The sequence below is a fragment of the Pseudomonas sp. MWU16-30317 genome (assembly GCF_020515695.1).
Classification (GTDB): domain Bacteria; phylum Pseudomonadota; class Gammaproteobacteria; order Pseudomonadales; family Pseudomonadaceae; genus Aquipseudomonas.
In genome coordinates, this window is record NZ_JAIWJA010000010.1 from 1 (window position 1) to 57,000 (window position 57,000).

General features: G+C 60.1%; 50 protein-coding genes and 1 pseudogene. 25 read left to right on the plus strand and 26 right to left on the minus strand.

The genetic code is table 11. From position 1 onward, the window contains the following. Window positions 1-146 precede the first annotated feature (146 nt). From LIX93_RS23605 to LIX93_RS23625, 5 genes and pseudogenes are all read left to right on the plus strand, one after another. Window positions 147-1,010: pseudogene (locus tag LIX93_RS23605) on the plus strand (IS3 family transposase); the annotation flags it as partial. A 484-nt stretch (window positions 1,011-1,494) separates the two neighbouring features. Then, window positions 1,495-2,463, plus strand: a complete 969-nt coding sequence (locus LIX93_RS23610) for a TIGR03756 family integrating conjugative element protein (protein ID WP_226506486.1) — start codon at window positions 1,495-1,497, stop codon at window positions 2,461-2,463. Continuing rightward, window positions 2,460-3,842 carry an integrating conjugative element protein gene (locus LIX93_RS23615; protein WP_226506487.1) on the plus strand — a complete coding sequence of 461 codons (1,383 nt, stop codon included), beginning with the start codon at window positions 2,460-2,462 and terminating at the stop codon, window positions 3,840-3,842. Before LIX93_RS23610 ends, LIX93_RS23615 begins: the two co-directional genes overlap by 4 nt. Then, complete coding sequence (locus tag LIX93_RS23620) at window positions 3,842-4,150, plus strand: hypothetical protein (RefSeq protein WP_226506488.1); 309 nt, start codon at window positions 3,842-3,844, stop codon at window positions 4,148-4,150. Before LIX93_RS23615 ends, LIX93_RS23620 begins: the two co-directional genes overlap by 1 nt. A 4-nt stretch (window positions 4,151-4,154) precedes the next feature. Beyond that, window positions 4,155-5,693 (plus strand): conjugal transfer protein TraG N-terminal domain-containing protein, encoded by a 1,539-nt coding sequence (locus tag LIX93_RS23625; RefSeq protein ID WP_226506489.1) that lies wholly within the window; start codon window positions 4,155-4,157, stop codon window positions 5,691-5,693. A 14-nt stretch (window positions 5,694-5,707) separates the two neighbouring features. Here the strand turns inward: LIX93_RS23625 and LIX93_RS23630 are convergent, their stop codons facing one another. Beyond that, a complete protein-coding gene (locus LIX93_RS23630) occupies window positions 5,708-6,070 on the minus strand; it encodes a hypothetical protein (protein WP_226506490.1) in 363 nt (120 codons plus the stop codon). 429 nt (window positions 6,071-6,499) lie between these two features. Here LIX93_RS23630 and LIX93_RS23635 point away from each other — a divergent pair, with 429 nt between their 5' ends. From LIX93_RS23635 to LIX93_RS23645, 3 genes are all read left to right on the plus strand, one after another. Then, complete coding sequence (locus LIX93_RS23635; RefSeq protein ID WP_226506491.1) at window positions 6,500-6,862, plus strand: DUF3085 domain-containing protein; 363 nt, start codon at window positions 6,500-6,502, stop codon at window positions 6,860-6,862. A gap of 462 nt (window positions 6,863-7,324) precedes the next feature. After that, window positions 7,325-7,627 carry a hypothetical protein gene (locus LIX93_RS23640; RefSeq protein ID WP_226506492.1) on the plus strand — a complete coding sequence of 101 codons (303 nt, stop codon included), beginning with the start codon at window positions 7,325-7,327 and terminating at the stop codon, window positions 7,625-7,627. 98 nt (window positions 7,628-7,725) lie between these two features. Then, on the plus strand, window positions 7,726-8,658 hold the full coding sequence (locus LIX93_RS23645; RefSeq protein ID WP_226506493.1) for a zincin-like metallopeptidase domain-containing protein: 933 nt from the start codon (window positions 7,726-7,728) through the stop codon (window positions 8,656-8,658). An 83-nt stretch (window positions 8,659-8,741) separates the two neighbouring features. Here LIX93_RS23645 and LIX93_RS23650 read toward each other — a convergent pair whose 3' ends face one another. Further along, window positions 8,742-9,107: a histone-like nucleoid-structuring protein, MvaT/MvaU family gene (locus LIX93_RS23650; RefSeq protein WP_226506494.1), complete on the minus strand. Its 366-nt coding sequence runs from the start codon at window positions 9,105-9,107 to the stop codon at window positions 8,742-8,744. Between the two features lie 107 nt (window positions 9,108-9,214). Beyond that, window positions 9,215-9,412, minus strand: a complete 198-nt coding sequence (locus LIX93_RS23655) for a hypothetical protein (protein ID WP_226506495.1) — start codon at window positions 9,410-9,412, stop codon at window positions 9,215-9,217. Window positions 9,413-9,650: 238 nt separating this feature from the next. Here LIX93_RS23655 and mobH point away from each other — a divergent pair, with 238 nt between their 5' ends. Both mobH and LIX93_RS23665 read left to right on the plus strand, forming a co-directional pair. Continuing rightward, on the plus strand, window positions 9,651-11,402 hold the full coding sequence (gene mobH, locus LIX93_RS23660; protein WP_226506496.1) for a MobH family relaxase: 1,752 nt from the start codon (window positions 9,651-9,653) through the stop codon (window positions 11,400-11,402). 459 nt (window positions 11,403-11,861) lie between these two features. After that, on the plus strand, window positions 11,862-12,143 hold the full coding sequence (locus LIX93_RS23665) for a pyocin activator PrtN family protein (RefSeq protein ID WP_226506497.1): 282 nt from the start codon (window positions 11,862-11,864) through the stop codon (window positions 12,141-12,143). On the opposite strand, the gene LIX93_RS23670 is transcribed toward LIX93_RS23665, so the two are convergent. Beyond that, entirely contained in the window at window positions 12,112-13,263 is a 1,152-nt protein-coding gene (locus LIX93_RS23670; RefSeq protein WP_226506498.1) for a tyrosine-type recombinase/integrase, read from the minus strand. The two genes, LIX93_RS23665 and LIX93_RS23670, sit on opposite strands and share 32 nt — an antisense overlap. A gap of 111 nt (window positions 13,264-13,374) precedes the next feature. On the opposite strand from LIX93_RS23670, the gene dusA reads away from it, so the two are divergent. Further along, on the plus strand, window positions 13,375-14,385 hold the full coding sequence (gene dusA, locus LIX93_RS23675) for a tRNA dihydrouridine(20/20a) synthase DusA (RefSeq protein ID WP_226506499.1): 1,011 nt from the start codon (window positions 13,375-13,377) through the stop codon (window positions 14,383-14,385). A 133-nt stretch (window positions 14,386-14,518) separates the two neighbouring features. Then, entirely contained in the window at window positions 14,519-15,445 is a 927-nt protein-coding gene (tal, locus tag LIX93_RS23680) for a transaldolase (RefSeq protein WP_226506500.1), read from the plus strand. A gap of 140 nt (window positions 15,446-15,585) precedes the next feature. On the opposite strand, the gene rssC is transcribed toward tal, so the two are convergent. Further along, window positions 15,586-16,068: an anti-sigma factor antagonist RssC gene (gene rssC / locus LIX93_RS23685; RefSeq protein ID WP_226506501.1), complete on the minus strand. Its 483-nt coding sequence runs from the start codon at window positions 16,066-16,068 to the stop codon at window positions 15,586-15,588. After that, window positions 16,065-17,249 (minus strand): two-component system response regulator RssB, encoded by a 1,185-nt coding sequence (gene rssB, locus LIX93_RS23690; protein ID WP_226506502.1) that lies wholly within the window; start codon window positions 17,247-17,249, stop codon window positions 16,065-16,067. Before rssB ends, rssC begins: the two co-directional genes overlap by 4 nt. Window positions 17,250-17,523: 274 nt before the next feature. On the opposite strand from rssB, the gene LIX93_RS23695 reads away from it, so the two are divergent. Beyond that, window positions 17,524-17,820 (plus strand): PilZ domain-containing protein, encoded by a 297-nt coding sequence (locus tag LIX93_RS23695; RefSeq protein ID WP_226506503.1) that lies wholly within the window; start codon window positions 17,524-17,526, stop codon window positions 17,818-17,820. Between the two features lie 54 nt (window positions 17,821-17,874). Here LIX93_RS23695 and LIX93_RS23700 read toward each other — a convergent pair whose 3' ends face one another. Next, window positions 17,875-18,546 carry a VacJ family lipoprotein gene (locus tag LIX93_RS23700; protein WP_226506697.1) on the minus strand — a complete coding sequence of 224 codons (672 nt, stop codon included), beginning with the start codon at window positions 18,544-18,546 and terminating at the stop codon, window positions 17,875-17,877. 252 nt (window positions 18,547-18,798) lie between these two features. On the opposite strand from LIX93_RS23700, the gene LIX93_RS23705 reads away from it, so the two are divergent. Then, window positions 18,799-19,065 carry a DUF4404 family protein gene (locus LIX93_RS23705; RefSeq protein ID WP_226506504.1) on the plus strand — a complete coding sequence of 89 codons (267 nt, stop codon included), beginning with the start codon at window positions 18,799-18,801 and terminating at the stop codon, window positions 19,063-19,065. A 107-nt stretch (window positions 19,066-19,172) separates the two neighbouring features. On the opposite strand, the gene queF is transcribed toward LIX93_RS23705, so the two are convergent. Next, on the minus strand, window positions 19,173-20,003 hold the full coding sequence (gene queF / locus LIX93_RS23710) for an NADPH-dependent 7-cyano-7-deazaguanine reductase QueF (protein WP_226506505.1): 831 nt from the start codon (window positions 20,001-20,003) through the stop codon (window positions 19,173-19,175). Between the two features lie 80 nt (window positions 20,004-20,083). Continuing rightward, complete coding sequence (locus LIX93_RS23715; RefSeq protein ID WP_226506506.1) at window positions 20,084-20,578, minus strand: cupredoxin family protein; 495 nt, start codon at window positions 20,576-20,578, stop codon at window positions 20,084-20,086. Between the two features lie 205 nt (window positions 20,579-20,783). Here LIX93_RS23715 and LIX93_RS23720 point away from each other — a divergent pair, with 205 nt between their 5' ends. After that, entirely contained in the window at window positions 20,784-21,461 is a 678-nt protein-coding gene (locus LIX93_RS23720) for a heavy metal response regulator transcription factor (protein WP_226506698.1), read from the plus strand. Then, entirely contained in the window at window positions 21,458-22,834 is a 1,377-nt protein-coding gene (locus LIX93_RS23725) for a heavy metal sensor histidine kinase (RefSeq protein WP_226506507.1), read from the plus strand. The genes LIX93_RS23720 and LIX93_RS23725 overlap by 4 nt, the downstream gene beginning before the upstream one ends. Before the next feature lie 79 nt (window positions 22,835-22,913). Here LIX93_RS23725 and LIX93_RS23730 read toward each other — a convergent pair whose 3' ends face one another. From LIX93_RS23730 to LIX93_RS23740, 3 genes are all read right to left on the minus strand, one after another. Then, window positions 22,914-24,158, minus strand: a complete 1,245-nt coding sequence (locus LIX93_RS23730; protein ID WP_226506508.1) for a lipoprotein-releasing ABC transporter permease subunit — start codon at window positions 24,156-24,158, stop codon at window positions 22,914-22,916. A gap of 67 nt (window positions 24,159-24,225) precedes the next feature. Then, on the minus strand, window positions 24,226-24,909 hold the full coding sequence (gene lolD / locus LIX93_RS23735; protein WP_226506509.1) for a lipoprotein-releasing ABC transporter ATP-binding protein LolD: 684 nt from the start codon (window positions 24,907-24,909) through the stop codon (window positions 24,226-24,228). A 7-nt stretch (window positions 24,910-24,916) separates the two neighbouring features. Continuing rightward, entirely contained in the window at window positions 24,917-26,164 is a 1,248-nt protein-coding gene (locus tag LIX93_RS23740; protein WP_226506510.1) for a lipoprotein-releasing ABC transporter permease subunit, read from the minus strand. A gap of 95 nt (window positions 26,165-26,259) precedes the next feature. On the opposite strand from LIX93_RS23740, the gene LIX93_RS23745 reads away from it, so the two are divergent. Together LIX93_RS23745 and LIX93_RS23750 are read left to right on the plus strand one after the other, a co-directional pair. Continuing rightward, window positions 26,260-26,850 carry a PilZ domain-containing protein gene (locus LIX93_RS23745; RefSeq protein WP_226506511.1) on the plus strand — a complete coding sequence of 197 codons (591 nt, stop codon included), beginning with the start codon at window positions 26,260-26,262 and terminating at the stop codon, window positions 26,848-26,850. 68 nt (window positions 26,851-26,918) lie between these two features. After that, on the plus strand, window positions 26,919-27,641 hold the full coding sequence (locus LIX93_RS23750) for a glycerophosphodiester phosphodiesterase family protein (protein WP_226506512.1): 723 nt from the start codon (window positions 26,919-26,921) through the stop codon (window positions 27,639-27,641). Window positions 27,642-27,683: 42 nt separating this feature from the next. On the opposite strand, the gene sthA is transcribed toward LIX93_RS23750, so the two are convergent. Beyond that, window positions 27,684-29,078, minus strand: a complete 1,395-nt coding sequence (gene sthA / locus LIX93_RS23755) for a Si-specific NAD(P)(+) transhydrogenase (RefSeq protein ID WP_226506513.1) — start codon at window positions 29,076-29,078, stop codon at window positions 27,684-27,686. Between the two features lie 331 nt (window positions 29,079-29,409). Here sthA and LIX93_RS23760 point away from each other — a divergent pair, with 331 nt between their 5' ends. Further along, on the plus strand, window positions 29,410-30,699 hold the full coding sequence (locus LIX93_RS23760; protein WP_226506514.1) for an MFS transporter: 1,290 nt from the start codon (window positions 29,410-29,412) through the stop codon (window positions 30,697-30,699). A 154-nt stretch (window positions 30,700-30,853) separates the two neighbouring features. Here LIX93_RS23760 and LIX93_RS23765 read toward each other — a convergent pair whose 3' ends face one another. After that, window positions 30,854-32,317, minus strand: coding sequence for a glyceraldehyde-3-phosphate dehydrogenase (locus LIX93_RS23765; RefSeq protein WP_226506515.1), 1,464 nt, complete (start codon window positions 32,315-32,317; stop codon window positions 30,854-30,856). A gap of 188 nt (window positions 32,318-32,505) precedes the next feature. Here LIX93_RS23765 and mfd point away from each other — a divergent pair, with 188 nt between their 5' ends. Together mfd and LIX93_RS23775 are read left to right on the plus strand one after the other, a co-directional pair. Next, a complete protein-coding gene (gene mfd, locus LIX93_RS23770) occupies window positions 32,506-35,958 on the plus strand; it encodes a transcription-repair coupling factor (RefSeq protein WP_226506516.1) in 3,453 nt (1,150 codons plus the stop codon). A 48-nt stretch (window positions 35,959-36,006) separates the two neighbouring features. Beyond that, window positions 36,007-38,331 carry a DEAD/DEAH box helicase gene (locus LIX93_RS23775; protein WP_226506517.1) on the plus strand — a complete coding sequence of 775 codons (2,325 nt, stop codon included), beginning with the start codon at window positions 36,007-36,009 and terminating at the stop codon, window positions 38,329-38,331. Between the two features lie 30 nt (window positions 38,332-38,361). Here LIX93_RS23775 and nagZ read toward each other — a convergent pair whose 3' ends face one another. After that, window positions 38,362-39,360 (minus strand): beta-N-acetylhexosaminidase, encoded by a 999-nt coding sequence (nagZ, locus tag LIX93_RS23780; protein WP_226506699.1) that lies wholly within the window; start codon window positions 39,358-39,360, stop codon window positions 38,362-38,364. A gap of 222 nt (window positions 39,361-39,582) precedes the next feature. Beyond that, window positions 39,583-40,296, minus strand: a complete 714-nt coding sequence (locus LIX93_RS23785) for a TetR/AcrR family transcriptional regulator (RefSeq protein WP_226506518.1) — start codon at window positions 40,294-40,296, stop codon at window positions 39,583-39,585. Window positions 40,297-40,517: 221 nt separating this feature from the next. Between LIX93_RS23785 and lexA the strand changes: the two genes are divergently transcribed. Together lexA and sulA are read left to right on the plus strand one after the other, a co-directional pair. Then, window positions 40,518-41,126, plus strand: a complete 609-nt coding sequence (gene lexA, locus LIX93_RS23790) for a transcriptional repressor LexA (RefSeq protein ID WP_226506519.1) — start codon at window positions 40,518-40,520, stop codon at window positions 41,124-41,126. 14 nt (window positions 41,127-41,140) lie between these two features. After that, window positions 41,141-41,635: an SOS-induced cell division inhibitor SulA gene (gene sulA, locus LIX93_RS23795; protein WP_226506700.1), complete on the plus strand. Its 495-nt coding sequence runs from the start codon at window positions 41,141-41,143 to the stop codon at window positions 41,633-41,635. 122 nt (window positions 41,636-41,757) lie between these two features. On the opposite strand, the gene LIX93_RS23800 is transcribed toward sulA, so the two are convergent. The 7 genes from LIX93_RS23800 to LIX93_RS23830 form a co-directional block, all read right to left on the minus strand. Beyond that, on the minus strand, window positions 41,758-41,991 hold the full coding sequence (locus LIX93_RS23800; RefSeq protein ID WP_226506520.1) for a hypothetical protein: 234 nt from the start codon (window positions 41,989-41,991) through the stop codon (window positions 41,758-41,760). A gap of 50 nt (window positions 41,992-42,041) precedes the next feature. Beyond that, window positions 42,042-42,566 carry a DUF6586 family protein gene (locus tag LIX93_RS23805; RefSeq protein ID WP_226506521.1) on the minus strand — a complete coding sequence of 175 codons (525 nt, stop codon included), beginning with the start codon at window positions 42,564-42,566 and terminating at the stop codon, window positions 42,042-42,044. 128 nt (window positions 42,567-42,694) lie between these two features. Continuing rightward, a complete protein-coding gene (topA, locus tag LIX93_RS23810) occupies window positions 42,695-45,304 on the minus strand; it encodes a type I DNA topoisomerase (RefSeq protein ID WP_226506522.1) in 2,610 nt (869 codons plus the stop codon). 99 nt (window positions 45,305-45,403) lie between these two features. After that, window positions 45,404-45,655, minus strand: coding sequence for a DUF1653 domain-containing protein (locus LIX93_RS23815; RefSeq protein WP_226506523.1), 252 nt, complete (start codon window positions 45,653-45,655; stop codon window positions 45,404-45,406). 77 nt (window positions 45,656-45,732) lie between these two features. Continuing rightward, complete coding sequence (gene fadA, locus LIX93_RS23820; RefSeq protein ID WP_226506524.1) at window positions 45,733-46,908, minus strand: acetyl-CoA C-acyltransferase FadA; 1,176 nt, start codon at window positions 46,906-46,908, stop codon at window positions 45,733-45,735. A gap of 30 nt (window positions 46,909-46,938) precedes the next feature. Beyond that, window positions 46,939-49,086 carry a fatty acid oxidation complex subunit alpha FadB gene (gene fadB / locus LIX93_RS23825; protein WP_226506525.1) on the minus strand — a complete coding sequence of 716 codons (2,148 nt, stop codon included), beginning with the start codon at window positions 49,084-49,086 and terminating at the stop codon, window positions 46,939-46,941. A gap of 518 nt (window positions 49,087-49,604) precedes the next feature. After that, window positions 49,605-50,042 carry a hypothetical protein gene (locus tag LIX93_RS23830; protein WP_226506526.1) on the minus strand — a complete coding sequence of 146 codons (438 nt, stop codon included), beginning with the start codon at window positions 50,040-50,042 and terminating at the stop codon, window positions 49,605-49,607. Window positions 50,043-50,151: 109 nt separating this feature from the next. Between LIX93_RS23830 and LIX93_RS23835 the strand changes: the two genes are divergently transcribed. Beyond that, window positions 50,152-50,607, plus strand: coding sequence for a universal stress protein (locus LIX93_RS23835; protein ID WP_226506527.1), 456 nt, complete (start codon window positions 50,152-50,154; stop codon window positions 50,605-50,607). Window positions 50,608-50,703: 96 nt separating this feature from the next. Here LIX93_RS23835 and LIX93_RS23840 read toward each other — a convergent pair whose 3' ends face one another. After that, complete coding sequence (locus tag LIX93_RS23840) at window positions 50,704-52,626, minus strand: ATP-binding cassette domain-containing protein (protein ID WP_226506528.1); 1,923 nt, start codon at window positions 52,624-52,626, stop codon at window positions 50,704-50,706. 241 nt (window positions 52,627-52,867) lie between these two features. Here LIX93_RS23840 and LIX93_RS23845 point away from each other — a divergent pair, with 241 nt between their 5' ends. Next, window positions 52,868-54,796 (plus strand): transglycosylase SLT domain-containing protein, encoded by a 1,929-nt coding sequence (locus LIX93_RS23845; RefSeq protein WP_226506529.1) that lies wholly within the window; start codon window positions 52,868-52,870, stop codon window positions 54,794-54,796. A gap of 142 nt (window positions 54,797-54,938) precedes the next feature. On the opposite strand, the gene LIX93_RS23850 is transcribed toward LIX93_RS23845, so the two are convergent. Then, window positions 54,939-55,742: an MOSC domain-containing protein gene (locus tag LIX93_RS23850; RefSeq protein WP_226506530.1), complete on the minus strand. Its 804-nt coding sequence runs from the start codon at window positions 55,740-55,742 to the stop codon at window positions 54,939-54,941. A gap of 99 nt (window positions 55,743-55,841) precedes the next feature. Further along, entirely contained in the window at window positions 55,842-56,771 is a 930-nt protein-coding gene (locus tag LIX93_RS23855) for a chemotaxis protein CheV (protein ID WP_226506531.1), read from the minus strand. Window positions 56,772-57,000 lie beyond the last annotated feature (229 nt).

Below are 57,000 nucleotides of genomic sequence, written 5' to 3' on the forward strand. Positions count from 1 at the left end.
TGAGCTATCGAGATCCGGGAGAGGATCAGTACGAACAGCGATATCGGGAGCGAGTAGTGAAAGGTCTGCATCGACGTGCCGCCGAATTTGGGTTCGCGCTTCAACCGGTGGAGGGTGTTTCTTAGGATGGCCGAGGAACACGAGCGTTCGCGTTAATCGATCAACTTCGGGCTCACGAGCCGATTGATCTGTTGTGCTCGGTATTTGAAGTAACCCGATCGTGCTACTACGCGTACTGCCGGAAACGTCGGTATCCAGATGCCGAACGGGTGGTTTTGCGCAGCCGCGTGAACGAGCTGTTTACGCAAAGCCGAAGCGCTGCGGGCAGCAGGAGCATCAGGCTGATGATGAAAGAGGACGGCATGCAGATCGGGCGATTCAAGGTACGCAAGTTGATGCGCGAGATGAACTTGATCAGCAAACAGCCGGGTTCCCATGCCTATAAAAAGGCGACCGTGGAGCGACCTGATATCCCGAACGTGCTTGATCGAGGGTTCAGCGTGGCGTCCCCCGACAAGGTCTGGTGCGGTGACATCACGTACGTTTGGGCCGAAGGTCGGTGGCACTATCTAGCGGCGGTAATCGATCTTTATGCGCGCCGGGTTGTGGGCTGGGCGTTCTCAGCCAAGCCCGACGCCGACCTGGTGATCAAAGCGCTGGACATGGCCTATGAGCAGCGTGGCCGGCCTCAAAATGTGCTGTTTCACAGTGATCAAGGCAGTCAATACGGCAGCCGGAGTTTCCGCCAGAGACTATGGCGATACCGCTTCACACAGAGCATGAGTCGGCGCGGCAACTGCCATGACAACGCGCCGATGGAGCGGCTATTTCGCAGCCTGAAAACTGAATGGATACCGACGGTGGGCTACATGAGCGTTTCGCTAGCGCAACAGGATATTGGCCGGTTCCTGATGGAGCGCTACAACTGGCGGCGACCGCATCAGTTCAACGAAGGGCTAGCGCCTGCGGTCGCTGAGGAAAAACTCAATTCAGTGTCCGGGATCAGTTGACCACTACACTGTGTAACCGTGACAAACCGTGTGCCGTACCTCGGCGTGACGTCTGGCAGGAAGCTTTTGCCTTTGCCGGTACCAGTCTATCAGCGCTCAATAAAATGGCGCTCAGTAGTGCCCGCAGATCATGACCCAGCACGCCTAGGAAAATGACATACAAGAGCTTGACGACCTACATGCAACCTCTAGGCGATGTAGCGTGCCCAGACTAAGCGATTAGCCTTGATCGTTCAGTCTCGTTCAGCTTATGGACTGTCGCAGCCTTTGGAATGTAATCCGACAGCCCATCAGTTGCGCGTGGGCACAGATCTGCAGTCGCGCAACTTAGAGCAGGCACTTAGCAGCTAGAAGCAGTCGATCAACCGTGGGTAGTGCACCTCGATAATACGGTGCCCACGCATTCAATTTTCAACTCTGTAGCCATGAAGAGTTCAGAGGATGCTGAGCTTTTTCCAACATCACATGTTGAGGATGTCAGCCGATGCACACTCAGCCTGTCATCAAGACAGATCCAAAAACAAGCTTCGTTGTCGCCCAAACTGTCACCTGGCTACTGGCCTTCAGCAATAGGGCTCTTGCGCTTACGACTGCGGGAATTTCTTCCTCTGTGGCATCTTCGCAATGCCTGGAGTACCGCGTCGTCGGAATCTGCTTCTGGTTGTTTTGCACAAGCTTTGGCTGCGAGGTCCGCACGTCCACCAAAGTGAGACATTTCATTCCCGAGCTGGTGGTGTCGAGCTATGCCGATACCGGCGGCAGCGCTTGGACCGAGCTCGCGGTGCTTTCGAGTCCGATAGCCGGCTCCGAGGGCGGCGGCAACCTGATAACACCCAATCCATTACGCGACAATCTCCCCCGCTTTAAAAATGTCGACGGCATTGGTCATCCCGGCGGAGCAGCAGCGACTCAACTGGCATCCCAGTCCGGTTACGCCTGCCCAAGCGGCGCGACCGCCTTCATGCCCTATTACCTCAGCACGCTGGATCCGTTGGGCTGGCGCTACGGCATCCCGGAGTCGGTGTACCCCGAGTCGTTGGTCCCTGGCATGCGCGAAGTCGGCAGCCAGGCAAATGGTGAGATGTGGGGGAATGTCTATCCACGCCAAGGCTTCCTGGTGCAACCCGACGACTTCAAGGCTGGGGCAGTCATGGCCCAGCGCGCTGGCGACTTCATCACCCGAAGCGGTCAGCCGCATGTTTACCTGCCACTCACGCCAGCCGCTCGTGACGGATATTGGCCTCCCGGGCCGATCCAAGAAAACGACATCACCACGCACAAATGGCAGTTGCTGTACCCGCAATTGCAAATGACCTGCGCAATCTTCCCCAGCGAAGCCCTACAGAGCGAAGACGGTGGCTACGCCTGGTCGTTGTGGCGTCCATACAGCTGCTGCAAGCGCGAGGGACAGACCTTCATGTTCAGTATCGACTTCGAAGGAGGCGACTCATGAACCTTTGCTTGATCGCTCAGCGGCTGTTTTTCTCGACTGTGCTTGGGTGTGCCTGCATTGGCGTCGAGCGTTCCGCGCATGCGGCTGAGGGTGACTATCGACTGGGAAATCAGGGTGAAATCATTGACGACCGCGTGATGTACACGGTCGGTGGCGGCTCGGCAGCTGGCGCACCGACCTCGCTGTTTCGCCCGAGTGGTCTCGGGGTGGGCGTCTCGTGGCGGGCCAACATGATGTGCGGCAACATGAACCTGTCGAACACCTTGCAGAACCAACTCAACGGTGCCACCGAGGGGTTTCAGCAGATCATGGGCAGCGTCGTCCAAAACGCCACCCAGGCGGTCATGTCCCTACCGGCGCTGATCATTCAGCGCGCCAATCCTGGGCTCTATGAGTTGCTCAGCAACGGCGTCATGCAGGGACGAATCGACTTTGACCGCTCGAAACTCACCTGTCAGGCCATGGCCGAGAAGATGGCCGACAAGGTCGATCAGGCGGGCTGGGGCGCGCTAGCCAAGAATCAGGAAATGCAGAGCAACCTGGAGCAGAGCGGCGGCGATGCCGTCACGGCAGTACGTAACACCGAGACCCACAATGGTAACAATGGGGTGAGCTGGGTCGGCGGACAGCGCGCCGGCGGCAATGCGCAAAGCGCAATTCATGTCACCGCCGACGTGGTCAGGGCGGGCTACAACTTGCTGCACAACCGATCGGTCGAGGATATCTCGAGCATGGGCGATTGCCAGGGCGGGGCCATCTGCCAAACCTGGTCCTCCCCAGAACAAGCGTCGCAATGGGCGACGCGCGTACTAGGCGAAACGGAAGTGGCCACCTGCGATGACTGCGAAACCTTGCGCAGCACGGCGGGTGCTGGTCTTTCTCCCCTGATTCAGGAGACCTACGAACAGCATCTGGAAGGCCTCCAACAACTGCTCACCGGAAGCGACGACCCGTCTCCTGAAAATCTTGCGAAAGTGTCCAGTCCGATGTTGCCGGTGTCCCGCGGCGTCATCGAAGGATTGCGTGACGATCCTGACCAGGATGTATTGGCGCGCCGGCTGGCGAGTGAGACGGCGCTCTCGAAGGTGATCTACGAAGCTCTCCTGCTCCAACGCACATTGGCCGCGGGCAGTCGCGAGCCTAACGTCGCTTCGGCCGCACCGGCCCAAGACTCCCTGCAGAAAAACATCTCCGCACTGGATCGTGAAGTGCAGATGCTGCAGACAGAGCTGCAGGTCCGACAGTCACTGGCCACCAACACCGCAAGCCTGGTGCTAGATCGTCATGCCGGGGGAGCCGACGGTTCTCGAACCATCGAGCAGCGTGATCCAGAACCCGCCCGACTGGAACAAGCTGATAAAACCCATGGGAGGCCGTGATGCGCTCACCACTTCGATCGCTGCTGCTCGTCGTGCTCATCACCATTGGAGCCTGCGTCAGCGCCATCTTCATTGCGTGGATCGTATTGAGCACCGTTGGCGATGCCATCCGCTGGAGCGAGTTCTCCAGGCGTTTCGAGATCGGACTGACTATCGGCCGGGCACTGCTTTACAGCGCCCTATTCACGGGCTGGTGGGCGAACCGGAAGCGACAACAACACCCTGCCCGGCGCCGATTGCTCGATCGCACCGGCCTAACAGGTTTCACCAGCATCCTGCTCGTTGAGCTCAATCGTATCCAAGGGTGACGCCATGACCATGAGTACCAACAGCTATCTCGAGTTCTACCTGTCGTTACTGGCCTGGATCATCAACAACGGGATCTGGAACACGCTGGTCGATACGGGTCTCTACGCGGCCCCCTTTGCTGCCATCCTCCTTCAGGAATGGCTCTCGGCACGCCAGCAAGGCGCTGACGAAGGCAACAAGGGCCTGCTTTCAATCCCGCGGATAGAGAATCGATTGTGGCTTGCCTATGTCACGCTGATGTTTGGCTGCATGCCGATACTGCCGATCAATCTGGCATCGATGACACTCGATGCGTCGAACAGCCAGCGCTGCGGTGTATCGCTGTCCACGCCATCACAAACCGCATGGGGCTCGACGTTCAATACGATCGGTGACAAATCCGCCACCGTACCGATTTGGTGGTTCCTAGTGCATACCCTGAGTAAAGGGGTGACGGCTGCGGCCACCGCATCGATTCCCTGTGCACCCGATATTCGTCAGATGCGCATGGATATCGATGCCACGCGCATCGATGACCAAGTGTTACTCCAGGAGGTTGCTGACTTTACCCGTGATTGCTACGGCTATTCCAGGTCGAGGATGTTTACCAACCGGCCGGATCTGGACAAGGCCCAAAGCTACGACGCTGCGTGGATTGGCTCGAGTTACCTGCTGAACACCACGGGTTATTATGATACCGACCGGTCGAGAACTCCGCGGGTGAATTGGCCCTATGACGACGTACGGGACACTTCACTGGCTCGCCTTCCCAACGGCGCTGGCTACCCGAGGTGTCGTGAATGGTGGAGCGACCCCGAAATCGGGCTTCGCGATCGCCTGGTGAACCAGGTCGATGCGACGCTATGGACATCCCTGAAGGGATGGCTCTCGGGTAGCACAGCGAGCGAAGTCGAGGACGCGACGCTTCGCCAGCTTGTGAGCCCGCAACAGCAGTCGCTGACCATGTCACCCGGGCAGGTCTATCAAAGCTACGGCGCAAGCGCGCGTGGCGGTTCCGTGAACCAGGGACTTAACAATCTGGCAACCAACACTGGCTTGGCCTTGGGATCCTTCAGCAACTTCCCTGCGATGAACGCACTACGTTCGGCGCTACCGATGATTCAAGCGTTCCTGATCATGGGGACGGTCATCAGCCTTCCGCTTGTGCTTTTGATCAGCACCTTTCAGCTCAAGACCGTGATGACGGTGACGTTTGCGCTGTTCACCTTGCACATGCTGACCTTCTGGTGGGAGCTTGCAAGGTGGATCGACTCGAGCATGCTTGATGCCCTATACAACCAGGTTTCGACGACGGATCAGGTGCTGCTATCCCTTCCCACATCCGGGGTGATGGATGGGACGGTTACTGCACAGGTGATCGAGTACGTGATGGGTGCGATGTTCATAGTGCTACCCATGATGTTTCTCGGTGCCATGAGCTGGACCGGATACAACGTGGGTAGCGGAATCCAGGGAATGCTGACTAAAGGCTCGGATGCTGCGCAGGTTCAGGCAAGCAAAGGAACGAATCAGTTAACCGGGGCGGTCAGAAAACTGAAATGAGGATCCGGAGACTCTCATTTCAACGATCCATACTCATCATATAGCTCTGGATAACGAAGATAGTGATCGGGGAGATCCGAATCAACTATAGAAGGACCGACCTCCTCAGATGAGATTGGCAAAGCCGCAAGTACAAACAATACGATCACAAATACCGACGCGGATACTGCGAAGCTCGCGACTAGACAAACGACAGTGACCTTAAGAAGTACAAATGCCAACTTTCTGACCCGCGCCGGTATACAGCCGAGGGTTGGCGACTGAAGTGCGCGAACCTCCAGCCACTTCGTTACGCGAATCAGCTTTGCTGCTACCTTGCCAGCGCTTTGAGCAATAGCCGGAATTGCGCGCGAAGTACTCGATTGCTGAATGGCCATGAGATCTGCCCCATCCGAAAATTCGTTATGAAAATACTACTCCGGACCGCAGTCCATGTCTGACCGCTCGTCAGTCTGCATAGCCGAGGGAAACGATATAGAGCTCCGTGGACGCTACCCCGGGCTGGCACGGGGAATTAGCATTGACGCGTCGGATCATCCTGGATATCTGAGAGGTGCAATGCGCTGGCCAGCCAGCATCCCAAATAGCCAGGACCTGTAAGGCTAAGTCGCCCCTGTGATGGTCCAGCCCAAGTGCGATCCGCGTTCGGTAGCTCGCACGGTCACCTTCGGGTGATGAACGCTAACTGCACCCCCGGTGGCATTAGCTTGTCCACGACCATGCCACATCACACCACACACTCCATGCGAGGGATCTTCTCCCTCCATGGGACAGATGCCCTCGGGACTCTATCGAGGACATCCGTCATGTTGAAATTCAAAGGCTCCGACTTGCGCGCGGTTCTGCTCGAGGCGCGCACACATCAATGCCGTATCGTCCTGGCCAAGGATCAAGGCGTGTACCTGCTCTCCGAGTTCGGCGAGAAAGTTGCCGACGGCCCCCGCAAGCATCTGGCGTATGCCGTAGGCTGTAACCCAGAGCTCGATGCCTTTGACGACTGGTGGAGCAGAGCACGCGCCGAACTCGGTGGTGATGATTTCGCCGAGTACTTTGACCCGCAGGACGCCGTCCTTGCCAGAGCCTGGGAAACAGGCGGCGATCTGGTCCTGGAAGCGACCGAAACACACATCACCCTGGCGGTGGAAAATACGCCATCTAAAAAACGCTAGCGTGCTTTTCAGCCCCTCTTTCGAGGGGCTTTTCTTTGATCGGAGGTCAGCACCCAATACCTAAAGCGGTGCGTAGGCATGGACCTTTTGTCGGCCAATTGCCGAAAAATTTCGCCAATGGAATCCGGTAGAACGGCAGGCTTTTTGTCTCGCCTCAATGGCGTTGACCCTCCCACGGCTTAACGTTAAATACTCGATTGCACCCTGCTGCAAACCGCAGCCAGACAGCCCGAACCTTCAAGGTTGAGTCACCCCGGTGACCGGTTCATCCCAAGTGCGATTCGCGTTCGGAAGCTCGCACGGTCACCCCGCGGTGATGAGCGCTTACTTACCCTTCGCGTCTGCTGACGGTACTGCCCACTCCGCGTCCAGGGGGCCCCTCCCCATCGCGCGTATCTGTTCATCATCCTGCGAAAGGCTTCGCGGACGAAGCTGCGCAGGGTCGTTTCAGGAAGCCACACCATGCTCATGAAGACCACTCCTGCCCCCTCGGTCGTCTGCTCCGCTCTAGCCTGGGAGCAAGCCGTTCTGCTTGATCCACCGCGCGAGCAAAGCAATCTGCAGGAGCAGAGGCTGAGCTCGTTGATCCGTACCGCACTGGAACTGCATCAACTGAGGCCTGACGATTCCAGCATCGGCTTCGACGTCTTGTTGCCCATGCCGGGAAACCAACCACCGCGGGCGCTCTCCATGCTGCTGCAAGTCATCCACTCGCCGGCGCGGCACCCGGCGTTGCTGATTACCCTCGACCACGAGCATCACTGACCCACCCACAGGCTCTGCCTGACCGACTGCACCACCCTCACCCGCTCGGGAACACTTCCCGAGCGGGAGGCGCTCCCTCTTCAATCCTGGAGAACGCCATGTCTGATATCTACCTCGACGTCACACCGAAAATCGTCACCGCGCTCGATCAAGGAGTCATTCCTTGGATCAAGCCGTGGTCACCCGCGCACCACGGGGCGCTCCAGCCCTTCCCTGTCAACGCCGTCACTGGCCGCGCCTACTCGGGCATCAACATCCCCTTGCTGTGGGCTGAAGCGCGCCTGAAGGGCTACACGCAGGATCGATGGCTCACTTTCAACCAGGCGCGCAAGGCCGGCGGACACATCCGCAAAGATGAACATGCGACCTTGGCCGTGCTGTACAAACCGATGAGCCGCGAGCAGCAGGACGACACCGGCCAACCGGTTCTGGATGAACAGGGCAATGCCAAACAGGTGCAATTCGCGATCCTGAAGACGCATTGCCTGTTCAACATCGAGCAGACCGAGAATGTCGAGAACCTGGATGTTGAGACCATCGCCCCCGATGAAGGCTCGCCGTTCGTAAACCATGACCTGGCAGAGCAACTGCTGATCGACTCGGGGGCTCGGATTGATCACCGTCCTGGTGATGAAGCGTTCTATCAGCCGATCGCCGACCGCATTCAGTTGCCGACCAAACCGCAGTTCAACACTGAAGGCGATTACTACGCCACGGCGCTGCATGAGTTGAACCATTGGACGGGTCACCATTCAAGGCTCAAACGCGAAGGCATCGTCGGCCTACACCGCTTCGGCCCCACCGGATACGCCTTTGAAGAACTGGTGGCGGAGATGGGCGCAGCGTTTCTATGCGCCCTGGCCGGCATCCAGGGAGAACTGCGGCATGAGGGCTATATCGCCTCGTGGTTGAAACTGCTCAAGGACGACAAGCGAGCGATCTTCCGCGCCAGCGGCCATGCCCGTGATGCCGCGGACTTTCTGCTTGAACTGCAACACCGGAAACGGGAGGAACTACCGCAAAGCGCTTGAAGGATGAGTGCCGCTATAACGACAAAGCCCAGCATTGCTGGGCTTTGTCGCTCATGTGGCCCTCAGAGGAGCGCCTCACCGGATCACTCCAGCCAGCTTTCGACCGTTTCGCCACCGAATTCCTGCTTCCAGGCTTTCAAGGTGCGGTGATTGCCACCCTTGGTCTCGACCACTTCACCGCTGTGCGGGTTCTTGTAGCGCTTGAGCTCTCGCGGTTTGCGCGACTTGACGGCCGAAGCGGTCGACGAAGCCGGGGCTGCACGGTAGTGCGGGTCTAGAATTGCGATCACCTGCTTCAGACCGACGTTGTATTCGGCAAGCAGCTCCTGAAGCTTGGTCTCGAACTCGATTTCGCGCTTGAGGCCCGAATCATTTTTCATCTGGTCCAGCTGCTGCAACTGCGCCGCCAGTTGTGCTTCCAGCGCTTTGAACTCTGCCAGCTTCGACATGATGAATCCTCATACTCAATTAATTAATAACAATCTACAGATTAGGAGCAAATCCTGAGACAACACGTTCGTGATTAGTAGCGATGGCTCCGCATACGACCCTGACGTTACTCGATATCAAGCGTCGCACACAGATGCGCGACTAGCTCCCGGGGCGCTGAGCTATCCACCACCTTATAGATTAGTTCACGTTTGCAGCGCGGCAACTTCTTCACGCAACGCTTCGCGGCTGCCCGGATCGCCTCATCGGTACCGTGAATGCGATCGGCCAGTAACACGATCAATGTAGCATCACTCAGCGTCACAACTGCGCCTCATGTTTCTGAATAAGACGATTGTACGCCGAAAAGGAAACAGCCGCCCATAGGTGGTTCAACTTTTAAAATGATGGAATGCATACCGACATAGCACTAAAAAAGTAAGGGCCAGCATGTTAAAGGGAATGGCAAAGAGTCAATGGATGAAGAGAACGGGGATCAAGGGTAAGAGGCCTATCCGCGAAAAGCCAAAAAGGCCCTGCCCTGCCAAAACGGTGGATACTTGATGCGCAAGCTGTTTGAGCGGAAAAAGGGCCCTATACCGTCAGAGCCCGCTCATGGGGCACCGGTAGGCTGGACGCCAGTGCACCCTCCTACCCATTTGTTGGCTGAACCACACCGTCAACGGCTGATGGAACGCATTTGGCAGTACACCGCTTTGTCGACGGAACAGTTCGAGCAGCTCTACCGACAGCCGCTGTTAGGCTATGCCGAATACGTCCAACTGCTCCCCGCCAGTGAAAGCCATCACCACGCCTATGCCGGCGGCATGCTCGATCATGGCCTGGAACTGGTGGCCACAGCGCTGAAGTTGCGTCAGTCCCACCTCCTCCCTACCACGGCCGCACCCGAGGATCAGGCCGTGCAAGCGGATGCCTGGTCTGCCGCCATTGCCTACGGGGCGTTACTTCACGATATCGGCAAGGTCGCTGTCGACATGGAGGTGGAATGCATCAACGGCCTGCGATGGTATCCTTGGCATGGCCCGCTGGTGCAGTCCTACCGCTTCCGTTATGTGCGCGGGCGTGACTACAAGCTGCACAATGCTGCCGCAGGACTGATCTTCAACAAGATTCTAGATCCATACATCTTAGATTGGCTCAGTGGTTACCCCGTCCTGTGGAGCAGCCTGCTCTATGTACTTGCCGGTCAGTACGAGCATGCCGGCGTGCTCGGCGAGCTGGTCACCCAGGCGGACCGCATCTCGACCGCACAGAACATCGGCGGCAATCCCGCCAAGGCGCTGCTGGCGCCTGTAACGTCGCTACAGCATCATCTGCTTAGCGCACTGCGCCATCTGGTAAAGAACGAGTTGAAGCTCAACCAGGTCGGCGCTGCTGGCTGGCTAACAGCAGACGCGCTGTGGCTGGTCAGTAAGGTAGCCGCAGATAAAGTCAGAGCCTACCTGCTGGCACAGTCCGTTGATGGCGTGCCTTCATCCAACATCGCACTCTTCGACGAGCTTCAGTCCCATGGACTGGTTGAGGCCAACAGCGAAGGCAAGGCAGTTTGGAAGGCAGCTGTCGTCGACGGTGATTGGCAGCAACAATTCACCTTCCTGCGACTGCAGCCGTCGCTCATTTGGGGGGATGAAACCCGGCCACCGGAATTTGTCGGTACGGTAGCCCCCATCGTCGATATCGAGCCTGAGCACATTCAACCACTGGCATCAATTGCCGCTTACAGCCCCTCCCCACCCGCGGCCAGCCAGCCCCCGTCACACAGTCATCGAAATTCGGATCCATCGGAAATTTATCCACCCGAAGCAGATTGCAGTGACTATCTAGGGCCGCTACTGGAGCTGTTCGAGATGCCCGATCTCGATCAGGGTACCGCGCTATCCAAACCCCCGATCGCCGAGGAGCAAAACAACAACGATCTCGGCAAAAATTTCCTGGAGTGGTTGCGGGCGGGTCTGCAGAGCCACGCGCTGATCATCAATGACAGCCGGGCCAAGGTGCATACCGTCGGCGACACCTACTTCCTGGTAACCCCAGGTATATTTCAACGCTATGCCATGGAGTGCCAGAAGCAAGTAGTTCATATCGACAGTACAGAAGCCTGGCCAAGCGTTCAGAAAAGCTTTGAGAAAATGAACATTCACCGGCGCAGGCCAAACGGCGAGAACATCTGGGCCTGCCATGTACAAGGTCCCCGAAAGCGCGGAAAACTGAACGGCTACCTGATGAAAGATCCACTAGACCTCAACCAAGACGGGCTTACAAACAATCCATTTCTTAGATTGACCGACAGCTGAGGATCACCACCTGTTTGAAGCTGTGGGTTCTGGCGTAGCTGGAAAACTGAGCTTCTGACATGCTGTTCAGCCGGAGCAGCAGCTCGTCAGACTGAGGGCTCAGTCTGAGATCCTGCAGATGACCTCTTCGCTTCGAAAAAAGAGGTCGATAGTAGTGAATAGTCCCGCGTTGCTGCCTGCCTGAAAGTGTCCGGATGGCCGTGGAATCGGTGTCCGGATGCTTGTGGAATGAGCGTCCGGATCAGCGTGGAATCAGTGTCCGGATGTCGGTGGAATGGGTGTCCGGATGGTCATGGAATCCCCAAGTAGCGCTTCGTCTAGACAACGCCAATACCTTCCATAGTGCTCTTCGACCAAAATTCGAGTCAGCCCGCGTCGTATTTTCGGGCTTCCCAGCAGGCAAAAACGGTCAATGTGAATTGCGCCCCAGCCCGAGCGCCTCACATTAGGAGACCAAGGATGAACACCGTTTTCCTGCTGATGGCTCAATACGAAGGCAAAGCTATCATCCCGCTAAGCGCCGTCTGCGCCGACTACTTCACTCATCTCACGATAGAGATGTTCCAACGCAAGGTACTGGCGGGGCAGATCAAGATTCCCATTACCCGCCTCGAGCCAAGCCAGAAGAGCGCCAAAGGCATCCACATTACTGACCTAGCCAACTACCTTGATGAACAACGAGAAGCGGCACTCAAGGAGTGCCGTCAACTCAACGGTGCTTTCGCCGTGGGGCGACGTTGACCGCGACCCTCGCGCCTAGCTCCACGGGCGATTTGATCATCTTCTCAATCCATTCCCATTCCAACCAAACATCACCGCGACGCTTGAGATGCGTGTAACGTCGCATCGAGTTCCAGTCTCGGTGCCCAGACACCGAAGCCACCCGCGGAATGTCCCACTCCATTTCAAAGAGTCGGCTCACACCTTCGTGCCTCAAGTCATGGAAATGCAGATCCTCAATGCCTAGAAACTTGCACGCACGGGTCCAGGAGGCGGAAATAGAATCCGGGTTGTAGGGAAAGATCTCCGCACATTTCCTCGGCATGCTTTGTAGGATTTCCCAAGCAGGGTACGGAATGTGGCACCACACATTATTCCCGATTTTCTGTCCTGGGTTCTTCATGTCTCGGACGAGTATCCGGTGCTCCTCCTCATCCAGATCTGCCCATCGAATCCGGGTGATCTCATCTTGGCGCCGAGTCGAGAACATCGCGAAACCTAACACCTTGACCATGTTGATCGAGGTAGGCCTTACCTTCTGACCAGCGCTGAAATGCTCGAGGAGTTTGCGCAACTCATCATTAGTCGGCCGGCGCGCTCGCTCTTGGCTTTTCATGTCATAGCCAAGCTTCTTCAGGACTTTTCTAGCTTCCGCCATCACATGCTGGTCGACTTGATAACCCCAGGCAGGCTTGGCGATCGAAAGCACAGCTCCAAGGTGAGCCATATCGTTCGCTGCGGTTTGCGGTTGGACATCCCCCCCAGCCTTGCTCATCCGCCAAAGCGCGTACTCGACTAATCGCTGACTATTGATCTGCGAGTCTATTACCTGACCCAGAGTGGTCAGTGAGATGGCTTTCAGCGTTGCGCGCTTTGTCTTCCCTAATGGACGGGCCTTTTCGACCTCTTGCAAGTAGCGATCGATAATCTCGGCCAAGGGAACACCTACCCGGTTTGCCTTCTCGATAGCGTCCGGCTCGTAGAGCTCTGCCTCACGTCGTCGGATCCAGGCTTGTGCTGCCTGTTTTCGTACGAACGACTGGGTCTCTTGATAGACTTGCGCCCCATCGCGCTTGATGCGGATCTGAGCCGTATAGCGGACGGTCCCGTCCGCCAGTTTTCTCAATCGAATTGTAGCCATGGCAAAGTGGTAAGAGTCGATGTCGAAGTGGTAAATCTTACCACCGACTTCGAGAAAACGCCCGAAAACGCCCGAAAACGCCCGAAAATGGTAAAAAATACGTAGACTAAAATGTCATTAAAAATCGACCAAACCCCAGTAAACATAAGGCCTGAGCCCTCTAGGCGCTTCAGCGTTGCACCGATGATGGACTGGACAGACCGCCACTGCCGCCACTTCCTGCGCCTTCTGTCCCGCAACACCCTCCTCTACACCGAAATGGTCACCACCGGCGCCCTGCTTCACGGCGACACCGACCGCTTCCTGCGTTACGACGACACTCAGCATCCCCTGGCCCTGCAGTTAGGCGGCAGCAACCCCTCCGACCTCGCCGCCTGCGCGAAGATCGCCGAGCAATACGGCTACGACGAGGTAAACCTCAACGTCGGCTGCCCGAGTGACCGAGTGCAGAACAACATGATCGGGGCCTGCCTGATGGGCCACCCCGCCCTTGTGGCAGATTGCGTCAAGGCCATGCGCGATGCGGTGTCGATCCCCATCACGGTCAAGCATCGCATTGGCATCAACGGCCGCGATTCCTACGCCGAGCTGTGCGATTTCGTTGGACAGGTGAGCGAAGCCGGCTGCGGCAGTTTCACCGTGCATGCGCGCATCGCCATCCTCGAAGGCCTGTCGCCGAAGGAAAATCGCGATATCCCGCCGCTGCGCTATGACGTCGCCGCTCAGTTGAAACAGGACTTTGCGGCGCTGGAGATCGTGCTCAACGGTGGTATCAAGACGCTTGCCGACTGCCACACGCATTTGCAGACGTTCGATGGCGTAATGCTGGGTCGCGAGGCATATCACAACCCTTATCTGCTGGCTGAGGTCGACCAGCAACTTTTCGGCAGCACGGCGCCGGTGATTACCCGCAGCGAAGCACTAGACCAGTTGCGCCCGTATATCGCCAAGCATGTGGCCGAGGGCGGTACGATGCACCATGTGACCCGCCACGTACTGGGCCTGGCGCTGGGCTTCCCGGGGGCGCGCAAGTTTCGCCAGATGCTGTCGGTGGATATTCATAAGCACCCTGACCCGTTGCAGGTGCTGGACCAAGCGGCGCTGATCATCGAGGGTAGATGAAACCTGCGGAACCACTGGCCGCGTCGGCACTCGAACGGGATATCCTTATCGATTCAGCAGTAGGGCCAAAGCCTTGAGGCGCCGCAGCTGCTGGAGTATTGTCGTCCAACCGCAAAAGGACTAGAGAGCGCTCATGACTTCCAAGCTGGAACAACTCAAGCAATTCACCACCGTGGTCGCGGACACCGGCGATCTGGACGCGATCACCCGTCTCAAGCCAGTGGACGCCACTACCAACCCGTCGCTGCTGCTCAAGGCTGCATCGATCGCCGGTTACGCCGACATCCTCAAAAAGGTAGTCGAGGGCAACAACGGCGACGTGGGCCTGGCCTGCGACCGTTTTTCGGTTGAAGTGGGCAGCGGTATCCTCAAAGTCATCCCTGGCCGTATCTCCACCGAGGTCGACGCGCGTCTGTCGTTCGACACTCCAGCGCTGCTGAAGAAAGCCAATCAACTGATCGAGCTGTATGACAAAGCTGGCGTCAGCCGCGACCGCGTGCTGATCAAGCTGGCGTCCACCTGGGAAGGCATCCGCGCCGCCGAACAGCTTGAGCGCGATGGTATCCAGTGCAACCTGACCCTGCTGTTCTCCTTTGCTCAGGCCCAGGCCTGCGCCGACGCGGGCGTGTTCCTGATTTCGCCGTTCGTGGGCCGCATCTACGACTGGTACAAGAAGGCCAACAACACCGACTACACCGGTAGCGACGATCCGGGCGTGAAATCGGTGACGCGCATTTACGATTACTACAAGACTAACGATTACAAGACCGTGGTTATGGGGGCGAGCTTCCGCAATCTGAACCAGATCGAGAAGCTGGCCGGCTGCGATCGCCTGACCATCAGCCCTGAACTGCTGCAGAAGCTGTCTGAAGATCAAGGCGAGTTGCCGCGCATCCTCAAGCCAGGCACCACCGGCGAAGCGCGCAAGACGTTGAGCGAGGCCGAGTTCCGCTGGGAATCCAACGAAGACGCCATGGCAACGGAGAAACTAGCCGAGGGCATCCGTCAGTTCGCTCGCGACCAAGAGAAGCTGGAGGCGTTGCTGCAAGGCAAGGCTTGAGCAGTTACGGGATGTAAAAAGGGCGACTCGTTTGAGTCGCCCTTTTTTATGCGCAGCTGGGGGGTTAGTTCTGCTAACCACGCGAGCCGCTCGCTGGCCTGATGCTTTCTGGGGCAGAGCCTGGTCGCACAAGGAACGGGTCAGCTGCGCTCGAGGGCATTGACCAGGTCGTGGAAAGCTTCACGATTCGAATCGTTGAGGCCCATGAGGATTTTGTGCGCTTCGAGCACCTTGGCCTTGACGATATCCTCGGACTGATCCTGGGACGGCAGGTCGGTCAGGCAGTCAGTGCAAGGGATCGGCCGATTGACGATGTTGAACACCTGATCGAAGCCCATGGAAGCCAGCAGGCGCGTGATGTCCTCGTGGGTCGTCACGACGGTGGGGAGCAAACCGACTTTCTGCCGCGAAAGGATCGACAGCTTGGCCAGCAAGCCAAGTGTGGTGCTGTCGATACTGCGGGTTTCGGTGAGATCGATGACGATCGCAGAGAAATTCAGGGCAGTGAAGATTTTTTCAATAGTCGCATCCAGCGCCGAACACAACGTCAGACGCACTTCACCGACGAATTTCAGAACGAACGTACCATTCTGCTCGGCGAACTGGATTCTACCAGTACTCATTCAAGGTTCCTGCTTAACACCAGGAGGGCGATATCGTCCGGCATCTCCCCCAGCGTGGCCAATCCAAACTTTTGACGTAACCCATCCAGGGAACCGCCTGCTGCTTTGACTATTTCAGGCAAGGCAGTCTCTTTGTCTTTGAGCGTTTCACCCGGCAAAAGATCCAGAATGCCATCAGACAGCAGCGTCAAGCTGAAACGTTCCGGCAACTCAATCACATGGTCAGTATAGGTGGCCTCGTCGAATAGACCGACCGGCAGGCCACGACCATCCAGGTACCGCGCCTGATCTTCAGTATAGAGCACGGGGAGCGGCAGATGGCCACCAATGCTGTACGTCAGGAGACCAGTATGCTCGTCAATCACGCCGCCGACCATGGTCACGTGCTTGCCAAGCTTACAATTGATCAGACCGCGGTTGATATGCCCAAGCACATCCGACGGTTTGAACTCGGGCATGCTGCCCCCACGCCGCGATTCGAACATCAGCCGCGTGGTCATGAACTTCAACAGCACCGTGACGAAGGCCGATGAGGCGCCGTGCCCAGACACATCAGCCAGATAGAATGCTACGCGATGCTCGTCAACGCGAAAACAGTCGACGAAATCACCCGACAGGTACAGCGACGGAATGATCTGGTGCTCGAACTTGAAGCCATCGGTGACCCACGGGTTGACCGGCAACATGTTCATCTGCACCTGCCGCCCGGCGTTCTGGTCCTCCTGCAACAGGTGCAGGCTTGCCTCGAGCTCGCGGTTGGCGGTTTCCAGTTTGTCGCGATAGCGCTGGTTTTCCAGCAGCAGGTGAGAACGATCCAGTGCCCGGCGAACCGAATGCTCCAGCACCGCCAGGTCTTCGAGCGGCTTGATCAAGTAATCGGCCGCACCCAGGCGCAACGCCTCGACCGCGTCGTTCATCACCCCTGCGCCCGAGAGCACGATCACTGGCGTCTGCGGCGAGCGCTCGGTGACCTGGCGAATCAACTCGAGCCCGCCCACCTGTGGCATGCGCAGGTCGCAGATCACGAGGTCGGGCTGCTTTTGCTCGAACACCTGAAGGCCCAACAGACCATTACTGGCCTGCAGGACACTGAAGCCGCTGTCTTCGAGGTAGGCTGCAAGGCTCTCGCGCACTACATCGTCGTCATCGATTAACAGCAGCGTGGCACTGGTTTTCTGCATGTGGGCAAACGGCGCCAGAAATAGGTGGATGTAAAGGAGTTTAGCCTGGGCTGCACTCGCCTACTGGATTCGCTTCCAGCCTCTCTTATACTGGGTACAGCGGGATCACAATCCCAGCTGCGGCAAATATTAGAGGTGCCCTGTAAGGCGCAGACGGTACTCCCATCCGGCAGGGGTTTCAAGCTTGCACCGATGGTCGCCTGACGTCTTTACACGGCAAATGACCGGGAGTTATAAAAACCCCCTGAACAGCAACGATATGGAAGTATCAAGCATGAGCCAGAGCGACAGGGATTACAGCGAAAAACGCGATTACATCCGCATGACAATCGATGCCAACGTCACATTGCATTTCAAGGGGCTGGAGTTCAGCGGGGTGTGCATCGATCTGTCGAGCAATGGCATGCAGGTCAAATCCCGGTCGCAACTGACTGTGGGTGATGTACTGGCAGTTCATTTACCCTCCCCTACGCCGAACCTCGATCCGTACAACGTCGACGCCGAGGTGGTGCGCGTTGAAGACCTGGGCGACGGCGAGCAGATCCTTGGCTTGGCCACGGCGCCAGCCTGAGCAACAGCCACAAAAAAGGCGACCGATGGGTCGCCTTTTTCGTATCAGGATAAATCAGAAGTCGTCTTTGACCTGACCATCCTTGACCTTGAACTCGCGGTTCTGCAGGAACGCATTGCGAACGAAGGTGTAGCGATCGCCATTGATCAGCTTCTCCGACGACAGCAGGTTCGCGCGGGTATCGAGCAAGTTGATGCCGAACGCGGTGTTGCGCACCGGCACATCGTTCACGTAGCGATACGGAGCGGTGTAGGTGTCAGGGTACTTGGCGAAGGCGTCACGCACAGTGCTCGGACCGAAGAACGGCAATACCAGGTACGGGCCGCTGCTCACGCCCCAGTAACCGAGGGTTTGACCGAAGTCTTCGTCATTGCGCTGCAGACCCATCTTGGTGCCGACATCGATGACGCCGAGCAAGCCGAAGGTGGTGTTGAAGATCAGGCGCGCGGTGTCGATACCGGCAGCGCGAGGCTTGGCCTGGAAGATATCGTTGGCCAGGTTGGTGACGTCACCGATGTTCTGGAAGAAATTGTGCACGCCGTCCTGAACGAACTGCGGGGTGATTTTCTGGTAGCCCTGAGCCAGAGGCTTGAGGGTATAGGTGTCGACGGTATCGTTGAACTTGAACACCGGGCGGTTGAAACCGGCCCAAGGATCAGGATTCACTTCATCTGCTGCTTGAGCCGCCACAGGCACCAGGAAAGCGGTTGCCAGAACACAGGCCATGGCCAATCGATCGAGGCTTGCCGAGCCGATCTTGCGCATATACATACTCCCTTTAAAAACAATTGGCGGGCACGAAGGCCGGTTCGAAAAAAACCAAGTATAAGGCCACCTGAAACATTTTTGCGTATCAACAGTATGAATGATTGGTATCAAGCGCAGCGAGTGCGCATGGATTATGCTCAAGGGGTAACCATGGACCTTTGCAGCGGCGCTGCGGTCAATGGTTGTGCCTATCCTAGAAGGGAGATCCACATGCCTGCCGCACAACTGCAAGAACAATTGATCGCCCTGCGTGAACAGTTGGACCAGAACCCTACGCTGAGCCTGGATGAACGCGACCGCGTGCATGAATTGATGCAACAGATCGAGAGCGAGATCGCTCTGGAAGAAGCCACTCAGGAACGACCAAGCATGGTCGACAGTATCAATGTCGCCGCCGAGACCTTCGAAGCCGAACATCCCACGGTGGCCGGGGTATTGCGCAATATTGCCGTGACATTGGGCAATATCGGAGTGTGACCGATAACCCTTGCGACGCCTTCGCGGGCAAGCCTTGCTCCCACAAGTGTACGACTACGTATCGGTTGACACTGTAGGAACGAAGCCTGCTCGCAAAGAGGCTCTCACTACTGACGCACCAACCGAACGTTACTCACATCCAGCGCCTCGGTGCTGCGGTACGGATTGATATCCAGCCCACCCCGCCGCACATAACGTGCATACACCGTCAGCGACTGCGGCTTGAGCAAGCGCTGCAGGTCTAGAAAGATCCGCTCCACGCACTGCTCGTGGAAATCAGAATGCTGGCGAAAGCTCACCAGATACGCCAGCAGACTGGCATGGTCCAGTGCCGCTCCCTTGTAGGTCACCACCACGGTGCCCCAATCAGGCTGGCTGGTGACTGGGCAGTTGGACTTGAGCAGGTGGCTGTAGACACTCTCCTCTTCGACCCGCGCGGCATCGCAGCGCAGCAACTCCGGTTGCGGGTGCTCGTACTGGCTGACGCTGATATCCAGATCATCGATGCACACCCCCGGGAGCTTCGCCACCCCATCCGCCTGCACGTCGTCCAGGCTGCGGATCCTCACGCCCACCGGTTTACCTGCGGCGGCCGACAGGTCCTTTTCCAGCACGACCCGCAGCTCGTCATTACTAGCGAACGGCGTCTGGTTCAACGAATTGAGATACAGCTTGAAGGATTTAGACTCGATGATGTTGGGTGAGTCCGCCGGGATGCTGAACTCGCCGATCGCCACCACCGGCTTGCCGGAAGGCAGCAGCCAGGACAGCTCGAAACAATTCCAGAAGTCCACGCCCTGATACGGCAGGGTGTCGGCGGTCAAACCCAGTTCGGCCCATTTCGCCGCGCGTGGAATAGGGAACAGCAGCGATGGCGTGTACGTAGCGATGTACTCGCTGGACTTGCCCAGCGGAGAGTGTTCGGCGGCGGGGTGCATGGCAATAACCTGACTGAATAAACGCCGACAGTTTATCGGGTTTACGTGCCGGTTTCAGCGCCCATGGTCCGCCGGGGCGGTTATTTGTCGACTGTCAACCGACCGACCATGCCGGCCTGGTAATGGCCGGGTTCGTTGCAGGCGAATTCCAGCGCGGTGGCGCGGGTAAAGGTCCAGGTCAGCTCGCCACTTTCACCCGGCTTGAGGGTGATGCTGTTGGCGTCGTGGTGCATGCCGGTCATGGCACCGTGGGCGTCCTTGTCGTGGACCATGGTCGCCATCGCAAGCATTTCCTTTTGATGACTGGCCTGCAGAGCGGCATCGCCCAGCGTGAACTCATGCACCACTGCGCCGGTGTTGGCCAGCTCGAAGCGCACCGTCTCGCCTGCTTTGATTTCCACGGCATTGGGGGAGAAGGACATGTCCGCCAGGGTTACCTTGACGGTGCGGGTGGCCTGGCTCGCCTTGGCGGCGTGGCCGAAGTCGAAGCTGGCCTCGTTGGCAACGGCGATGCCGCTGATGGCACTACCGGCCAGGGCCAGTGTGGCGATACTCAAGTGACGAATGAAGTTCATGCTCGGTCCTCTCCAGATCCGTGGCAAAGCGGGTCCTGCCTTGGGGGTATTAGGCCCCTGGATGCAGGCTATGGGACACTGTAGGCCTGCGGCGCTGGCAGCGACCTGACACGCGCATTACAACTTTGTCAGCTAACCCGCCAGCCTCAGCGCACAGGGTATAAAGCCCATGCACTGCCCCTTGCCTGCCATCACCGAGCGCCAGATGAAACTGTTGATCGTCGAAGACCAAGTCAAAACCGGACATTACCTGCGCCAAGGCCTGCAGGAAGCCGGTTATGCCGTCGAGCTGGTCAACGACGGCCTCAGCGGTCAGCACCTGGCGCTGAGTGGCGACTACAGCCTGCTGATCCTCGACGTGATGCTGCCGCAACGCGATGGCTGGCAGATCCTCCAGGCCGTGCGCGGCGCCGGGATGGACGTACCCGTGCTGTTTCTGACCGCCCGCGACAGCGTTGCCGATCGCGTGCATGGGCTGGAACTGGGCGCTGACGACTACCTGATCAAACCCTTCGCCTTCGCCGAACTGCTGGCACGGGTGCGCACGCTGCTGCGCCGTGGTGCCCAGCCCGCCCAGGAAACCAGCCTGGAAGTCGACGATCTGCGCCTGGACCTGATTCGCCGCCGCGTCGAGCGCGGCCGCCAGCGAATCGACCTTACCGCCAAGGAATTCGCGCTGCTGGAGCTGCTCATGCGCCGCCGCGGTGAGGTACTGCCCAAGTCGCTGATCGCCTCCCAGGTGTGGGACATCAATTTCGACAGCGACACCAACGTCATCGAGGTCGCCATCCGCCGCCTGCGCCTGAAGATCGATGACGAGCACCCGGAAAAACTGATTCATACCGTACGCGGCATGGGCTACGTGCTGGAGGCCCGGCATTGAAACTGTCGCTGAGTGCGCGCCTGGCGCTGTTATTCGCCGCCTGCACCGCGCTGGTGTCGCTGGTGGCGGGGCTGCTGTTCAATGCCGCCAGCGAGGCACACTTTCTCGAGCTCGATCAGCAGTTGCTGGATAGCCGCATGGCCAGCCTGCGTGGGGTATTGGTGGGCGTCGAGGACCAAGCGAGCTTCGAGGCGCGGCGCTCGATACTGCAGCTCGAACTGGCGCGGCAACCCGATGAGGGTTTGCGCGTCTTTGCGGCCAATGGTGCATCAGACGGCGCGGCAGACAGCGCCGAATGGTTCAACAGCCGCCCCGCCCTCCCCGCCGCCGCGCCAACCGCCGGGCTGGAGACGTTGCACACCGGCCATGGCGAATTTCGCACCTACAGCGCGCCTCTTGATCCACGACGGCCTAAGTCCCCGCGCCTCACCCTGCTGCTCGACATCACTCACCACCAGCACTTTTTGCAGCGCATGCAAGGGCTGATCTGGCTGACCGTGGGGCTCTCGGCACTGGCCACCGCCTTGCTCGGGGCCTGGGCCGCGCGCCTGAGCCTGCGGCCGTTGCGGCGCATGACCGAACTGGCCGCGGGAGTATCGGCGCAATCGCTGACCACGCGCTTGCCGATGCAGGGGCTGCCACCGGAACTGGCCGATCTCGGCCAGTCGCTGAATGCCATGCTTGCCCGGCTCGATGACGCCTTTACGCGGCTGTCGGCGTTCTCGGCCGATATCGCCCACGAGCTGCGCACGCCGCTGTCCAATCTGCTTACCCACACGCAAGTCACCCTTACCCGCCCACGCTCGGCAGCCGACTACGAAGAGGCCCTGCACAGCAATCTCGAAGACCTGCAATGGATGGCGCAACTGGTCAACGACATGCTCTACCTGGCCAAGGCAGAACACGGGTTGATGCCGGCCGGGCGTGAGCCGCTGAGCTTGGCGAACGAGGTGGATGGCTTGCTGGAGTTTTTTGCCCCACTGGCTGAAGAGGCCGGGGTGCGGCTGTTACGTCAGGGGGATGCCGACGTGCAAGGCGATCGCGGCATGCTGCGCCGGGCGCTGTCCAACCTGCTGGCTAATGCACTGCGCTTCACGTCGGTAGAGGGGCAAGTGCGCATATCACTGACGCACAGTGATGGGCAGGTGATTATCGAAGTCGCCAATCAGGGTGAAGCCATCCCGGAGCCTGCGTTGGCGCGATTGTTCGATCGCTTCTACCGTGCCGACTCTGCCCGCAGTGCCAGCCAAAGCGAGCATGCTGGCCTGGGACTGGCAATCACTCGATCCATCGTCCGCGCCCACGGCGGCAGTATCACCTGCAAGTGCACCGATGGGTGGACGCGATTCAAGGTGCTGCTACCCATCGGCTGATGATCCGCGCACCTTGTAACGCTCTCGCGAGCCTCTTCGGCGCCGAACGCCAGCGCAAGAGCACCCGGTCATTCGGCGATTACTCGTACCGCAGCGCGTGCGCCGGCTCGACCTGGGATGCACGCCACGCAGGATAGATAGTCGCCAGAAAGCTCATGATCAAACCGGCCGAGCAAATCAACGCCACGTCACTCCATTCCAGTTGCGACGGCAAGTTGCTGATGAAGTACACGTCCGACGTGAAGATATGCTGTCCGGTGACGCGCTCGACCCAGCCGACCATGGCGCTGACGTTGATCGCCGCGATCACCCCCAGCACGCCGCCGATCACCGTCCCCACCACACCGATCACCGTGCCCTGAACCATGAACACGCCCATGATCTGCCGCGGCGTGGCGCCAATGGTACGCAGGATGGCGATGTCTGCGCCCTTGTCGTTCACCACCATGATCAAGGTGGCAATGATGTTGAACGCCGCCACCGCGACGATCATCAACAGCAGCAGGCCGATCATGGTCTTTTCCATTTTCATGGCGCTGAACAGGCTGCCTTGGGTGTGGGTCCAGTCATCGGCCTGATAACCGGCGCCCAGGCTGGCAGCGATGGTCTTGGAGACCTCTGGTGCGGCGTACAGATCCTTCAGCTTGAGTCGAACGCTTTGCACCTGATTCGGCTGCCAGCGCTGCATGGTCGCCGCATCGGCGACGTTGATCAGGGCCATGCTGCTGTCCAGCTCGGCGCCGACCTTGAACACGCCCACCACCGTCAGGCGTTGCAGACGCGGGGTGATGCCGCCGGGCGCGGAACTGATCTCAGGCACGATCAGGGTGAACTTGTCACCCACCGTCAAGCCGAAACGCCGCGCGGTGATATCGCCGACCACTACACCAAACTCGCCAGGGCGCAGGTCCTGCAGGTTGCCGCGGGTTATGTGCTGCGCGACGATCGACACCTTGCCTTCCTGGGCTGGGTCGACGCCGCTGATCTGGATCGGCTGCATGGCGCCGCGAAACGAAATCATCCCGTCCATCTCGGTGAACGGCACCGCAGCCAGCACTTGCGGGTTTTTCAGCGCGGCATCGGCGGCCGGACGCCAGTCGTCCAACGGCTGGGTGCCGACGATCATGGCATGGGGCACCATGCCGAGGATGCGATCACTCATCTCGCGCTGGAAGCCGTTCATCACTGACAGCACCACGATCATCGCCAGGACGCCCAGGCCCAGGCCGATCATCGAGGTCATGGAAATGAACGAGATGAAATGGTTGCGGCGCTTGGCGCGGGTGTAGCGCGCGCCGATGAAGATCGATAAGGGTCTGAACATGAACGCACCGTGACAAAAAGAGTGGAGCAGGCGCGCCACCGACCAGCGGCGCGCCAGGCGAAGCCGATCAGATCGGGACCAGATGGCCCTCTTCGAGCTTCAGGACGCGATCCATCTGCCGAGCCAGGCTCAGGTCGTGGGTCACCACCAGAAACGCCGTGTTCAACGACGTACTCAGTTCCTGCATCAGGTCCTGAATACCTTGGGCCGTGTGCTGATCGAGGTTGCCGGTCGGCTCGTCGAGCATCACCAGGCCAGGGCGGTTGACCAACGCACGGGCGATGGCCACGCGCTGACGCTCGCCACCCGACAGTTCGGCAGGCTTGTGGGTCAGGCGGTGCGCCAGGCCGACGCGGGTCAGCAGCGCCGTGGCGCGCTCCTTGGCCTCGGGGATCGGCGTTTTACCGATCAGCAGGGGCATGCACACGTTTTCGAGCGCAGTGAACTCGGCCAGCAAATGGTGAAACTGGTACACGAAGCCTAGCGCGCGGTTGCGCAGCAGGCCGCGGTCACGCTCGTTGAGCGCCGACAGCTCTTCGCCGGCCAGCCATACGCTGCCCTGGCTCGGCGTGTCGAGGCCGCCGAGCATGTTCAGCAAGGTACTTTTGCCCGAGCCGGAGCTGCCGACAATGGCCACTCGCTCACCGGCCTGCAGTTCGAGCTGCAGATTGGCCAGCACCACCACCGATTCCGGGCCTTCGTCGTAGGACTTGCCCAGGTTGCGGCAACTCAGAACTGCTTTATCACTCATGCCCAACTCACTCATAACGTAACGCCTCCGCAGGCTGGGTACGCGCCGCGCGCCAGGCTGGATACAAGGTGGCGAGGAAGCTCAGGACCAGCGCCGCACCACAGACCATCAGCACGTCCTGGCTTTGCAGCTGCGACGGCAGGTAGTCGATGAAATACACATCAGCATTCAGGAATTTATGACCGATCAGCCTTTCGAGCAGCGCCACCCCAGCGCTCACATTGAGCGCTGCAAGCATGCCCAGCGCCGCGCCGACGAAAGTGCCGACCACGCCGATCACCGTGCCCTGGACCATGAAGATCGCCATGATCTGCCCTGGCGTCGAGCCCAGGGTCCGCAGGATGGCGATGTCGCCGCGCTTGTCGTTGACCACCATCACCAGTGTGGAAATGATGTTGAACGCCGCCACCGCCACGATCAGCAACAGCAGCAGGCCGATCATGGATTTCTCCATGCCGATGGCCTGGTACAGATTGCCGTGGGTGCGCGTCCAGTCCCGCGAGTAGTAATCGTCGCCCAACTGGTGGGAAATCTCGTAGGCGGTGCGCGGTGCCTTGAACAGATCGGTGAACTTGAGCCGCAAGCCTTGTACCTGTTCCGGCTTCCAGCGGTGCAGCAGGCTGAGGTCCTGCAGGTTGGTGAGGCCGACGTAGCCGTCCAGCTCACCGGCGCCGACGTGAAAGATGCCGATCACGGTAAAGCGCTTCATGCGCGGGAACATACCGCCGGGGGTCACGGTGACCTCAGGGGACACGAAGGTCACCTTGTCGCCCAGGGTCACGCCCAGCTTGGTCGCCGCCTTGTCGCCCAGCAGGATGCCGAACTCGCCAGGCTTGAGGGCATCCAGCGACCCTTGTTTGACGAACGCATCGATGATCGACACGTTGCGCTCTTGCGCCGGGTCGATACCGTTGAGCAGCATCTTTTGCACGCGGCCGTTGTTGGTCAGCAAACCCTGCATCTGGGTGAACGGCGCGACGGCCTCCACCTGCGGGTTCTGCTTGACGCGCGCGGCCAGCGCCTGCCAGTCGTCGATGGGTTTGGCGGACTCGATGGTGGCGTGTGGAACCATCCCGAGCACGCGGGTTCGCATCTCATGATCGAAGCCGTTCATGACCGAGAGGACGACGATCATCACGACGACGCCAAGGGCGAGTCCGATCATCGAGGTCAGGGATATGAACGACACAAAATGATTACGGCGTTTGGCACGGGTATAACGCGTGCCAATGAAAACGAAGAGAGGTCTGAACATGTCGGGGCTTGTTCGGGTGAAAGAAGAACGTCCTTGTGGCGGGGCTTGCCGAGCGGCCTTACACTCAGATTACCGCCAACACCATGGGTTCAACCATGTCGACATTAGATGAAGAAGATCGCCGCGAATACTATCGCATCAGTGATCATATCGCACTGGAAATTACCCCTTTGGCGGAGACTGACGCGATGGGGGCTGAGGTGTTGCAGGATGCTTCACCGCTTTTCAACCTGCTCAGCGAACTCCACCTGAGCGAGTTCGAATCCCAGCACCTGCTGCGCCAGCTGGGTGACAGCGATCGTACGCTGGGCAATTTCCTGCGCGCGCAGAACAAGCGCATCGACCTGCTCAGTCAGGTGGTCGCCCATACCCTGCTGGGCGAAATCGGCGAGACCGTGCCGGTGATCATTTCCGAAGGCGGCCTGGAATGCCAGATGCCGCAGTCGTATCCGGTCGGCAGCCTGGTCAGCGTCAAGATCGTGCTCATGCCCCAGGCCTTGGGCTTGTTGCTGCGCGCCCGGGTTACTCGCGCCGATGCGGTCAGCCTGGGGCATTACGAACTGGGCCTGGAATTCGACGGCATGACCGATGCCCAGCGGCAATTGCTGGCGCGCTACATTCTGCAAAAACAGGCGGCCGAACGGCGCCTGGCACGGGAGCACAGCGACGACCTGCCTGCGGCCTGACGCAGCTCCAACGCCTACATCCAAACGCCAGTGCGGCATCTTCAGACGTATCTCATCAAGGAACAGACGTGACCCTAATCTACGGCCACCGCGGTGCCAAAGGCGAAGCACCGGAAAACACTCTGACCAGCTTTCAACGCTGCCTGGAACACGGCGTCAAACGCTGCGAACTCGACTTGCACCTGTCCAGCGACGGCGAGCTGATGGTCATTCACGACCCGACACTCAAGCGCACCACGGAACGGCGCGGCAAGGTGATCGAGCAGACCGCCGCCGACCTGGTCACCTTCGATGCCCGCAAGGGTGGGCCTGGCTGGGTGACGCCCTGCCCCATTCCAACACTGGAGACGCTGTTTCAGGAGTGCCAGTTCGAGCATTGGCAACTTGAAGTCAAGGTCGCTTCACGTACCCGCGCCACCACCACCGTGCTGGCGATTCGCGAACTGGCGCAGCGCTACCAGTTGATGGACAAGGTCACCATCACCTCGAGTTCGCGCGAAGTGTTGCGCGCCGCCCAGCAGTTCACCCCGGATATTTCCCGCGGACTGGTGGCTGAGTATGCGTGGCTCGACCCCCTGAAGGTCGCGCAGAATTACGGCTGTGAATTCCTCGCGTTGAACTGGACGCTGTGCAGCCCCGAGCGCCTGCAAAAAGCGCAGCGCCAGGGTTTGCATGTGTCGGTATGGACAGTCAACGACGCGGCACTGATGCGCCGCCTCGCTGACTTCGGCGTGGACAGCCTGATTACAGACTTTCCCGGTTTGGCCAGCGCCACGATCGGGAATCGCTGAAATCGGTCTCTCCGGCCGGCTCAGGCCACCGGCCGGAGCCGCTCAAAAAAGCCGGTTGAGCCCGTCATAGGCCGCTACCCGATAGGCTTCGGCCATGGTCGGGTAGTTGAACGTGGTGTTGACGAAGTACTTGATGGTGTTCAACTCGCCTGGCTGGCTCATGATCGCCTGACCGATGTGGACGATCTCCGAAGCCTGGTCACCGAAGCAATGCACGCCCAGCACCTCCAACGTCTCGCGGTGGAACAGAATCTTCAGCATGCCCACCGGCTCACCGGAAATCTGCGCCCGCGCCATGCCCTTGAAGAATGCCTTGCCCACTTCGTACGGGACCTTGGCCTGGGTCAGCTCATGCTCGTTCTGGCCGATCGAGCTGATCTCCGGAATCGTGTAGATGCCGGTCGGCACATCATTGACGAAGCGCCAGCTGCCGTTGTCGATGGCGCTGCCCGAGGCCGAGCGGCCTTGGTCGTACGCGGCACTGGCCAGGCTCGGCCAGCCGATCACGTCGCCCGCGCCATAAATGGTCGGGACGCTGGTACGGTAGGCTTCATCGACGTTGATCTGGCCGCGGCCGTTGACCTTGATGCCGATGTTCTCCAGGCCCAGGCGGTCGGTGTTGCCGGTACGGCCGTTGCACCAGAGCAAGGCGTCGGCCTTGATCTTCTTGCCTGACTTGAGGTGCAGGATCACACCGTGCTCCAGGCCTTCGACCCGCTCGTATTCCTCGGTGTGGCGCACCATCACGTGGTTGTTGCTGAAGTGGTAGCTCAGCGCCTGGGAAATTTCCGAGTCGAGGAAGCTGAGCAACTGATCGCGGTTATCCACCAGTTCGATCATTACCCCCAAACCACTGAAGATCGACGCGTACTCGCAACCGATCACGCCGGCGCCGTAGATGATCAATTTACGTGGGGTGTGGGTGATGCTGAGGATGGTGTCGCTATCGTAGATGCGTGGGTGGCTGAAATCGATGTCGGCCGGACGATAGGGGCGCGAACCGGTAGCGATGATGACCTGCTTGGCGATCAGCTTCTCCTGCATGCCGTTGGGGCAGATGACGTCGATAGTCTGCTCGTCGGCGAAGCTGCCAGTACCGAAGAACACGTCGACGCGGTTGCGCGCGTAGTAAGCGGTCCGCGACTGGACCTGCTTGGCAATCACCCGCTCAGCGCTTTTGAGCACGTCGGGGAAGGGGAACCAGCGCGGCTCACCGATCAGACGAAACATCTCGTTGTTGTTGAAATGAATGATCTGCTTGACCGAGTGGCGCAAGGCCTTGGACGGGATGGTCCCCAGGTGGGTGCAGTTGCCGCCGACCTGACGGCGGCTGTCGACCATGGCGACCTTGCGGCCTGCCTTGGCGGCATTCATCGCCGCCCCTTCCCCGGCTGGACCGGAACCCAACACCACGACATCGTAGTTATAGACAGCCATGCGTACTCCTTCCTCTCAGGCCACGACGCCCTGCCGGACGCCTCTGACGCAACATGCCACGGTCGGCATTGAAAAACACGGTGTGCAGTCTAATGAACACTTGATGGCGCGAACATTAACCCTTGGTCGCGCCACAGGCAATTTTTGTCTGTGGCTTTTCGCCGCAGGCTGCCCTTGAGAGCCGCCGAACCCGGGCTTCATCGGATGAAATCGTTAGCTAGCGAACGATTTCATTTGCCCTCGGTCCATCGTTTACATAGCGTTACAAATCCCTCGACCGCGGTCGGCAGACACCGTGGCACTCAACCGTGAAACGCAGGAGACCGCCCCCATGGCCTCGAACACTGGTAAAGGCACCGCGATCTTTCGTGTTGTCAGCGGCAACTTCCTGGAAATGTTCGACTTCATGGTGTACGGCTTTTACGCCACCGCCATCGCCAAGACCTTCTTCCCTTCGGACAACGCGTTCGCCTCGTTAATGTTGTCGCTGGCGACCTTTGGCGCGGGCTTCCTGATGCGCCCGCTAGGGGCGATTTTCCTGGGCGCCTACATCGATCGCCATGGGCGGCGCAAAGGCCTCATCGTCACGCTGATGATGATGGCCATGGGCACCGTGCTGATCGCCTGTGTACCGGGATACGCCACCATCGGCGTGGCGGCGCCACTGCTGGTCCTGGTCGGACGCCTGCTGCAAGGATTTTCGGCGGGCGTCGAGCTGGGCGGTGTCTCGGTGTATCTGGCGGAAATCGCCACGCCGGGGAACAAAGGCTTTTACGTGAGCTGGCAGTCAGCGAGCCAGCAGGTGGCCGTGGTGTTCGCGGGTTTGCTGGGCGTGCTGCTCAACCATTTCCTCAGCCCGCAGGACATGGGCGCCTGGGGTTGGCGCGTACCGTTCCTGATCGGCTGCCTGATCGTGCCGGTGATTTTTTTCATTCGCCGCTCGCTGGAAGAAACTCCGGAATTCGAGGCCCGTACCCACCGCCCTTCGCTGGGTGAAGTGGTGCGCTCGATCGCGCAGAACTGGGGTGTGGTGCTGGCGGGCATGGCGATGGTAGTGATGACCACGGTGTCGTTCTATCTGATCACTGCCTATACGCCGACCTTCGGCAAGTCCGAACTGCAGCTGTCCGACCTCGATGCATTGCTGGTCACCATGGCCGTGGGGGTGTCCAACTTCATCTGGCTACCGGTGATGGGCTCGGTGTCTGACCGGGTGGGGCGCAAGCCATTGCTGCTGGCGGCGACGATACTGGCGATCTTGACTGCCTATCCGGCACTGGCCTGGCTGGTATCGTCACCGAGCTTCAGCCACCTGCTGCTGGTCGAGCTGTGGTTCTCGTTCCTGTATGGCTCGTATAACGGCGCGATGGTGGTGGCATTGGCCGAGATCATGCCGCAGGAAGTGCGCACTACCGGCTTTTCGCTGGCCTACAGCCTGGCGACCGCGACCTTTGGCGGCTTTACCCCGGCCGCTTGTACCTGGATGATCCACGTGCTGGGCAACAAGGCCGCCCCCGGCATCTGGCTGACCGGCGCGGCGGTGCTGGGGCTGATCGCGACCCTGGTGCTGTTCAAAGGGAATCGCCATGAGTTGCGCACGGCTGAAGCGGCTCGGGCGTAATTACTGGCCTGGGCAAGCCTTGCTCCCACAATGGCGGTGTACACCCGCGGCGGCAAAGCTGGCTCGCGAAGAGGCCGGTATGGCCGACAATACATGCCAGCCATGCAAAAAAACGCCCCGAACCAGTCGGGGCGTTTTCATTGGTGCGGCAACCTTACTGCGGGAAAGCAGGCGGGTTGACCCCGGCCATGTCTTCCATCACGCGTACCACCTGGCAGCTGTAACCGAATTCGTTGTCGTACCAGACGTACAGCACGACACGGTTATCGTTGCAGATGGTGGCCTCGGCATCGACCACACCGGCGTAGCGCGAACCGACGAAGTCGGTCGATACCACCTCCTGCGAAGCGACGAAGTCGATCTGACGCGACAGATCGGAGTGCAGCGCCATGTAGCGCAGGTACTCGTTCATCTCTTCGCGGCTGCTGGCTTTTTCCAGGTTCAGGTTGAGGATCGCCATCGAAACGTTTGGCGTCGGCACCCGAATCGCGTTACCGGTCAGCTTGCCGGCCAGTTCAGGCAACGCCTTGGCGGCGGCGGTGGCGGCACCGGTCTCGGTGATGACCATGTTCAGCGCGGCCGAACGGCCACGACGATCGCCCTTGTGGAAGTTGTCGATGAGGTTCTGGTCGTTGGTGTACGAGTGAACCGTTTCGACGTGGCCATTGACGATGCCGAACTTGTCATTGACGGCCTTGAGCACCGGCACGATGGCGTTGGTGGTGCAGGACGCCGCGGAGACGATCTTGTCGTCGGCGGTGATGTCGCCATGGTTGATGCCATGCACGATGTTCTTCAGCTTGCCCTTGCCCGGTGCGGTCAGCAGCACGCGGTCGATACCTGGGCAGGTCAGGTGCTGGCCAAGGCCCTCGGCATCACGCCATACACCCGTGTTGTCCACCAGCAGCGCATTGCTGATGCCGTACTGGGTGTAATCCACCTCGGTCGGGCTCTTGGCATAGATGAACTGGATCAGGTTGCCGTTGACGGTCAGGGTGTTGGCCTCTTCGTCGACATGGATGATGCCGTCGAACGAACCATGCACCGAGTCCCGGCGCAGCAGGCTGGCGCGCTTGGCCAAGTCGTTGCTGGCCCCCTTGCGCACCACCACGGCACGCAGGCGCAGGCCATCGCCACCACCGGCCTTCTCGATCAGGATGCGCGCCAGCAGACGGCCGATACGACCGAAACCGTAAAGCACGACATCCGTGCCTTTGCGCTCGCCGACGTTCTGCTGCCCCACTACAGGGCCGAGCTCTTCGCGCACGAAGGCTTCGGCGCTGCGGCCATTGCCTTCGGTCTTGAACTTGACCGCCAGCTTGCCGAGGTCGACCGAAGCCGCGCCCAGTTTGAGCTCGCTCATGGCTTTAAGAAGAGGGAATGTTTCGTGTACCGACAGCTCGTGGGAATCGGCCTGGCGGTGACGTGCGAAGCGGTGGGCCTTGAGCAACTCGATCACCGAGCGGTTGATCAGGCTACGGCCGTAGATCGAGGTGACGACATTGTTATTGCGGTATAGCTGGCCGATCAAAGGAATCATCGCCTCGGCGAGTGCTTCACGATCGATCCATTCACCAAGACACTGGTCGGGCTTCTGAGTCACGGGAACCTTCCACATGTAGGGGCTGAGAAAAGGGGCTACATTATGACTTTAACAGGCTGACGGGGGCAATGCGCGAGGTCGCAGGGAGAAACGTTTCAGCGGAAAATTTCCGGCAAGTTTCTTTTGCACAGTCGAAACTGACAGGGGCACAAGGTGCCGGTACAATCGATCTCTTTGTCGTAACGCTTGGAGCTCGATCGCCCGTGCCTGTCCTGCGTCTACCGCTACTCCCTACCGCCGCGCAAAAAACCGCGAGCAAACAGCTCTGGGGCAACCTGCCCGGGGCCGCCCTGAGCCTGGCCATCGCCGAAGCGGCGAGCGCGGCCAAGCGTTTCACCCTGCTGCTGACGGCCGACAGCCAGAGCGCCGACCGCCTCGAACAGGAGCTGCGCTTCTTCGCTCCCGAGCTGCCGGTGCTGCATTTTCCCGATTGGGAAACCCTGCCCTACGATCTGTTCTCGCCGCACCAGGACATCATCTCCCAGCGAATTTCCAGTCTGTATCGCTTGCCGGAGCTCGTCCATGGCGTTTTGGTAGTGCCCATCACCACTGCCCTACATCGCCTGGCGCCTACGCAGTTCCTGCTTGGCAGCAGCCTGGTACTGGACGTTGGTCAACGCCTCGACGTCGAACAGATGCGCACGCGGCTCGAAGCCAGCGGCTATAGATATGTCGACACCGTCTACGAACACGGCGAGTTCACCGTGCGTGGCGCGCTGATCGACCTGTTCCCGATGGGCAGCAAGCTGCCGTACCGTATCGATTTGTTCGATGACGAAATCGAGACCCTGCGCACCTTCGACCCGGAAACCCAGCGCTCGATCGACAAGGTCGAGTCGATTCGCCTGCTGCCGGCCCGGGAATTCCCGCTGCAAAAAGACGAAGTTACCCGGTTCAAGGCGCGTTTTCGCGAGCGCTTCGACGTCGATTTCCGCCGCAGCCCGATCTTCCAGGACCTCAGCAGCGGTATTACCCCCGCTGGTATCGAGTATTACCTGCCGCTGTTCTTCGAGAGCACCTCGACCCTGTTCGATTACCTGCCTCAGGACACCCAGGTCTTTTCGCTGCCGGGCATCGAGCAGGCCGCCGAGCAGTTCTGGAATGATGTGCGCAACCGTTATGAAGAGCGCCGTATCGACCCGATGCGCCCGCTGCTGCCGCCCGCCGAGCTGTTTTTGCCGGTCGAGGACTGCTTCGCCCGGCTCAAGACCTGGCCGCGGGTGATCGCCAGTCAGGCCGAGGTCGAAGGCGCCCAGTCGTTCCCCGCCAGCGCCCTGCCGGACCTGGCGATCCAGGCCAAGGCGGCCAATCCGCTGGCGGCGCTGTCCGGGTATATCGAGCAGTTCCCCGGCCGCGTACTGTTCACTGCTGAATCAGCAGGTCGGCGCGAAGTCCTCCTTGAGTTGCTCGATCGCCTCAAACTCAAGCCGCAGACCGTCGATGGCTGGCACGAGTTCGTCAGCAGCAAGGCGCGCCTGGCGATTACCATCGCGCCGCTCGACGACGGCTTGCAGCTCAACGACCCAGCCCTCGCGCTGATCGCCGAAAGCCCGCTGTTCGGTCAACGGGTGATGCAGCGTCGTCGTCGGGAAAAACGCAGCGACGGCAGCAACGACGCGGTCATCAAGAACCTCACCGAATTGCGCGAAGGCGCACCGGTGGTGCATATCGACCACGGTGTGGGCCGCTATCTGGGCCTGGCGACGCTGGAAATCGAAGGCCAGGCCGCCGAGTTTCTCACGCTGGAATACGCCGAAAGCGCCAAGCTTTACGTACCCGTGGCCAACCTGCACCTGATTGCCCGCTACACCGGCAGCGATGACGCCTTGGCGCCGCTGCACCGGTTGGGCTCTGAAGCCTGGCAGAAAGCCAAGCGCAAAGCCGCCGAACAGGTACGCGACGTGGCCGCCGAGCTGCTCGACATCTATGCCCGGCGTGCCGCACGGGTGGGCTATGCCTTCGCCGACCCGGCGCTGGATTACGAGACGTTCAGTGCCGGCTTCCCGTTCGAGGAAACCCCGGATCAGCAGACCGCTATCGAGGCGGTGCGCGAAGACATGCTGGCCGCCAAGCCGATGGATCGCCTGGTGTGCGGCGACGTCGGCTTCGGCAAGACCGAAGTGGCCATGCGCGCCGCCTTTATTGCCGTGCACGGCGGCAAACAGGTGGCCATTCTGGTGCCCACCACCCTGCTCGCCCAACAGCACTACAACAGCTTCCGCGACCGCTTCGCCGATTGGCCGGTGCGCGTCGAGGTGATGAGCCGCTTCAAGTCGACCAAGGAGGTCAACGACGCGGTGGTCGAACTGGCCGAAGGCAAGATCGACATCGTCATCGGCACCCACAAGCTGCTGCAGGACGACGTCAAGATCAAGAACCTCGGCCTGGTGATCATCGACGAAGAACACCGTTTCGGCGTGCGGCAAAAGGAGCAAATGAAAAACCTGCGCAGCGAGGTCGACATTCTCACCCTCACTGCCACGCCGATTCCGCGCACGCTGAACATGGCCGTGTCGGGCATGCGCGACCTGTCGATCATCGCCACGCCGCCGGCGCGACGCCTGTCGGTACGCACTTTTGTCATGGAGCAGAACAAGAGCACGGTCAAAGAGGCCCTGCTGCGCGAATTGCTGCGTGGCGGCCAGGTGTACTACCTGCACAACGACGTCAAGACCATCGAGAAATGCGCCGCCGACCTGGTCGAACTGGTGCCTGAGGCCCGCATCGGCATCGGCCATGGGCAGATGCGCGAACGCGATCTCGAACAGGTGATGAGCGACTTCTATCACAAGCGCTTCAACGTGCTGATCGCCTCGACCATCATCGAGACCGGCATCGACGTCCCCAGCGCCAACACCATCATCATCGAGCGCGCCGACAAGTTCGGTCTGGCGCAATTGCACCAACTGCGCGGCCGCGTCGGGCGCAGTCACCACCAGGCCTATGCATACCTGCTCACGCCACCCCGCCAGCAGATCACCGGTGACGCCGAGAAGCGCCTCGAAGCCATCGCCAACACCCAGGACCTGGGTGCCGGTTTCGTGCTGGCCACCAACGACCTCGAGATCCGCGGCGCTGGCGAGCTGCTGGGCGAAGGCCAGAGCGGGCAGATCCAGGCGGTGGGCTTCACCCTTTATATGGAAATGCTCGAACGCGCGGTCAAGGCCATTCGCAAAGGCGAACAGCCGAATCTCGATCAGCCGCTGGGCGGCGGTCCGGAGGTCAACCTGCGGGTACCGGCGTTGATTCCCGACGACTACCTGCCTGACGTGCATACGCGCTTGATCCTCTACAAGCGCATCGCCTCGGCGGCCGACGAAGAAGGCCTCAAGGACCTGCAAGTGGAGATGATCGACCGCTTCGGCCTGCTGCCCGAGCCGACCAAGAATTTGGTGCGCATCACCCTGCTCAAGCTGCAGGCAGAAAAACTTGGCATCAAGAAAATCGACGGCGGCCCGCAAGGCGGCCGCCTGGAGTTCGCGGCCGAAACGCCGGTCGATCCGCTGACCCTGATCAAGCTGATCCAGAGCCAGCCCAAGCGCTACAAGTTCGAAGGCGCCACGTTGTTCAAGTTCATGGTGCCCATGGAGCGACCGGAGGAGCGCTTCAATGTGGTCGAAGCGCTGCTCGAACGCCTGACACCGGCCTCATCATGAGGGCGGCGCCGATGGGCTTGAACCCGCCTGCCGCGATGGCGCGCTGAGATGCCCGAGCGCCTGATCGACGACCTCGCGCCCAAGCCTCGGCTATGGTTGGGCAGTGTCGAGTTCAGTGCCTTCGAGCCGCGCAACGGCCGCATGCAGCGCTACGTGCAACATCGCGCGGCGCTGGCTTACGGCTATGCCGGTGAATATGTCGCCACCAACGGCCACGGCAACGGCGCCATCATCAAACGCGAGGCCGACGACACCCTGCGTATCCAGCGCCAACCGCTGGCGGAAAAAGCCCTGCGCGAAACCCTGCAGCAATTGGGCTTCAAGATCGCCACGCGGCAGAGCAAGGCGCTGCCTGAAAGCGCCGGAGATATCTTCGAATTGCCCAGCGACGGCGCCTGGCTGCGTTTCGTGCTCAACGAGTTGCCGGGCCTGCGTCGCCAGGGCTGGGAGATCGAGTACTCAGAAGAGTTCGCCTTCGACCTGACGCCGGTGGATGACTGGTACGCGGTGATCGACGAGGGCCCCGAGCGCGACTGGTTCGATCTCGAGCTGGGCATCGTGGTCAACGGCGAACGCCTGAGCCTGCTACCCATCCTCATCAATCTGCTGCGCACCCACCCTGAACTGCTTAACCCCGCGCAGATGGCTCGGCGCCGTGACGACGAACAGATCCTCGTGCCGCTGCACAGCCACCCAGCGGGCAAGCAACGCCCGGTACAGGTCGCCCTGCCCTATGGCCGCCTGAAGCCGGTATTGGCGACCCTGGGCGACTTCTACAAACAGGAGCCGGGCGAAACCAAGCTGCGCCTGTCGACCCCCGACGCGCTGCGCCTCAATGCCTTGCAACAGTTGCCGCTGTGCTGGGAAGGCGGCGAGCGCATGCGCGACTTTGCCGAACGCCTGCGCGATGTGCGTCAGCAAGCAGCGGTAGTGCCCGAAGGATTGCGGGCGCAGTTGCGCCCCTATCAGCTGGACGGCCTGAGCTGGATGCAGGCGTTGCGCGAGTTGGGCGTCGGCGGCATCCTCGCCGATGACATGGGCCTGGGCAAGACGTTGCAGACCCTGGCGCACCTGTTGGTGGAAAAGAACGCCGGACGTCTCGACCGACCGGCCATGGTGGTCATGCCCACCAGTCTGATCCCCAACTGGCAAGACGAGGCCGAACGCTTCGCCCCGCAGTTGAAGGTTCTGGCGCTGCATGGCCCGTCGCGCAAAAAGCATTTCCCGGAGCTGGCGCATTACGACCTGCTGTTGACCACCTACGCGCTGCTGCCCAAGGACCTGGAAGACCTGGCCAAGGTGCCGCTGCACGTGCTCATCCTCGACGAAGCGCAGTACATCAAGACTCCAGGCAGCAAAGCCGCTCAGGCCGCGCGTCTGCTCAACGCGCGGCAACGCCTGTGCCTGAGTGGTACGCCGCTGGAAAACCACCTGGGCGAGTTGTGGTCATTGTTCCACTTCCTGATGCCCGGCTGGCTGGGGGATGCAAAATCCTTTACTCAGGACTACCGCACGCCGATCGAAAAGCATGGCGACGAGATGCGCCTGCAACACCTCAATACGCGTATCCGCCCGTTTTTGCTACGCCGCACCAAGGAGCAGGTGGCCACTGAACTGCCAGCCAAGACCGAGATCACCCATTGGGTGGAGCTCAATGACGCTCAGCGTGATGTCTATGAAACCGTGCGCCTGGCCATGGACCAGAAGGTACGCGCCGAGATCAACCGCAAAGGTGTGGCACGCAGCCAGATCATCATCCTCGAAGCCCTGCTCAAACTGCGTCAGGTGTGCTGCGATCTGCGGCTGGTCAACAGCGTGCCGCACCCTGCGCAAGGCAGCAGTTCGGGCAAGCTCAGTGCGTTGATGGAAATGCTCGACGCGCTGTTGGCCGAGGGGCGGCGGGTGCTGCTGTTCTCGCAGTTCACTTCGATGCTGGGGCTGATCGAAGCCGAGCTGCAGGCGCGAAACGTGCCCTATGCGCTGCTCACCGGTGCGACGCGCAATCGGCGCACGCCGGTGCAGGATTTTCAACAGGGCAAGTTGCAGATATTTTTGATCAGCCTGAAAGCTGGCGGGGTCGGCTTGAACCTAACGGCGGCGGATACGGTGATCCATTACGACCCTTGGTGGAACCCGGCAGCCGAACATCAAGCCACCGACCGTGCCTATCGGATCGGTCAGGAGAAGCCGGTGTTCGTCTACAAGCTAATCACCCGCGGCACGGTGGAGGAAAAGATCCAGCACCTGCAGCAGGAAAAGTCGGCCCTGGCTGCCGGGGTGCTGGAGGGGCGTCAGGGTGGCGATTGGCGCATGCACGCCGAGGATATCGATGCGCTGTTCGAGCCACTGCCGGGGCGCAAGCGCAAGCGCTGAAGCAAAAGCTTCGCGGCCTAACACAACTCTCTATTCAATCAACTGCGCCGCGCGCAATGCACCCACCGCCGACAGCCAGCGTGGCTGCTCACGGTACTCGATTCCCGGTGTCGCCTGACCACGCATGCGCGCTATGCGCGGCGACGGCTGAACGCCCATGCGTTGTGCTGCCGACAAGGCCAGCTCGGCCGCCGCCCGATCGTTGCACACCAGCCCCATGTCGCAACCCGCCGTCAGCGCCGCTTCGATGCGACTGGCCGCGTCGCCCACAACATGGGCTCCGGCCATCGATAGATCATCACTGAAGATAACCCCGTCGAACTCCAGCTCACCGCGCAGAATGTCCTGCAGCCAGCGTCGGGAGAACCCCGCCGGCTGCCCATCGACCTGAGGATAGATGACGTGCGCCGGCATCACCGCCGCCAGCTGCGTGCTGAGCCGGGCGAACGGTACCAGGTCCTTGGCGCGGATCTCGTCCAGGCTGCGCTCGTCAGTAGGGATGGCGACGTGGGAGTCGGCTTCGGCCCAGCCATGCCCCGGAAAATGCTTGCCGCAAGCCGCCATGCCAGCGGTGTTCATGCCGCGGATAAAAGCTCCGGCCAGCGATGCGGCGCGTTCGGGATCACCCTCGAACGCACGGGTACCGACCACAGCACTGCGCTGATGATCGAGGTCCAGCACCGGCGCGAAACTCAGATCCAGCCCGACAGCCAGCACTTCAGTCGCCATTACCCAACCGCACTGCTCGGCCAGATACTCGGCATTGGGGTTATCCGCCAGGGCGCGCATTGCCGGTAAACGCACGAAGCCCTGGCGCAGGCGCTGCACACGACCGCCCTCCTGATCCACGGCAAGGATCAGATCAGGACGCACGGCACGAATCGAGGCCGTCAGCTCGCGCACCTGACGCGGGCTTTCGATATTGCGGGCAAAGATGATCAGACCGGCGACTTGCGGCTGACGCAATAGATGGCGGTCTTCGGCGGTCAGCCAGGTGCCGGCGATATCCACCATCAACGAGCCTTGCAGGCGGGTACTCATGGGTTGTCCTTGAAGCGGGAGGGCAGGAATTCTAGCCGCCTAGCTTAGCGCAAGGCGCCTGGCAGGCACACCTCTGGAGGATCTGCGTTCAATGCGCAGGCCTCTTCACGGGCAAGCCTGCCACACATCTTGAGCCGTTCACCTGTGGCAGCAAGGCTGGACCGCGAACAGGCCCGGCTGGACGATACAGTTTGTGTTGGCCCAACCGGATCAGAGCGCCTTGGCCAGAGGAGCAGAGGAGGTTTTGCTGCGCGGACGCAATTGCGCCGCGGCCATGGCGGGATCGCTGACGCCGCTGTCGGCACGCATGCCCGCCGCCAGGAATGGCACCATCAAGCGCATGACCTGTTCGATGGAGGTATCGACGCCGAAATCATTCTCGCCGATGGCCCGCAAGGCCTTGATCCCGGACATGCTGAACGCGGCGGCACCGAGCATGAAGTGCACCCGCCAGAACAACTCCAGCGGCGGAACCCGCGGCGCCGCCTCGTTGACCAGAATCATGTAGCGGCGAAACACCTTGCCGTACATGTCTTCCAGATAGCGGCGCAAGTGGCCCTGACTCTCACTGAAGGCCAGGCCCAGCAGGCGCATGAAGATCGACAGGTCATTGCCACTGCGCGGCTGTACCACCATGGTCTGTTCGACGAGAATTTCCAGCAGTTCTTCAAGGCTGGCCTTGTGCTCGGGCCGCGCCTGGCGGCGCTCGAGTTCGCGATCGAGACTCAGGCAGAACGGCCCGAGAAAACGCGAAAACACAGCCTGTATCAGGGCCTTCTTGGATCCGAAGTGATAATTGACCGCCGCCAGGTTGACACCCGCCTTGCTGGTAATCAGCCGCAAAGAAGTTTCGGCGAAGCCTTTTTCTGCGAACAGTTGCTCGGCGGCGTCGAGGATACGCTCGACGGTTTCCGACTGGGCCATGATCACTCCGGGTTTGAGCTGAAAAATACAAACAACTGTTTGAAACATACGTATCGGGAGCCGATATTGTCAAGCCTGCAGAGGCATTTTGGCACCCGGTCGTTGCAGCATTTAACCACATAGCAGAAGGGTAATTGTTCCCTGGGAGCAAAAGGGCGATTGCCAAGGGTCCAATACTGTATATAATCCCAGTCACTGTATAAAAAGACAGAGCGATAGACATGCTGAAACTGACGCCACGCCAAGCCGAAATTCTCGCCTTCATCAAGCGCTGCCTTGAAGACAACGGTTTTCCCCCTACCCGTGCGGAAATCGCTCAGGAACTCGGGTTCAAATCGCCCAACGCCGCCGAGGAGCACCTCAAGGCGCTGGCGCGCAAGGGCGCCATCGAGATGACCCCGGGCGCATCGCGCGGCATTCGTATCCCCGGCTTCGAGGCCAAGGCCGACGAAAGCTCGCTGCCGATCATCGGCCGCGTCGCTGCTGGCGCGCCGATCCTCGCCGAACAGCACATCGAGGAATCCTGCAACATCAATCCGGCATTCTTTCACCCCCGTGCCGACTACCTGCTGCGCGTCCATGGCATGAGCATGCGCGATGTCGGCATCATCGACGGCGACCTGCTGGCCGTGCACACCTGCCGTGAAGCGCGCAATGGCCAGATCGTGGTTGCTCGAATTGGTGAAGAAGTTACCGTCAAGCGCTTCCAGCGCGAAGGCAATAAGGTCTTTCTGCTGGCCGAGAATCCTGAGTTCGCCCCCATCGAGGTCGATCTCAAGGATCAGGAGCTGGTCATTGAAGGTTTGAGCGTCGGCGTCATCCGCCGCTAACAGGAGGCATCATGATGCAGTTCCCACAGTCACAGCCGCCAGCAGCGCAACAGGCACAAATGTCCTTGTTCGAGGCTTTCATGGCCCAGCCACAGACTGCACCCGCACCCGTGTTGGCCACGCTTGAAGCGCCTTGGGTCACCGATGATCCAGAGGTGTTCAGTGAGCTCTCACTACGGGGTGCAACGGGGAACTGCCTGAGCCTGCTGGCGCCGATGCTGCGCGAGTTGAGCGAAGAGCAGAATGCACGCTGGCTGACGCTGATCGCGCCGCCAGGGAGCCTGACCCAAGCCTGGCTGCGCGACGCCGGCCTCAACCGTGAACGCATCCTGCTGTTGCAACCTCGCGGTACGCAGAGCGCGCTGCAGCTGACGTGCGAAGCCTTGCGCCTCGGCCGCAGCCACACAGTCGTCAGTTGGTTGAATCCACTGACCAGCACGGCTCGTCAGCAGCTGATCACCGCCGCCCGCGTGGGCGATGCGCAAAGCCTGAATATTCGCCTGGGCTGAACATACTGCGACACAATGTAGCGAGGGGGCTTGCTCCCGATTGGTCCGTATTCACACCTCTTGGTGTCATTACGACCTATCGGGGGCAAGCCCCCTCGCTACGTGATCAGCGTGCACAGCAATCAGTGCAGAACGCGCGGCCCCTCGTCACGATCAACCTCGCCCTCCACCAGCTTGCCAGCCATTTGCACGCCTACGCTGAGCATGGCCTTGGCTACTTCAACATGCTGACCTTGCAGGAAGACTTTGGCATCTTCGGAAAACGCCAGGGTGACCAACGAGCCTTCATCATCGGCCCGGCGCAGCTCGATCCGCCCGTCAGGCAACTCGACAATTTCTAGAAAGGACGTTGGCATAGGGAATCAATCTCCACGAAAGGCCGACATTGTAGCAGTGCCGAAGCGAATCAGCACTCACTCAGCCCATCACGGTAACGAATGGCTAATCCCTTGAGCTGCTGACGCCAGCTTTCCAGCTCCGCACGATCCAATGCCGGGGCTGCCTCATCGTCATCCAGGCTGATCGCCTGAATCAGCGGCTGCCTGACATCGCCCTTTGGCTTGCGCGGCGCCTGTGGGGGCAGAAACAGCTTGGAATATTCCGAAATCAGCCGCGCTAACCAGCTCTGTGGCTGCTCCGCCATTTCTACCAGTTCGGCCATTTCGGGGATCGCGATCGCCGCGAGCACTTCGCGAGTCAGCAACAACTCGGCACGAGGTGCATTGGCCTGAGGCAGACGATAGAAGCCGGCAATCTCATGGCAAAGCCCGAGCAGCGCGCCATACAGATGGAACAACGCGGCTTCGCGCTCTGCTTGCAGCAGGCCGGGCGCATTGACGGCTGTACCCTGCTCGGCCCTGCCCAAGGCTTCGAGCGCCAGCCCGGCGAAGAAAATCTTTTGATTGGTACGGGTATAGAGTTCGTGGGCCATTTCGGTACTCTCCATCTTTAAAGGCACATGTAGCAAGGGGGCTTGCCCCCGATCGCGATCGCCCAACCACCGCAAAGTGAATGATAAATCGCTATCGGGGGCAAGCCCCCTCGCTGCAGCGGTGATGCTTAGCGCTTGTCTTCGACCTTCCAGGCTGAACCGTCGTAGAAAGCCTTCCAGCCAGTCGGCTTGCCTTCTACCTCGGTCTGCACATATTGCTCCTTGGTCTTGCGGCTGTAGCGAATCACCGCCGGACGGCCTTCAGGATCTTTCTTCGGCGCGTCGAACAGGAACGCGTACTTGGGATCGATCTCGTCCTTGTGCGGGATAATCTCCATCACCAGCGGCGCACGAGTCTCGCGGTTTTTCGGGAACTGGCTGGCGGCCAGGAACAACCCCGAGGCGCCGTCACGCAGCACGTAGGTGTCGTTGACCTTCTCGCACTTGAGCTCCGGCATCTTCACCGCGTCCATCTTCGGCGGCGCCGCTTCGCCGCTCTTGAGCAGCTTGCGGGTGTTCTTGCATTCGGGGTTGGTACAGCCGAAGAATTTACCGAAACGGCCGGTCTTCAATTGCATCTCGCTGCCGCACTTGTCGCATTCCAGGCTCGGGCCTTCATAGCCTTTGATGCGATAGTTGCCCTCTTCGATCTCGTAGCCAGTGCAATCCGGGTTGTTACCGCAGATGTGCAGCTTGCGCTTCTCGTCGAGCAGGTAAGCGTCCATCGCCGTCGCACAGATCGGGCAGCGATGCTTGCCCAGCAGTACGCGGGATTCCGACTCGCCCTCGTCATCGGCAGCGATCTCGTCACCCGGCACCAGATTCACCGTGGCCTTGCAACGCTCCTTGGGCGGCAGGCTGTAGCCCGAGCAGCCGAGGAACACGCCAGTAGACGCGGTACGAATCATCATCGGCCGACCGCACTCACGGCAGGCGATGTTGGTCAGGGTCGGCTGGTTGGCGCGCATGCCGCTGTCGGCCGCGCCCGCCACTTCGAGTTTGGTCTTGAAGTCGCCATAGAACTCGTCGAGGACATTCTTCCAGTCACGCTCTCCCTGGGCCACGTCATCGAGGTTCTCTTCCATGCCGGCGGTGAAGCCGTAGTCCATCAGATTGGCGAAGCTTTCCGACAGGCGCTCGGTGACGATGTCGCCCATCTTTTCGGAGTAGAACCGACGATTATGCAGCGCGACGTAACCACGATCCTGGATGGTACCGATGATCGCGGCGTAGGTGGACGGACGGCCGATACCGCGTTTTTCCATTTCCTTGACCAGGCTCGCTTCGCTGTAACGCGCCGGCGGCTTGGTGAAGTGCTGGGTCGGATCGAGCGCTATCAATTTGAGCACTTCGCCCTGGGTCATCTCCGGCAGGACGTCGTCATCACCCGGTTTGGCAATCTGCGGCAGTACGCGGGTATAACCATCGAACTTGAGGATGCGGCCCTTGGCGCGCAACTCGAAGTCGCCAGCCGCAACACTGACGGTGGTCGACAGATATTGCGCCGGCGGCATCTGGCAGGCCAGGAACTGGCGCCAGATCAGCTCGTAAAGGCGCTCAGCGTCACGCTCCATGCCGTTAAGCTTCGACGGATGGGTATTCACGTCGGATGGACGAATCGCTTCGTGCGCCTCTTGTGCGCCCTCCTTGCTGCCATACACCATTGGCGACTCGGGCAAATACTTTTTGCCAAACTCCTGCTCGATGTAATCGCGCGCGGCTGCCACGGCATCGACGGACAGGTTGGTGGAGTCGGTACGCATGTAGGTGATGTAGCCCGCTTCATACAAGCGCTGGGCCATCATCATGGTCTTTTTCACGCCGAAGCCGAGGCGATTGCTCGCCGCCTGCTGCAGCGTGGAGGTGATGAACGGCGCCGAGGGCTTGCTGCTGGTGGGCTTGTCTTCACGCTTGAGCACGCTGTAGGACGAGTCCTTGAGCTTGGCCAGGGCGGCCATGGCCTGGGCTTCGTTCAGCGGCTTGAAGGCTTCGCCTTTTTCCCGGGCCACGGCGAAGCGAACTTTGGCGTCCTTGGCGGTACCGAGGTCGGCGTGGATGTCCCAGTACTCTTCAGGGATGAAGGCACGGATTTCCCGCTCGCGCTCCACCACCAGCTTCACGGCCACCGATTGCACACGGCCTGCCGACAGACCGCGGGCGATCTTGGCCCACAGCAGCGGTGAAACCATGTAGCCGACCACGCGATCGAGAAAGCGCCGCGCCTGCTGAGCATTGACGCGATCGATGTCGAGTTCGCCCGGCTTGGAAAACGCTTCCTGAATGGCCTTTTTGGTGATTTCGTTGAACACCACGCGCTTGTAGCGGCTGTCGTCACCACCGATGGCTTCGCGCAGGTGCCACGCAATGGCTTCCCCCTCGCGATCCAAGTCGGTTGCGAGATAGATGGTGTCAGCATCCTTGGCCAGGCGGCGCAATTCCTCGATGACCTTCTCTTTGCCCGGAAGGATCTCGTACTTGGCTTTCCAGCCGTGTTCGGGATCGACCCCCATGCGAGCGATCAGCGTATTGCGCGCTTTTTCCTTGGCCGTCAGTACCGGGCCCTCGGCCGCCGCCTTGCCGCGCTTGGCAGCGGGCTCCTTGCTGGCGCTCGCCGAACCGCTGGTGGGCAGGTCTCGGATATGGCCGATACTCGACTTCACCACGTATTGGTTGCCCAGATACTTGTTGATGGTCTTGGCCTTAGCCGGGGATTCCACAATGACCAGCGATTTGCCCATGGATCGGAAAATTCCTGAATACAGATAAATGAAAGGCGCGTGGCGCCTGTCGAGGCCCCGCTATATATAGTGGCAAAACCATGAGGTCAAGCGCGATAGCTAAACGCCACTACCTTTTTCGGTGTCCCAAGGGGTGGTTTCGGCCTGCACCAAAGCAAAGCGTGGGACCTGCTCGCCGTCAACCTCGACAGACTCCAGAAACATGCTCAGCGGTCGTACCCAGAGGCCGAATTCGCCGTACAGGGCCTGATAGCACACGACTTGCTCTTGCGACTCGGAGTGACGCGCCACTCCGAAAACACGGTACTGCGGACCTTTGTAATGACGGTAGAGTCCGGGCTGCAACTGCATCCTGTGCCTCGCTTGAAAATAAATATGCTGAAAAACAAAAACCGGGGCACCTGGCCCCGGCTTTCACACCGCTGCGATCAGATTCGTTCGAAGACGGTGGTGATGCCCTGGCCCAGACCAATGCACATGGTAGACACCCCGAGGGTGCCGCCGTTCTGTTTCATCACGTTGAGCAAAGTGCCGGAAATCCGCGCACCGGAGCAGCCAAACGGATGACCCAAAGCAATGGCGCCGCCGTGCAGGTTAACCTTCTCGTTCATCTTGTCGAGCACTTTCAGATCCTTGAGCACTGGCAGGGCCTGTGCCGCGAAGGCTTCGTTGAGCTCGAAGAAGTCGATGTCGGAGATGCTCAGACCCGCGCGCTTGAGGGCTTTCTGGGTCGCTGGCACCGGACCGTAGCCCATGATCGCCGGGTCGACACCCGCGACCGCCATGGAGCGAATCACCGCCAGCGGCTGAATGCCCAGGTCCTGAGCGCGCTGGGCCGACATGACGATCATGCACGAGGCACCGTCGGTAATCTGCGAGGACGTACCTGCCGTTACCGTACCACCTTTGGGGTTGAACGCCGGCTTGAGAGCCGCAAGGCTTTCAAGGGTGGTGTCGGGACGGATGGTCTCGTCATAGTCGAAGACTTTGAGGAACCCGTTTTCGTCATACCCCTGCATCGGGATGATTTCATCCTTGAACTTGCCTTCCAGCGTGGCCTTGTGAGCCAACTGATGGGAGCGCAAGCCGAAAGCGTCCTGAGCCTCGCGGGTGATGCCGTGCATCTTGCCAAGCATTTCGGCGGTCAAGCCCATCATGCCCGAAGCCTTGGCCGCGTAGAGCGACAGGTGCGGGTTGGGATCGACGCCATGCATCATGCTGACGTGCCCCATGTGCTCGACGCCGCCGATGACGAAGACATCACCGTTGCCCGTCATGATCGCCTGCGCCGCGGTGTGCAGCGCGCTCATCGACGAACCGCACAGGCGGCTGACGGTTTGCGCCGCCGATGTGTGCGGGATCGGCGTCATCAGTGAGGCCATGCGGGCGATGTTCCAGCCCTGCTCCAGGGTCTGGTTGACGCAGCCCCAGATCACGTCCTCGACTTCGTTCGGGTCGACCTTGGGGTTGCGTGCCAGCAACTCGGTGATCAAGTGCGCCGACATGTCCTCGGCGCGGGTATTGCGGTGCATGCCGCCCTTGGAGCGGCCCATGGGAGTACGACCGAAGTCGACAATCACCACATCTCTTGGATTCAAGCTCATAAATTCTATCTCGCTCAGGTGTCGGGCGGCTCAGCCGAAGAAACGCTGGCCGTTGCTGGCCATTGCACGCAGTTTTTCGGTGGGTTGGTAAAGCGGCCCCAGTTCGGCGTACTTGTCAGCCAGGGCGACGAACTCGGCCACGCCGACTGCATCGATATAGCGCAACGCACCGCCACGGAACGGCGGGAAGCCAATGCCATAGACCAGGCCCATGTCGGCCTCGGCGGCGGTTTCGACGATGCCATCTTCCAGGCAACGCACTGTCTCGAGGCACAGCGGGATCATCATCCAGTTGATGATGTCCTCGTCGCTGAGCTCGCGCTGTTCATAGATCACGGGTTTGAGTACGTCCAACACCGCCGCATCGAATACCTTCTTCGGCTTGCCGCTCTTGTCGGTTTCATACGAATAGAAGCCTTTGCCGTTCTTCTGGCCCAGGCGGTTGGCTTCGTACAACACGTCGATGGCGCTGGCGCGCTCGTCCTTCATGCGGTCAGGGAAGCCTTCGGCCATAACATCACGACCGTGGTGCCCAGTGTCGATACCGACCACGTCCATCAGGTAGGCCGGGCCCATCGGCCAGCCGAACTTCTCCATGATCTTGTCGATGCGCACGAAGTCGACACCGGCGCTGACCAGACGGGCGAAGCCGCCGAAATACGGGAATAGCACACGGTTGACCAGGAAACCCGGGCAATCGTTGACGACGATTGGGTTCTTGCCCATTTTCTTCGCGTAGGCAACGGTGGTAGCGACGGCTTCCTCACTGGAATGCTCACCGCGAATGACTTCCACCAGCGGCATCATGTGCACCGGATTGAAGAAGTGCATGCCGACGAAGTCCTGTGGACGCTTGAGCGCCTTGGCCAGCAAGGTGATGGAGATGGTCGAGGTATTGGAGGCCAGGATGGTGCCCTCCTTGACCTGCCCTTCGACCTCGGCGAGCACGGCTTGCTTGACCTTGGGGTTCTCCACCACGGCCTCGATGACAATGTCGACATGGCCGAAATCGCCATAGGACAGGGTCGGACGAATGGCATTGAGCGCCTCGGCCATTTTCGCCGGGGTCAGGCGGCCTTTTTCGACACGCTTGCCCAAGAGCTTGGCGGCTTCGGCCAGACCTTGCTCGATACCTTTTTCGTTGATGTCCTTCATCAGGATCGGCGTGCCCTTGAGGGCCGACTGGTAGGCGATGCCGCCACCCATGATGCCGGCGCCGAGCACGGCGGCCTGGGACACGTTACGAGCGACCTTGTCGTAGGCCTTGGCTTTGCGCTTGAGCTCCTGATCGTTGAGGAACAGGCCGATCAGGCTCTCGGCAGCCGAGGTCTTGGCCAGTTTCACGAAACCCGCAGCTTCGACTTCGATGGCCTTGTCGCGACCGAAGTTGGCGGCTTTCTGGATGGTCTTGATGGCTTCGACCGGCGCCGGGTAGTTCGGGCCGGCCTGACCCGCAACGAAGCCCTTGGCAGTCTCGAAGGCCATCATCTGTTCGATAGCGTTGAGCTTGATCTTTTCCAGCTTGGGCTGACGCTTGGCCTTGTGATCGAACTCGCCACTGATGGCGCGGCCGAGCAGGTCCAGCGCAGCCTCGCGCAGTTTCTGCGGGACCACGACGGCGTCGACGGCACCAACTTTCAAGGCGTCATCGGCACGGTTTTCCTTGCCCGAGGCGATCCACTCGATGGCGTTGTCGACACCGATCACACGTGGCAGACGTACAGTGCCGCCAAAGCCAGGGTAGATGCCGAGCTTGACTTCGGGCAGGCCGATCTTGGCCTCGCTGGACATCACTCGGTAATCCGCTGCCAAGGCGATTTCCAGGCCGCCACCCAAGGCGATGCCGTTGATAGCGACCACAGTCGGCACGGTGAGGTCTTCGAAATCGCTGAAGATCCGGTTGACTTCGAGGTTGCCGGCGAGCAGTTCGGCGTCCGGCAGTTTGAAGTTGTCAACGAACTCGGTGATGTCGGCACCGACGATGAACACGTCCTTGCCGCTACTGACGAGCACGCCTTTGACCGAGGCATCGGCCTTTATGGCCTCGATGGCCTGGCGCAGCTCGCTCAGGGTCAGACGGTTGAATTTGTTGACGGACTCGCCCTTGAGGTCGAACTTGAGTTCGACGATGCCGCTTTCAAGAGCCGTAACCGTGATGGCTTTACCTTCGTAAATCATCAACTGATCTCCAGGATAGGGGAGCTGAACGGTACACGCCGAGCGCGGACTGCTGGCTTGCCGAGGCGATGAAGCCTTGGCACGAACCCGCATCTGCATCACCCGTCGGCGCTTATTGTAGGGATTGTGTAGAACGTCGTTTGCTGGCAAACGCTCAATTCATACGCCCGTTTGATTGGGGTACGCACACCTTCACGGAAATTCGCCCGATTGTCAATCGGACTAAACGTGCGGCATCTGCCCGACTTGACGGTCACTTTTTGAACGGCATACAGCGCCAACCGCACCACCGGTGGACGGTGCGTACAGACATACAATAGCAGGCCGGGATGACAGGTTGGCCGCGAACAACCCGCAGGAAAAATTGCTAGCGATGATCGAAATAGGCGAGATTTTTATTTTTCACAGGCGTATCATCGCCTCCATCGAATTACCGGCCTGCCTGGCCACACCCAGCCCGACGCTTGCTATCGGGCTTTTTATTGCCTGCGATTTGCCACTTCCCGCTCCCACTGCGATCACGCGAGCGCTTCAAGCACCTTAGCAATGTCTTGAAGCACTTCTTCTTCGCCCTTCTCGCCCCAGTACAACGACAGCAGTTGCGGCCCTGCTTCTATCTTGAACACGTTGCCCGGCAGCCGCGCGAATAGCGCCTGCAGGTGCGGTTCCTGCAAGGGCTCGCGCCATTGATTGAGCCATTGGCCGGGCGTGCTTTGCCAATAGGCCCACTGGTCCGTCCGGCCCTGGCGACGCGGCCGATGGTACTGCGCACAGGGATCTGGCGCCGGCTGGCCCAGCCAGTGTGGCCATTGCACAGGCGTCAGTTGCATTGCCAGGCCCATACGCCGCGCGGCCATGCGCAAGCTCATCTTGCCGCTCTGATTACGGCTCGGCCGCAGCCAGGCCAGCGGACTTAAAATCAGCGCAAGGATTGACAGCACTATCCAGACCGTCATATGAGTAGCCCCCACAAAGCGTTGTGAAATGAGTAGCTTGGCGGTGTTTTGACCCGCTCGGCTGGAAACCGGCCATACTTAGGCCAATAGAATCGTCTGGAGTGCTCTCATGTCCTACCAACATATTCTGGTCGCCGTGGACCTGACCGAGGAATGCGACCCGGTCATCAAGCGCGCCCGGGATCTCGCCGGGTTGTCCCAGGCCAAGCTGTCCCTGGTACATATCGTCGAACCCATGGCCATGGCGTTCGGTGGCGACGTGCCGATGGACCTCTCGCAACTGCAACAGCAGCAGTTCGACCAGGCCAAGGAGCGCCTGGAACGGCTGATTACCAAGTATCCGGAACTGACCAAGGAAAACTCGCACCTGACCTATGGTCAGCCGCGACAGGAAATCCATGGCCTGGCCAAGGAACAGAACTGCGACTTGATCGTCGTGGGCAGCCACGGCCGCCATGGCCTGGCATTGCTGCTGGGGTCGACGGCCAATGACATCCTGCATGGCGCGTCGTGCGACGTGCTTGCCGTGCGCCTGGTAAAAGACAAGCCCACCGAAAAAGCCTGATCAAATGCCTGTTGTGGGAGCGGCCTCTGCTCGCGAAGCTTGGATCTGAAGAGCTTCGCGGGCCGAGCCCGCTCCCGCCGAGCGCGGACGCAAGTCTCAGCTATCGAGTTCAGCCCAGCGCTCGACCAGGCCATCCAATTGCACCTGAGCCAGTTCCAGCTGCGCCAACACTGCGCTAGTCTGCTCCGACGACTTCTGATAGAAGGTCGGCGAGGCGATATCGGCTTCCAGTGCGGCGATCTTCTGCTCCGCCTCGTCGATCTGGCTCGGCAGCATCTCCAGCTCGCGCTGCAACTTGTAGCTGAGCTTTTTCTTCGCCGGTGCGACGGCTTGCGCGGCAGGCGCTACAGCCGCTTCGGTTTTTTCGACTACCGCACTATTGAGCTCGGCCTTGCCGGATTTGTTTTCGGTCACGCCCAACAGACGCGGCGAGCCGCCCTGACGGATCCAGTCCTGGTAACCACCAACGTACTCGCGCACCAGGCCCTCGCCTTCGAACACCAGGGTGCTGGTGACCACGTTGTCGAGGAATGCCCGGTCGTGGCTGACCATCAGCACGGTGCCCTTGAAGTTCGACAGCACTTCTTCAAGCAGCTCCAGCGTCTCGACGTCGAGGTCGTTGGTCGGTTCGTCGAGCACCAGCAGGTTGGCCGGCTTGCTGAACAGCTTGGCCAGCAAGAGCCGCGCACGCTCACCGCCCGACAGGGCCTTGACCGGCGTACGTGCGCGCTGCGGACTGAACAGGAAATCGCCCAGGTAGCTCAGCACGTGACGACTCTGACCGTCGATATCGATGAAATCGCGGCCTTCGGCGAGGTTGTCGATCACGGTCTTTTCCAGATCCAGTTGCATGCGCATCTGGTCGAAATAGGCCACTTCGATCTTGGTCCCCTCGCTGACCGTGCCGCTCGACGGCTGCAGGTCGCCGAGCATCAGCTTGAGCAAGGTGGTCTTGCCGGTGCCGTTGGCACCCAGCAGGCCAATGCGATCCTGGCGCTGCAGGACCATGGAGAAGTCCTTGACCAGGAACGGGCCACCCGGGTGGGCGAAGCTGACGTTCTCGAGAACCATTACCTGCTTGCCCGACTTCTCGGCCACGTCGAGCTGGATATTGGCCTTGCCCGTGCGTTCACGCCGGTCACTGCGTTCGTTGCGCAACGCCTTGAGGGCACGCACGCGGCCTTCGTTGCGGGTGCGGCGGGCCTTGATGCCCTGGCGAATCCAGACTTCTTCCTGGGCCAGCTTCTTGTCGAACAAGGCGTTGGCTGTTTCTTCAGCGGCCAGCGCGGCCTCTTTGTGCACCAGGAAGCTGGCATAGTCGCCGTTCCAGTCGATCAGACCGCCCCGGTCCAGCTCGAGGATGCGCGTGGCCAGGTTCTGCAGGAAGGAACGGTCGTGAGTGATGAACAGCACGGCGCCGCCAAAACCGCTCAGGGCCTCTTCGAGCCAGGCGATCGCACCGATATCCAGGTGGTTGGTCGGTTCGTCGAGCAGCAGCAGGTCGGGCTCGGAGACCAGCGCCTGGGCCAGCAACACGCGCCGGCGCCAGCCACCGGACAGTTCGGCCAGGGTCTTGTCGGCCGGCAGTTGCAGGCGGCTCAGGGTGCTGTCGACCAGTTGCTGCAGGCGCCAGCCGTCTCGGGCTTCGAGGTCGGACTGAACATGCATGAGCTTGGTCAGGTCTTCATCGGTGACGATGTTCTGGCTCAGGTGATGGTATTCGGCGAGCAATGCGCCAACGCCATCCAGGCCTTCGGCAACCACGTCGAATACCGTGCGCTCGTCGGCGCGCGGGAGCTCCTGAGGCAGCTCGCCGATCTTCAGCCCGGGGGCGCGCCAGACGGAGCCTTCATCGGGCTTCTGGTCGCCTTTGACCAGATGCATCATGCTCGACTTGCCAGTGCCGTTGCGGCCGATGATGCACACCCGCTCTCCTCGGGCGATCTGCCAGGACACTTTGTCCAACAACGGCATCGCGCCGAAAGCGAGGGACACTTCGCTTAATTTGAGCAGGGTCATGAGCTTCTCCAAAATCGGGGGCGCATTCTACCCGTTATACGGGCTCAGCGCAGTAAGTGACGCGATAATGACACGCCCCACAGCCACGGCGCAGACAATCCGACCGCTCACAATCAGATACAAGCACAGCGCTTTCATCGCGAGAGGCTAAAGGCTAAGCTACAGCGCTATTGTGTAACACCCATGGTATGTGACGCCGTGCATGGCGCCGCCTGTTCTGTTTTATCTGCCCGGAAGTCTCATGCGCAGTCGCCTGTTCTGTCTGTTGTCCTGCCTTGTCTTGTCCACGCTCGCGATCAACAGTGCCCAGGCAGTCGACCTGACACTTCAACGCCAGTACTACGACGATGCCAAACGCGCCTTGGCCAAGGGTGATTCCGGGCCCTACTTGCGCAATCGCGCGGCGCTGGCCGACTACCCGCTGGAATCGTACCTGGCCTACGACGAGCTCACCGCTCGCCTGAACACCGCCAGTAACGAAGAAATCGAGCAATTCCTCGCCCAGCACGGCGATCTGCCTCAAGCCAACTGGATGATTCTGCGCTGGCTGCGCATGCTGGCCGACCGTGGCGATTGGGACACCTTCGCAAAGTACTATGACCCCAAGCTCAATTTCACCGAACTGGACTGCCTCAACGGTCAATACCAACTGAGCCATAACCTGCGCGCCGAAGGCTATGCCACCGCCGAAAAACTCTGGAACGTCGGCAAGGACCAGCCCACCACCTGCGACCCGCTGTTCGCACGCTGGGCCGCCGAAGGCCAACTGACTGAACAGAAACGCTGGAATCGCGCCAAACTGGCGGCCCAGGCACGCAATTACGCGCTGGCCACACGCCTGGTCAACAGCCTCAACACCCTCGCCCCGCAAGGTAAACTCCTCCTCAGCGTGGCGCAAAAGCCCGAACTGCTGAGCCAGCCGGGCCTGTTCGTGCCGGCCGACGAAGCCATGTCCGACGTCGTCAGCCTGGGTTTGCGCCGGCTCGCCAAGCAGGACCCGGATCAGGCCATGGGCGAGCTGGACAACTATGCCAGCTCCATGCGCTTCTCCCGCGACGAAAAGGTCGCCATCGCTCGCGAAATCGGCCTGACCCTGGCCCGCCGCTACGATCCGCGCGCCCTGGACCTGATGACCCAGTACGACCCGGAACTAGTCGACGACACCGTCACCGAATGGCGCCTGCGTCTGCTATTGCGCCTGGGCCGCTGGCAGGATGCGTACGACCTCACCCGCAAGCTGCACGGCGACCTGGCCGCCAGCAATCGCTGGCACTACTGGCAGGCCCGCGCACTCGAGCTGGCACAACCGCAAAATCCGCAAGTACCGGCCTTGTACAAGGTGGTCGCGAGGGAGCGTGATTTCTATGGCTTCCTGGCTGCCGACCGAATTCAAGCGCCCTATCAGGTACTCAACAAGCCGCTGGTTTTGACTCCGCAGACCGTCACCACCGTTCGCAAGGCCCCCGGCATCCAGCGCGCTCTGGAGCTGCTCGACCGAGGTCAAGTGGTCGATGCGCGCCGCGAGTGGTATCACGCCACTCGCCGCTTCAGCCGCGACGAGATGGTCGCCCAGGCGAAGATGGCCTACGACATGGGCTGGTACTTCCCTGCCATCCGTACCATCAGCCAGGCGCAATACTGGGATGACCTGACCATTCGCTTCCCGATGGCACACCGCGACGCTCTGGTACGCGAAGCCGGCCTGCGGGGTTTGCATTCGAGCTGGGTATTTGCCATCACCCGCCAGGAATCGGCCTTTATGGAAGATGCCCGTTCCGGCGTCGGCGCCATGGGCCTGATGCAGTTGATGCCAGCCACCGCCAAGGAAACCTCGCGCAAGTTCAGCATCCCGCTGGCCTCGCCCGCGCAGGTGCTGGATCCGGACAAAAACATCCAGCTGGGTGCTGCCTACCTGAGCTCGGTACACGCGCAGTTCAATGGCAATCGGGTGCTCGCTACCGCCGCTTACAATGCCGGGCCCGGCCGCGTGCGCCAGTGGCTCAAGGGCGCCAATCACTTGAGCTTCGACGTATGGGTCGAGTCGATCCCCTTCGATGAAACCCGTCAGTACGTGCAAAACGTCCTGTCGTATGCAGTCATCTATGGACAGAAGCTCAACGCGCCGCAACCGATCGTCGACTGGCATGAGCGGTTCTTCGACGATCTTTGACGGTAGCTCGATCAGCGCTGGCAACATTGGCGTTGTCGCAGGCAAGCCTTGCTCCCACAGGTGTTTGACTCAAGGTGGGTCAACACTGTGCAAGCAAGGGTTGCCCGCGAAGAGGCCGGTCTGCCCGACCACGCTCTGCGCACTATTCCAGAATCTCGACAGCCATCCCAACCTGCAGATGCCCTGCACCATCCGGCACCAGGTTCTGGCCGAACATGATGCCGTCGCTTTGCTTGCGATAAGTCAGCAGCGTTGTCATAGGTTCGCGATCGGCACTGCGCTCGCCGGTCAGCGGATCCAGTGTAGTGAGGATGCAGCGGCTGCAGGGCTTGACCACCCGAAAATCGGTTTGGCCGATACGGATGCGCTTCCAGCCATCCTCCGCGAACGCTTCGCTCCCCCCAATCACCAGGTTGGGTCGAAAGCGCAGCATTTCCATCGGCCGTCCGATACGGCTTGACAGATCTTCCAGCGACGCCTGACCGATCAGCAATAACGGAAAGCCATCGGCAAAGGCCACCCTGTCCCCCGGCTCACCATAGCCCGCCTCTACAGTCCGCGCCCGCGCCTCAGGCACTTGCACCAGGCGAGTCGGCTTGCCTATGAACTCGCTCAACCAGGCTGCGGCAGCGTCACCGGCATCCGGCACCCGCAGCGAGTCTTTCCAGATAGTCACACCGCGCAGGTTCTGGTCAGCCGCAGGCAGCGCCACCGACAGGGCAGGCATACCTGCAGCACTGAGGGTCAGCCCACCGCTGTCGGTATAGCGCGCACCGAGCTGGCTCATTTTGCCAACGGCGCGCTGAGTGAGGAAACGCCCGGTGGCTTCGTCGACCAGCATCCAGCGTCGGTCACCCTGCAAGCCGAGCAGGTCGACGGCCGAACCTTGCAACGGCTCGGCGATGGCGGACTTGAGGGGATAGCGGTAGAGGGCGCTCAGGTGCATGGTAGTGCCTTGCGATGACGAGAAAAATGCAGTCTATCGCAAGCGATCCTGCGCCCGAAGGCGCAATTGGCAGGAAATGAAAAGCGGCGCAGCCGCGAATCAATGCTGGTCGAGCATCAGCCGTTCGCGCACCACTTCCACCAGCCGATCGGGCTGGAATTTGGAGAGGAAGTTGTCGCAACCGACTTTCTTCACCATCGACTCGTTGAAACTGCCCGACAACGACGTGTGCAACACTACATACAAGCCACGCAGACGGGGATCCTGACGGATTTCGGTGGTCAAGCGATAACCGTCCATTTCCGGCATTTCAGCGTCAGTGAAGACCATCAGTAGCTTGTCGGTCATGTTCTCGCCACTGTCGGCCCAGGCCTTGAGTTTCTGCAGGCCCTTGAGCCCGTCACTGGCGGTGTGCAGCTTCAATCCCAGTTGCGACAGGGTACCGCGCAGCTGGGACAGGGCGACGCTGGAGTCATCCACCAAGAGCACCTCGCGACCGCGCGCGCGCTCGAGCACCGGGTCGGCAAGTTTTTCGCTGGACACCTTGCCGCTGTACGGGACGATCTCGGCCAGTACTTTCTCGACGTCGATGATTTCCACCAACTGCTCGTCGACCTTGCTGATGGCCGTCAGGTAATGCTGGCGACCGGCGCTGGTGGGCGGCGGCATGATCGCCTCCCAGTTCATGTTGACGATGCGGTCCACACCGCCCACCAGAAACGCCTGCACCGAGCGGTTGTACTCGGTAACGATGATGGTGCTGTTAGGCCCCGGGATCAGCGGACGCATACCGATGGCCTGAGACAGGTCGATCACCGGCAACGTTTGCCCGCGCAGGTTGACCACGCCACAGACGAAGGCATGGCGCTGAGGCATCAGCGTCAGCTTGGGCAACTGTAAAACTTCCTGAACCTTGAACACGTTGATCGCGAACAACTGGCGACCCGCCAGACGGAACATCAGGATCTCCAGGCGATTCTCACCCACCAGTTGAGTGCGTTGGTCTACCGTATCGAGAATGCCGGCCATTAAGAAAGGCTCCTGGTGATGGAACTGAGTCAATACATGGGAGTCGTATCGGCGTGGAATGTGGAAACTTGACGCACTCGTCGCTTTATATTTCACATTTGGATGATATCACTTTAATATCAAGCCACTCTACAAACCCCGCCGTTCAACATCGCGCTGACCCCTATCGGGGAATCCCCTATACCCTTGATCAGGTTTAGCCTGATATTCGGTTCTCAAGATTGTCATT

What these genes read in the sequence shown, in the direction of transcription:
- LIX93_RS23610 (WP_226506486.1), top strand. Translation starts at nt 1,495, where the DNA reads ATGCACACTCAGCCTGTCATCAAGACAGATCCAAAAACAAGCTTCGTT.
- LIX93_RS23615 (WP_226506487.1), top strand. Translation starts at nt 2,460, where the DNA reads ATGAACCTTTGCTTGATCGCTCAGCGGCTGTTTTTCTCGACTGTGCTT.
- LIX93_RS23620 (WP_226506488.1), top strand. Translation starts at nt 3,842, where the DNA reads ATGCGCTCACCACTTCGATCGCTGCTGCTCGTCGTGCTCATCACCATT.
- LIX93_RS23625 (WP_226506489.1), top strand. Translation starts at nt 4,155, where the DNA reads ATGACCATGAGTACCAACAGCTATCTCGAGTTCTACCTGTCGTTACTG.
- LIX93_RS23630 (WP_226506490.1), bottom strand. Translation starts at nt 6,070, where the DNA reads ATGGCCATTCAGCAATCGAGTACTTCGCGCGCAATTCCGGCTATTGCT.
- LIX93_RS23635 (WP_226506491.1), top strand. Translation starts at nt 6,500, where the DNA reads ATGTTGAAATTCAAAGGCTCCGACTTGCGCGCGGTTCTGCTCGAGGCG.
- LIX93_RS23640 (WP_226506492.1), top strand. Translation starts at nt 7,325, where the DNA reads ATGCTCATGAAGACCACTCCTGCCCCCTCGGTCGTCTGCTCCGCTCTA.
- LIX93_RS23645 (WP_226506493.1), top strand. Translation starts at nt 7,726, where the DNA reads ATGTCTGATATCTACCTCGACGTCACACCGAAAATCGTCACCGCGCTC.
- LIX93_RS23650 (WP_226506494.1), bottom strand. Translation starts at nt 9,107, where the DNA reads ATGTCGAAGCTGGCAGAGTTCAAAGCGCTGGAAGCACAACTGGCGGCG.
- mobH (WP_226506496.1), top strand. Translation starts at nt 9,651, where the DNA reads ATGCGCAAGCTGTTTGAGCGGAAAAAGGGCCCTATACCGTCAGAGCCC.
- LIX93_RS23665 (WP_226506497.1), top strand. Translation starts at nt 11,862, where the DNA reads ATGAACACCGTTTTCCTGCTGATGGCTCAATACGAAGGCAAAGCTATC.
- LIX93_RS23670 (WP_226506498.1), bottom strand. Translation starts at nt 13,263, where the DNA reads ATGGCTACAATTCGATTGAGAAAACTGGCGGACGGGACCGTCCGCTAT.
- dusA (WP_226506499.1), top strand. Translation starts at nt 13,375, where the DNA reads ATGTCATTAAAAATCGACCAAACCCCAGTAAACATAAGGCCTGAGCCC.
- tal (WP_226506500.1), top strand. Translation starts at nt 14,519, where the DNA reads ATGACTTCCAAGCTGGAACAACTCAAGCAATTCACCACCGTGGTCGCG.
- rssC (WP_226506501.1), bottom strand. Translation starts at nt 16,068, where the DNA reads ATGAGTACTGGTAGAATCCAGTTCGCCGAGCAGAATGGTACGTTCGTT.
- rssB (WP_226506502.1), bottom strand. Translation starts at nt 17,249, where the DNA reads ATGCAGAAAACCAGTGCCACGCTGCTGTTAATCGATGACGACGATGTA.
- LIX93_RS23695 (WP_226506503.1), top strand. Translation starts at nt 17,524, where the DNA reads ATGAGCCAGAGCGACAGGGATTACAGCGAAAAACGCGATTACATCCGC.
- LIX93_RS23700 (WP_226506697.1), bottom strand. Translation starts at nt 18,546, where the DNA reads ATGGCCTGTGTTCTGGCAACCGCTTTCCTGGTGCCTGTGGCGGCTCAA.
- LIX93_RS23705 (WP_226506504.1), top strand. Translation starts at nt 18,799, where the DNA reads ATGCCTGCCGCACAACTGCAAGAACAATTGATCGCCCTGCGTGAACAG.
- queF (WP_226506505.1), bottom strand. Translation starts at nt 20,003, where the DNA reads ATGCACCCCGCCGCCGAACACTCTCCGCTGGGCAAGTCCAGCGAGTAC.
- LIX93_RS23715 (WP_226506506.1), bottom strand. Translation starts at nt 20,578, where the DNA reads ATGAACTTCATTCGTCACTTGAGTATCGCCACACTGGCCCTGGCCGGT.
- LIX93_RS23720 (WP_226506698.1), top strand. Translation starts at nt 20,784, where the DNA reads ATGAAACTGTTGATCGTCGAAGACCAAGTCAAAACCGGACATTACCTG.
- LIX93_RS23730 (WP_226506508.1), bottom strand. Translation starts at nt 24,158, where the DNA reads ATGTTCAGACCCTTATCGATCTTCATCGGCGCGCGCTACACCCGCGCC.
- lolD (WP_226506509.1), bottom strand. Translation starts at nt 24,909, where the DNA reads ATGAGTGATAAAGCAGTTCTGAGTTGCCGCAACCTGGGCAAGTCCTAC.
- LIX93_RS23740 (WP_226506510.1), bottom strand. Translation starts at nt 26,164, where the DNA reads ATGTTCAGACCTCTCTTCGTTTTCATTGGCACGCGTTATACCCGTGCC.
- LIX93_RS23745 (WP_226506511.1), top strand. Translation starts at nt 26,260, where the DNA reads ATGTCGACATTAGATGAAGAAGATCGCCGCGAATACTATCGCATCAGT.
- sthA (WP_226506513.1), bottom strand. Translation starts at nt 29,078, where the DNA reads ATGGCTGTCTATAACTACGATGTCGTGGTGTTGGGTTCCGGTCCAGCC.
- LIX93_RS23760 (WP_226506514.1), top strand. Translation starts at nt 29,410, where the DNA reads ATGGCCTCGAACACTGGTAAAGGCACCGCGATCTTTCGTGTTGTCAGC.
- LIX93_RS23765 (WP_226506515.1), bottom strand. Translation starts at nt 32,317, where the DNA reads ATGTGGAAGGTTCCCGTGACTCAGAAGCCCGACCAGTGTCTTGGTGAA.
- LIX93_RS23775 (WP_226506517.1), top strand. Translation starts at nt 36,007, where the DNA reads ATGCCCGAGCGCCTGATCGACGACCTCGCGCCCAAGCCTCGGCTATGG.
- LIX93_RS23785 (WP_226506518.1), bottom strand. Translation starts at nt 40,296, where the DNA reads ATGGCCCAGTCGGAAACCGTCGAGCGTATCCTCGACGCCGCCGAGCAA.
- lexA (WP_226506519.1), top strand. Translation starts at nt 40,518, where the DNA reads ATGCTGAAACTGACGCCACGCCAAGCCGAAATTCTCGCCTTCATCAAG.
- sulA (WP_226506700.1), top strand. Translation starts at nt 41,141, where the DNA reads ATGCAGTTCCCACAGTCACAGCCGCCAGCAGCGCAACAGGCACAAATG.
- LIX93_RS23800 (WP_226506520.1), bottom strand. Translation starts at nt 41,991, where the DNA reads ATGCCAACGTCCTTTCTAGAAATTGTCGAGTTGCCTGACGGGCGGATC.
- LIX93_RS23805 (WP_226506521.1), bottom strand. Translation starts at nt 42,566, where the DNA reads ATGGCCCACGAACTCTATACCCGTACCAATCAAAAGATTTTCTTCGCC.
- topA (WP_226506522.1), bottom strand. Translation starts at nt 45,304, where the DNA reads ATGGGCAAATCGCTGGTCATTGTGGAATCCCCGGCTAAGGCCAAGACC.
- LIX93_RS23815 (WP_226506523.1), bottom strand. Translation starts at nt 45,655, where the DNA reads ATGCAGTTGCAGCCCGGACTCTACCGTCATTACAAAGGTCCGCAGTAC.
- fadA (WP_226506524.1), bottom strand. Translation starts at nt 46,908, where the DNA reads ATGAGCTTGAATCCAAGAGATGTGGTGATTGTCGACTTCGGTCGTACT.
- fadB (WP_226506525.1), bottom strand. Translation starts at nt 49,086, where the DNA reads ATGATTTACGAAGGTAAAGCCATCACGGTTACGGCTCTTGAAAGCGGC.
- LIX93_RS23830 (WP_226506526.1), bottom strand. Translation starts at nt 50,042, where the DNA reads ATGACGGTCTGGATAGTGCTGTCAATCCTTGCGCTGATTTTAAGTCCG.
- LIX93_RS23835 (WP_226506527.1), top strand. Translation starts at nt 50,152, where the DNA reads ATGTCCTACCAACATATTCTGGTCGCCGTGGACCTGACCGAGGAATGC.
- LIX93_RS23840 (WP_226506528.1), bottom strand. Translation starts at nt 52,626, where the DNA reads ATGACCCTGCTCAAATTAAGCGAAGTGTCCCTCGCTTTCGGCGCGATG.
- LIX93_RS23845 (WP_226506529.1), top strand. Translation starts at nt 52,868, where the DNA reads ATGCGCAGTCGCCTGTTCTGTCTGTTGTCCTGCCTTGTCTTGTCCACG.
- LIX93_RS23850 (WP_226506530.1), bottom strand. Translation starts at nt 55,742, where the DNA reads ATGCACCTGAGCGCCCTCTACCGCTATCCCCTCAAGTCCGCCATCGCC.
- LIX93_RS23855 (WP_226506531.1), bottom strand. Translation starts at nt 56,771, where the DNA reads ATGGCCGGCATTCTCGATACGGTAGACCAACGCACTCAACTGGTGGGT.